Raw genomic sequence first — 57,671 nt, forward strand, 5'->3', positions numbered from 1 at the left:
GAATAGGTTAATTAAAATTGTTTTAGAGGGATTTTTACCAAATAATAGAGTAATTATTTCCGGACTTTTAAAAGAAAGGCTTAACGCGAATGATGTTTTCTATTTGGTTGATAACCCTGAAATTTCCATTAAGATAGAGCAAAGGTTTAGCGAGGAGAGCCAGTACCGGGCCGTTGTAGAAAATCATGAGGCCTTAATTTGCTATTTAGCCAGTCATGGTGAGCGTCTTGATGAGTATGTGGACTCCAGCTTGTTTTATAAATATCCAGATGCTTACCGTTCCGTTTTTTCTAAAAAGTATGGCTCTTTGGAAATACCTTCTGCCGGCATTCATTTTACCTGGGATCTTATCCAAAGAATCAAAGATAAAGGTGGGTTAATATCCTTCATCACTTTACATGTTGCATCAACAGAAATGTTGTCCAACAGAAAAATACAAACAAAATGTGTAGAGGAAGTGACTATCAACGAAGAATACTACGAGGTTCCGCAAGCAACAGCGGATATCATTAATACTGCGAAGCAAAATGGCGGACGTATTTTTGCCGTAGGAACTACCGTTACACGATGTCTGGAATCTGCGTATTCGAGGGAACACAATTGCCTCAAAGCAAGTTCTGGCTGGACTGCGCTTTATATACATCCAGGCTATCAACTGAAAGTGGTTGACTGCCTGCTAACGAACTTACATCAGCCAAAAACGACGCATATGGTGTTAACTGGTCAGTTTGCTGGGGTTGATCTACTCATTAAGGCCTATACCTCAGAACATATCCAGTCATGTCAGTTCGATATGTTTGGTGATTGCATGTTAATCATACAGGATGAAGGGCAGGGATGAATAAAATAAAACCGGTACATATAATGCTACCGGTTTTACCGAGAATAAGCATCAGGGGATTCGGGCAATAACCTTTATTTCGAAATCAAAGCCAGCCAGGTAACGCCAACAGCGGTCCAGTTAGGATAAGGGGGATGGGCAAATATCTCCTGTTTCACCGCCATCACGTCGTTAAGTTGTTGCTCTGGATCGGTATGGAAGGTGGTGACATCCACTATGTCATCGAATGTGCATCCTGCTGCAGTCAGTGTTGCTTTCAGGTTTTCAAAAGCAAGCCTCACTTGTTTTTGAAAATCAGGCTCCGGCGTGCCGTCTGTGTGACTGCCTACCTGGCCTGAAACAAACAATAAATCACCAGAACGGATGGCTGCGGAATACCCATGTTCCTCATACAGAGAATGGCGGCCGGCAGGAAAAACCGCGATACGTTGCGTCATAATGTTATCCTCAGATAGCGTAAACACTCCGGGCGGGAATAAAATGAATGTCACATACACAACGTAGGCCATAGTTTCATATATGTGGCATATGTCAAGGTGCCGTCACATAAAAGAACTGAGCCTGTTTGTCGTATCGCTTGACGGGAAAGAGAGCATTTTCTGAGTGATTAGCTTCTGTGTCGTGTCACTTTGTAGATGGCATCATTTTCACGCTTTCCAACGCCAATGACAGTTACCGTGATAATTTCATCTTCGACGCTGTACACCAGTCTGTATCCTGCACCACGCAGCTTAATTTTGTACTGATCCTTTCTTCCATGTAATTGAGAAGCCGGAACCCGAGGGTTTTCAAGCCGTTCCCGTAACTTTTTTTTAAACTGTTCCTGTATAGTATGTCCCAGCTTTTTCCACTCTTTTAGTGCAGATTCGTTAAATGCCAGCTTATAAGTCATCAATGTTGACCTCAATGACGCGTTCATTCGCACGCTCATCGATAATACGACCGAGTTCTTCATCCTCAAGAATATCCATAAGATGAGCATAAAGTGCCGGAGGCACACAGTAGAAAGCCGGTTCATTACGGTTAAGAATGGCAACTGGAGCGCCATCTCCGGCATTGAAAGTTCCCATTGGGTCACGTTTCAGTTCAGTAATGCTTGCTGCAGTAGTCGTTAAAATTTGAAATGCCATAATTTATCTCCTGGTTGATGACTAAATATAGCACCTTTAATAGTACTAATAAAAGCATCCTTCCAGAAAGAGATTCAGCGCCAGCCCAGTCAGGGATGCGGGCTGCTGACGGTTTTTTCAAGGCTAAGTTCAGATGTCCAGAACCTAACTTATGACCACTGAAACGGGCGTCAATAACTCGCCAACCCTTATCAAGCGTGATGTAACAACCGAAGTCAGCCTTGCAGATGGTGATATTATTTTACTTGGTGGCCTTGCTGAACAGTCGGATGGATTATTCTGGCCTCTGACGTGTCGCAGATTGCAGATCGTACAGTCAGGGATTACAACCGTATTGCCAGAGGAAGCGATAAAATATGGTAAGTGATACTCTTGAACAGCGGATTTATGAACTGGTAAGAAGCCATGATGGAATTTACCTTTTTAAGAAAAAAGAACTGACACCGTCAACAGATTTGGATTCAGATCTACAGCTGGAAGATGATGAAGCACTGGCATTGATGGATGATTTTTTTACGACATTTAATGTAGATAGAGGGAGTTTCTCGATCACAACATACTATCCGCCAGAACCACCGCTAAAGCATTTGCTTAATCCGTTTCGCAAAAACGATATTCCTCAGGTGCCGGATTTCACTATAGGTATGCTCATTGCGTCTGCCAGGGCTGGTCGCTGGTTGTATGACTGATTCACGCTGGGGGCTGCTTTCCGCTCTCCGTCATTATTGTCAAGGCTATATGCCCTAACAAGTTATAGAGCCTTACGCTCTATAAAGATATATATTGAACGCTAAAATAATGGACTATTAGGTGACACCATGCCCACTTATAAACAAGTTGTGAACCATGTTAAGAAACATGTATTGTGGAAAGAAGAGTATTTTGAACGCTATTATCGGCTCAATCCTGAACTGGTTCAGAAGCGTTTGGATAAAATTTATCAAGCTAAAGATGATCTAATGGTGCTTATCAGTACTCAATTATTTTGTTTCTTGCAGGCTAATGGCACGCTCTATTTTGATGGTTGCTATAAAACAGGGAAAGCAGATAACTCATTGCTTTGTACTAATCTTGCTCTATGGAGTATCGAGCTAGCTTGTGATCATTTTGATATTCGGGAAGAGCGGGGACATACCACGAAGTTTAGCGAGCAGGGAGAGAGTTGGTTAACACTATTCGCCTGCAATCAATTCTCTTTAGTTCCTTATTGCTATCCGGCCATTCAGCGCGGGTTTCAAAGCGGCGTATTGAAAGAAATTGTTCCGTTTTATCGTGAACAGAAATTGGGTATCCTGGCGATGGAGATAATGGCGCGTGAACGGGGGGATACAATCAACTGGGAAGCAATGCAAGTGCGTGTTGATCCTGTCTATCTGGACTTTTGCCAAAACATTTTATTGTCATCAGATGATGAACTAGTCCGCACCGGATTAATTACGCTATGTGATAAGCATCTTGAGTGGACCGATTTTCATAATAGCGATAAGCATTGTTGCTTGACTGGCTATGAAATTCAGCGTCAGGATCTATTACTCTGGCCATTTGAATATCAGGCGGTAAAAAACTGGCGAGCACGTCAAGGGTTAAGTACACCAATGATTGAACATCCATTGATGAATAGCCCGATGACGACAGCGAATTGTCCTGACTTTTCGCAGTGGCAGCGTCCAGAGTGGTTCAATCCGTTAGTTGATTTTTTGGCGCAGCGCAGGCCTGAGCTGGCATTTTTACGACATCTCTTTATTTAAGTGAGCGATTATTGTCCAGTTTTCTCTGGGCCTGGCGCGCAACTCCAAGCACATGACCTAGTCTTTTATTATCAACAATTGCGACGGGGTCCACCTCCGACAACCGGTCGAAGGTGGAATAGGGGAGCAGAACGCCATTCAGCCGCAGTTCCTTATGCCCGTCAGGATAATGCCAGACTTCGATACAGTGGTGGTCGCAGCCATCAATTTGTATCAGCTCGCCAGTACAAGGCCGCCTGTAACGAGGCTGATGAATTTTCGGCGCGCGTTATCTGCGAGGGATCCAGATTCCGGCTTTTATCATGAGGCGTCGGATAGTTTCCTTGCCAAGAACCAGACCGTGAACTTCCTCCAGATTTTCCAGCGCCAGCGTGGGGCCAAAATCACGGTAGTGCTCCCGGATTATACAGAGTGCCTGATCTATCAGTGAAGTTGGCAACAGACGGTTACCAACGCGGCCACGACTATGGTTGTTCATGCCAAGTGGTCCGAGTTGGCGATAACGTTTCAGCAGCCGTCTGCAATGGCGTGGCGTAATGCCGAGCATCTCAGCAGCCTGACCGGGATGTAAATTGCGGTCGATGGCATCCTGAAGGATTTTGAGGCGGTTGATTCCTTTCACGGTGAACATCCCGGCGTCATGTATAGCCATAGAAAACGCCTCATCAGGAAAATGCGAGTCGTTGTCTAGACATGCAGATCTGAGAACTATAGCCTGGACATTCCTATAAATGAGCCACAAATAGACATTAGCATTGAGCCTCTACAATGTTGATGCGCATAATGTATATTATGTTAAATGCATCAGGGCATTTTAAAAGACGTGTTAAAACGGCTGGATTCGTGTATGTCAAAAAACTTCTGGCCCATAAGTTTGATCCCTTCCCTGCCGTGACGCTGCGCGAATTCTGTTGATTTGCACCCGCTTATCCTGCACACGATTTCACGCAGCACACGCCACGCAGACATAAAAAAACCGGCCACTGTGACCGGTTCGTCGCGCAGGTTTTTGCTCAGTGGGTTTTACCCTGGTCCGCTGCTTTTTCTGACTGATGTTCTGCAGCTCTGACAACGGCTATAAACGCTTTGATACCCGGATCCACATCCGGCGACAACATGCGCATTGTTGATTTGGCATTCCTGCCGAACCTCGTCAAAAATCGCAGGATAAGCGAACGTGACTTTAATCAGCGTGCGCAGCATCCCTTTGGCGACTTCCATTTCACCCGCCAGAATTAATTCGTGTATCTCCTGGATAATCTGAACCCGCGGCCCGATGTCTTTTTCGATGTCATACGCGGCCATGTTTTTTACTCCTCAGATAATTCGCCGGCGTCCAGATCGTTATGATACTGACAATACACTGGAAAATCTGACGGTCGAAGCAGCTACCGGGGAAAAACGGTAGACCAGTTAGCACAGCGTTTGCGTGAACTGGTGGATAGTTCGGGGAATCAGCGGAAGACCCCCTATTCTCAACCATTTCCTCACAGGCTTTTCTGAACAATGTGATTGTTTGAGTAACTTTACGACAATTGCTACAAAAACTGACTTCCGCTACCAGACGGTATACACAGTATGACTATTTCTTTTTATATGCCCCATACAAAAGCGATACTGGTGTTTTTTCTAACATCTGGATTTCATTTTTATGTGCTTTATGTTCACTAAAAATATCTGCCAGACTTTTACCTCCAAAGGCCAGGCCAATTCCCGTTGCTGCTGCTGAAAGTAATGTCAGTTGCGGCATGGCAAGAGAAGCTATACCTAACGTGGCTGTTCCTGCAAAAATTAATCCGGATGAGATATTATGATGCTATCAAAATAAATCCCCAGAGATCTAAGGTGATTAGATATGTTATAACCAAAGCGTTGAATCGGAAGTAATAATCGATAACTTTTAGACGCCCGCACTTCTGTTATAAGCGCCGCGGCGTGAGTATCCCAAAATTTATTTAGCAACACGATTAGGTTTGTAAGTTGATTATCTAACTCGGGAGAGCTAATTAGCTCTTTCAGGATGAATCTACGTAATTCTTTTAGTTCTAAATTTCTGAATGCATATTTATATTTTTCAGAAAAAGCGTTTTCCATCAATAAAACATATTCATTCTGTATGCTTTTTGTAATACTACTCATCATCTATCTCCGAACCACCACGCAACGATTTCCCAGTGTAGTGGTTCTTATCATGTGTATATTGTTAGTCATGTTATCGTAGAAAATTCAGTGGTCAATAACTCATTGAGGTAGCTACTAAAATTTGCAGTTACCAGGATTTAGGATGATTTTAAAAATGTTTATAAATTCAGGCTGCGCCGCAGTGATTGCACTGATTTCCACGTAACATGATAATCAATGGCTTTGATACCCTTTAAACGAACAAATATGAGCTTAACATGGCGACAATAAAGGATGTTGCATCCATGGCCGGTGTATCAACCGCGACTGTATCACGCGTCATTAACCAGACCGCGTGGGTTGAACCCGTCACGCGCGAACGTGTAGAGAAAGCCATGCGCGATCTCAATTATCGCCGGAATGCCGCCGCTATCGCGCTGGCGAAACGTAGCGGCGATATGCTCGGATTGTTAACCGGCAATCTGGCAGATCCTTTTTTTGCCCGCCTTGCTCGCGGCGTAGAAGATGTTTCTCGTAAGCAGCAGTATCGCTTGATGGTATGTAGCGGCGGCCACGACGAAGAAATGGAAAAAGCGGGACTGGATTTTCTGGTTAATCAAGGCTGTGAGGCTATTGTTGTACACGCCAGCCGATTACCGGATAAAGAGCTGCTGCGCTACGCAGCCCACTTTCCAGCGCTGGTTGTTGTTAATCGTTATATCGCCGGTATGGCCAACCGGTGTATCTGGCTGGAAAATCGCAGCGCCGCCAGGGAAGCGACCCGATATCTCCTGGCGAACGGGCATCGGCGCATTGCCTGTGTGACATCTGACTTGCCAATTATTGATCGTCAGGAACGCCTTGATGGTTACCGTGAGGCGCTGGAAGAATATGGTATTTCTCCAGACCCTCGCTGGGTGATTAGCGTTCCGTTTAACGAAGAAGGCGGCGAGCGGGCCGCGCATCAACTTATTAATAGCGGGCTTCCCCTTACGGCAGCGGTCACGTTTAACGATGTGATGGCCGCTGGCATTATGCGTATTCTTCATCAACGCGGCGTTCAGCTTCCGCAACAGCTCTCTATTGTCGGCTTTGATGATGTGGTGCTGGCCCGGTATCTTTATCCGGCGTTAACAACAATGCATTATCCGGTCGAACAAATGGCGCGTTGTGCCGCGCAACTGGCGATACAGTTATACCAGGGCATTACGCCGCCGCCCAGCAGCAATCATTTCAATGCCGAACTGGTGATCCGCGATTCTGTCGCGCCCTATTTTTCACGGTGAATGCGTCGTCAACAGTAAAAACCGTGATGGCTGTCAAATTAACCCTTCTCATGTAATCGGTTACATGGACGAAAGTAATGGATCACAGTAGTGGAAAGCGTATCCCCCTACCCTTGAGCTACCTTACTGACCGGAGCTCCATTATGAGTGCATCACAAAACAAGAAGAAAACGCTGTCATTGGGTTTAGCGCTAATCCCAGTCATCTCCATGTTGCTATTGTTGATTATCGGTTACGGCATCATGGGGCTACGTATCGAACCGCTCCTTCTATGCTCTGCGGCGGTAGCGGCAGGCATTGCATGGTGGCAAGGATACTGTTGGGAAGACATCATCAACTCAGTGGTGGATAAACTGGCTAAGGCAATGCCGGTTATCATGATCCTGATCTGCGTGGGCGGTTTGATTGGCACCTGGATGTTTAGTGGCACCATTCCCTACATGGTGTACTGGGGGCTAAAACTCATAAGCCCGGAATATATTTTGATTGCAGCCTTCTTTTTAACCAGCGTGGTCTCCGTCTGTACCGGTACATCGTGGGGGTCCGCCGGGACGGTTGGCGTTGCGTTAATGGGGGTTGCCGCCGGGCTGGACGTGTCTCTTGCAGCAGCAGCTGGCGCCGTCGTTTCTGGCGCTTATTTCGGCGACAAAATCTCACCGTTGTCCGACTCGACTAACTTTGCCGCGATTGTCGCAGACACTACTCTGTTTGAGCATATTCAGCATTTACTTTGGACGACCCTGCCAAGTTTCCTGCTTGCCGCCGTGGTTTATCTTATCGCCGGACACAGTAATATGCTGGGCGAGGTGGCCACGCCGCAGCGCGTTACGGACATCATCCACTCGCTGGAGTCGCTATACCATTTTAATATTGTTCTTATTTTGCCGCCGATGATCGTACTGTGGGGCGCAATTCGCAAGAAGCCTGTCATCCCATTAATGTTAAGCGCCTGCGTACTTGCCTTATTCCTTGGCGTCATCATGCAGGGACTGAGCATCAAACAGGGACTGGACGCTTTCATTGATGGATTTGATATCGCCATGTTCCCACAAGGCGCAGAAGGTGTCGTGGCCGATGTTCCACGCCTGCTAAACCGGGGCGGAATGTTCTCGATGATGGGAACGATACTGTTAGTTTTCTGCGCTTTTTCATTTGCCGGAGCGCTAACGTTAACCGGCGCGTTAACGATCATCATTAACCGACTGCTGACCATTATTCATAGCGTTGGTCAACTCATTGCCGCCACTATCGGCACCACAATTTTGGTCACAGGAGCGACCAGCGACGGTAAACTGGCATTGTTAGTTCCCGCCGAACTGTTTAAAGATGCCTATCGTCGTATGGGGCTGGATACTAAAAACCTTTCACGGACGATAGAAGATGCCGGTACCGTTATCGAACCTCTCCTGCCATGGACCTCGGCTGGCGTCTACATGGCGACCACGCTGGGCGTTAGCACGCTTGATCTTCTGCCTTGGGCTATCCAGTGCTATGCGGCGATCTTCTTCGCATTAATTTATGGTTTTAGCGGAGTTGGTATTGCCAGAACTGCCTCCGCTTCAGAAAAGTCGCCGCAAACGTCAGTGACGAAATAATAAGGAAACAAGATGGATTTTAACCAGATTATCAATCGCAACAATACTGGTTCGGTAAAGTGGGATTTTATTGAGCGTCACTTTGGCGACGGCGCTGGGAAACTGCTGCCGATGTGGGTTTCTGATTTCGATTTTGCCTGCCCGCCTGAGGTTCAGGCGGCATTGCATCAGCGAATCGAGCACGGCGTATTTGGCTATAGCGATCGTGATGAAGCCTATTTTAACGCCCTGCTTCACTGGTTTTCGTCACGCCACCAGCTCACGTTAAAACAGGAATGGGTATGCAGCGTGGAAGGCGTCGTACCAGGGTTGGCACTCTTGGTGCAAATGTTGACGCATCCAGGCGACGGCGTAGTGGTACAGGGGCCATACTATGGCTCCTTCGCCAAAATAATCACGCTTAATGGTAGAAAACTGCTGGAGAATCCCCTTAGCGAGTCGCCGGACGACGGCTACCAGATGGATTTTTGCCAACTGGAAAGGCTGTTTCGCCATGAGCGCCCTCCGCTGATGATTTTGTGTAATCCACATAATCCAACCGGGCGTTGCTGGTCGGCCAACGAGCTGGAGCAACTGCTTTTATTATGTGAAGCTTATGATGTCACTCTCATCTCGGATGAAATATGGGCCGATCTATTGCTGCCCGGCGAAACCTTTACCTCGGTACTGCATTTAGGGGAGCGCTGGCATAAACGGGTCATCTCCGCCACTGCGGCCAGCAAAACGTTTGGCTTATCGTCGTTGCGAATTTCTAATTTTCTCATTCCCGATCCTACGCTTCGCCAGCGATTCCTGTCTCGTCTGGACGCTCATGGGCTGGACGTCTTTAACGCCCTCTCCGTTCAGGCGGCGACTACCGCATGGAATGAAAGCAGACAGTGGCTGGATTCGCTACTGGATTACCTGGCGGAAAACCGCCGCTGGTTTGTTGAACAGGCGACAGAGCACCTTCCCTGGGCAAGAATTGTCCCGGCGCAGGGAACCTATTTATTATGGATGGATTGTAAAAAACTGGGACTGGATGACGAACAGCTAAAATGGGTGATGGCGGATGTCGCGGGTATTGCTCCTTCAATGGGCAGCGGCTTTGGCCCGGCGGGCAGCGGATTTATCCGTTTAAATCTGGGATGTCCACGTACCTACCTTGAAATGGCAATAGACGGCCTGAAGCGAATATCGGTGAAGACAATCAAAGGAATACCAACAGGCGGATGAATTTTTCGGGCGGTAAACTAACACCGGTGTTATTTCTGCGGCATGATATCGCCTGAGCGCCAGTAAAAAACCGGCCATCAAGGCCGGTTGGGTCCGGAGCGCGGTTTTACTATCAGGGGCGTCTGAATAACACGATACTGCGCCCGGCCAGATCGAAATCCATTTCTTCGGTAATCCGCATTCCCTGCTGCGCGTTATCGGCAGTCGTCAGTTCAAGTACCCAGCCGCCTTCTCCCCACATCGGAATACGGAACGGTACGCTGCCTTCAAACGGATTGAAAAGCAGTAAGGCGTCATGCCAGATCCCCGCTTCCGGCTGAAGATCGGGTCGACTAATACATACGCCTATCGTCGATCCCTCATCCCATTGTTCGGATTGCTGCGCCCCTCCGCCGGCGTTAAACCAGCGGATCTCCAGACCGTCACGCCAGCTCTCCCGGCGCAGCAACGGTTGCGTGGCGCGCAGTTGAATCAGATGACGGGTAAACTCCCGTAGCGCATTGGCGGTTTCCGGCAAATTATCCCAGTGGACCCACGATATTTCACTGTCCTGACAGTAGCCATTGTTATTGCCCATCTGACTGCGGCCAAACTCATCGCCCGCTAATAACATTGGCGTACCGTGCGAGAAAAGCAAGGTGGTCAGGAAATTACGTTTCTGTTGCTCGCGTATCGCATTGATGCCTTCGTCGTCGGTTGGCCCTTCTGCGCCATAGTTACAGGAGCGGTTATCATTATGCCCGTCATTATTATCTTCGCCATTGGCTTCATTATGTTTGTCGTTATAAGACACCAGATCGTTCAGCGTGAAGCCGTCATGGGCTGTAATAAAGTTAACGCTTGACCAGGGGCGACGGCCGCGCAAATCATAGAGATCGCCGGAACCCAGCAGGCGTGCGGCGAAATCATTTGTGACGTTGTCACCTTTCCAGTATTCGCGTACCGTATCGCGGTATTTATCATTCCATTCGCCCCACCCTGGTGGAAAGCCGCCAACCTGATAGCCGCCCGGTCCGATATCCCAGGGTTCGCCAATCAGTTTCAGTTTTGCCAGCACCGGGTCTTGCGTTACCGCATCAAAAAAGCCGCCTCTCTGATCAAAGCCTTCCGGCTCACGACCAAGAATGGTGCCCAAATCAAAACGAAAGCCGTCGACATGCATTGACTCCGCCCAATAGCGAAGGGAATCCATCACCATTTGCAGTACCCGTGGATGAGAGGTATTGACGGTATTACCTGTCCCTGTATCGTTAATGTAATAGCGATGCTGATCGGGCATGGTGCGATAGTAAGAGAAGTTATCGATACCTTTAAATGACAGCGTGGGACCAAGTTCATTCCCTTCTGCCGTATGGTTATAGACCACATCCAGTATCACTTCGACGCCGGCATCATGGAAAGCGCGCACCATATCGCGGAATCCCTGAATACCTTTTGGACCATAGTAGCGCGTCGCCGGCGCAAAAAAGCCCAGCGAGTTGTATCCCCAGAAATTTTTCAGTCCTTTATCGAGCAGATGCTGATCGTCCGGGAACCAGTGAACGGGTAAAAGCTCGACGGAGGTAATACCCAGACTTTTAATGTAATCCACGCTGGCTTTATGCCCCATGCCCTCAAACGTACCGCGTAGAGGCTCAGGGATCGCGGAATTAAGCTGGGTAAAGCCTTTTACATGCGTTTCATAAATAATGGCGTTCGACCACGGTATGGAAGGCCGTTGTCTATCCTCCCAATTCGCCTCAGCCGGATCAATCACCCGGCATTTAGGCGTAAATGGCGCGCTATCCTGGTCATCAAAGGTCAAATCTTTATCGTCATGAAGTAATTGATACGCGAAATGCGCATCGTTCCACTGAATATCGCCCACCAGCTCACGGGCATAAGGGTCAATAAGCAGCTTGTTGGGGTTAAAACGATGACCATTTTCCGGGTCATAAGGACCGTAAACGCGGTACCCATACAGCGCGCCGGGCTGCAACTTCGGGACATAGCCGTGCCATATTTCGTCGGTATATTCCGGTAACTCCAGACGAGCGATTTCATGCTCCCCGCTCGGATCGTAAAGGCAAAGCTCGACGCGTTCCGCATGGGCGGAAAAAATAGCGAAATTCACGCCTTCGCCGTCATAATTTGCGCCAAGCGTATGGCTGTATCCTGCTCTGATTTCAAAAGCCCTGTTTGTTGTCATTCTCTTTCTCCACCCACGGTAAACGTTGTCCTGTCACGGCACATCAACACATAAACTCAGTCGCTCATTAAAACCAGTACGCCGCCCTGGTGTGAGGCCAACGACAGGCGTTCACCAGGCATTAACCTCTCCTGGGTAAGCACATTGCGATAACGATGCTGATTAAGCTGTCCGGGTATAATAATGTCGGTTCCTGACCAGAAACCGCTATGCGATTGTGACAATAAGCCGTCACATTCGGCGAACACCAGTCGGGGCGCAACAACAATCAGCGCATCATCATGATTGACTCTGGCGTAAGCGATGACCTTGTCGGCACGCTGACCAACAGCCCGCAGCGGTATATAGTCGCCAAAACGGAAGAGCTCATGATTCTGCTGACGCAAACGCAGTAAGGCGGCGGTGGCATACTGATTCACCTGCCCGTCCAGCCAACTCTCCTCGCGCGAGAAAACTCCCGGCGTCAGTTGGTCTAACTGCTGCGCCAGCGTGGCGAAATCCGGTTCGCGGCGGTTGTCGGGATCGACAAGGCTAAAATTCAGCGCCTCGCTCCCCTGATAGATATCAGGTACTCCCGGCGCGGTTAATTTGATAACGGTCTGCGTCAGGCTGTTAACCAGTCCTGCGCGGATGAAGGGTTGCAAGGAACGATAAAAATCCTGCAAAAATGTCTGATTATCCGGCGCCAGTAAATAACGGGCGTAATCAAGCATTGCCGTTTCGTAAGCCTCATTACTGTCCACCCAATCGGTACGTAGCTTCGCTTCGCGTAGCGCTTTCTCCACAAAGGCTTCAAAGCGTATTTTCAGCGCGTTTAAACCTGTTTCGTCCTGTGGTTGTAGCGTCGGGGGCCAGACGCCGGTCAGCGCCTGATATAACATCCACGTATCCGCCGATTTTGGCGCAGTGCCATCATTCAAAAATTTGACATGGGTCTGGTTCATCTGCCGCCAGCGGGCAAGGCATTCGCTCCACTGCTCCGGCGCTTCGGTAAGCGTATACAGCCGTGCTCGCGCATCCTCGCCTCGCTTGGTATCGTGGGTCGACGTACCGGATAACGCATCAGGCTGTCGCGCCTGTCGGGTTTTCATCTCATGGTGAAAGCGTTCGATGGAGAAGTGATGCGTGACGGGCTCGGCGCCGACTTCATTTAACGCCAGTCCCATGTTTTGACGAAAGAAAAGCGTATCCTCTACCGATTTCGCCATCAGCGGACCGGTGAGTTGCTGGAACCGAACGCGAAACTGTGTCGCCTCCTCCTGGCTGGAGGCGGGAACATCGCCGGTAAGAAGACGGCTCAGAAATGTAAGCGCTTCTGGCTGCGGAGGGTTTTCAAGCGTCTTTACCCGTTCCACAATACGGTGTAACAGGCAAATATCGGTCGGCGGTAGCCCTTCTGCCGTGCCGTAAGTGCGATATACGGGAAAGGCAATTAATAACTCGCGTAACGCCTGCCGAACGACGCTCTCTTCCTGTGCGATCTGTAGCTCGCTGGCAATCGACAGCGCAAGCGCGAGCAGCCGGGTAAATTCCCCCTCGAAATTGCGATCGACCATCAGCAATTTAGCCGCCCGTAATTCCGCCCGCATATCCACTGGCGCGCCTTTAACGGTCTCGTAAGCCTGGCGCAAATTGTCTATCTGCTCATCGTCAACCAGCACCTCCGCCAGCGAGGCGATAAATTCATAGCCTGTGGTGCCGGAAACCGGCCAGTCATCAGGAAGTTGCTCGCCTTTAGCGAGAATTTTTTCCACGGTGATATAGCACGCCGGCCCCACTTCCTGACGTAAACGCGCAAGATAGGCTTTCGGATCGGCAAGGCCGTCGATATGATCGATACGTAAACCGTCAACCGCCCCCGTTCTGACCAGCTCCAGAATCAGCCGATGTGTATCGTCGAAGACGGTTTTATCTTCCACCCGCATTCCTACCAGCCCTGTGACCTCAAAGAAACGCCGATATGAAAGCGAGCGAGCGGCATCGCGCCAGGACATTAATTTCCACGGCTGGCGCTCATGCAAATCAGCAATAGCGGCTTTATCGGTAAGCGCCAGTATTTCGGCCTCGCGCCCCTGCCACGTCGCCGGCGCAAGCGGATAATAGTTATCATAATAGGCGAACGTGGGTTTACCCGTAGCGGGATCGGGCTTGATCGCAATTTCTCCGTTTTCCAGCACGGCGTCAAACGTGTCGCCTAAAAAAGGCAGCGTCAGTCGGCGCGACCAGTCAATATCGAAATGGCGCGCGTAACGGCTCTCCTTGCCATATTCAAGCACGTCGCGCCACCAGGCGTTTTCCAGCGAGCTGGCCATGTGATTAGGCACAATATCGATGATCAATCCCAGCCCTTGCGCTTTAAGTTCGGCCACCAGTCTTTCAAATCCTTCACGCCCGCCAATAGAAGGCTCAATCTCATTCGCATCGGTGACATCATAACCATGCGTTGACGCTTTGGTGGCGGTAAAGATGGGTGAGGCATAAAGATGGCTGATACCCAGATTTTTAAGGTAAGGCACCAGCGCCGCAGCGCGATCGAAAGTCATGCCATTGCGAAACTGAAGGCGATACGTTGCAGTTGGGATCATGATGCAGACTCTCCCTGGGCTAAGCGGACAATAAGAGAATGTTGGGAAAGCGACCCGGTGGATTCATTCGGCCAGGCGAAGAGGGTCTTACCCGGTAAATCGGGCAGCAATACCGTCGTGGCGCTAATATTCAGCGCCAGTGACAGTGTTCCTCCCGGTAAACGCCAGCTAACGGCAATAAATCCGGGCGCGGTTTGCAATACCGTTCCTGAGCTCTCACGGGCAGCGGACAGCAGCGGCACGATATGCTTCTGGCGCAAAAGCAGTAGTTCGCGGGTAAACGCTAGCCACGCTTTACCCTCTTCACTGTGCTGTTGCTTCCAGTTAAGTTTTGAGCGTTGAAAGGTCTCTGGCGCATTCGGGTCCGGAACATTTTCCCCTGCATGATCGGCAAACTCTTTTGCGCGACCTTCACGAACGGCGCGGGCTAAATCCCCATGGAAATCGGTAAAAAAAAGAAAAGGACGGCTTTCGCCATACTCTTCGCCCATAAAAAGCAGCGGAATATGCGGTGAAAGCAGCAACGTGGCGAGCAATACTTTTGTTCGTTCAGCACCCGCCAGGGTTATCAGTCTGTCGCCCTGGGCGCGGTTACCGACCTGATCGTGATTCTGAATAAAATCCACAAAAGCGACCGGGGGTTGTCCGGTACTTTTTACGCCGCGAGGTTCGCCGGTTTGCGGTGAAATTTCTCCCTGATAAGCGAATCCTTCGGCCAGCGCTCTTGCGAGGTGTTTTTCCGGGGCATCAGCAAAATCGTTGTAGTAGGCCTGGGTCTCTCCGGTCGCAAAAACGTGGACGGCATTATGAAAATCGTCATTCCATTCGGCGGTAAACAGCGGCGCATTGCCATCCTGATCTCGGGGATGCAGAGAAATAATATTGCGGCTATCTTCGGTAGTCAGATGAATGGGCCTGTCGGTAATGTCTTCCCGAATACGTTGTGCGATTTCAACCAGCACATGCCTGGCGCTACTGTCCTCAATCTGATCGATAGCGTCAAAGCGTAAGCCGTCGAGATGGTATTCTGTCAGCCAGTATAACGGCGCCTCGATGATATAGCGCCGCACGGCGTCGACATCATAGGCGATACCATTTCCCCACGGTGTCATGCGCTCTTTGTGGAAAAACGCCGGCGCCAATAGCGGTAAATAATTTCCCTCCGGGCCGAAATGGTTCAGCACAATATCCAGGACGACGGAAAGACCATACCCATGCGCGGCGTCAATAAACGCTTTGAAATCATCCGGCGTCCCATAGGCAGAATGCGGCGCGTAAAGCAGTACGCCGTCATAGCCCCAGCCGCGCTCGCCGCCAAATTGCGCAACGGGCATCACTTCAATAACGGTAACGCCGAGTTCAGCGAGATAAGGCAGCTTTGCTATTGCGGCGCGGAAAGTGCCTTCCGGAGTGAACGTGCCTGTATGCATCTCATACACCACGGCCTGCTCCCAACGGCTACCTTTCCACCCGGTGTTGCGCCACGTGTAGCTGCCTGGATCAACCACATATGACGGACCGTTGACGTCAGTTTTTTGGGCGCGGGAAGCCGGATCGGGGACCACCATGCCATCGTTGAGTACAAAGTTATACTCCGTACCTGGCGTCACCCCGGAGACGTCCAGCGTAAACCAGCCGTCACCGCTCGCCTGCATTTCCTGGTCTTTACCCGCAAGCCTGAGCATAACCTTTTGCTGACCGGTGGCCCAAAGACGAAAGCGGACAACATCAGCGGCGATATATTCAGCCCCCCAGCTTTTGCAAAAAATTTTTGAACTCATTTGTCGCTCCGTTTAACCCATAACCTCTACAGCATCCGAAAAACAAGCATAGACTATGGGGCTAATTTTTACGTGACACTGTCACTTAACAGGCATTCTTTTTCCTATCTGCGTGTAAAACCGTGGAATTATTGTCGGGATTGCTCAGATGTACCGAAGTGCGCGGTATCGCCTCGCCCGTGTTCGCCAGAGCCCTGAACACGCTGTAGCTGGATAACCTCCCCCTGCTCCCAGGCGTTAGCCCCCTTAACAACGGGATGTTCAGGCAGATCCTGCCGCTCGCGTTTAATGGCCTGGGTATCAATTCCCAGACGGCGATCCCGATCGGCCAGCAGCGCGGGGTCAAGCTGCCCGTCGCCAGTAAAGCCCATCATCAGCGCAGGGATACCCATTGGCAGGGTTTTATCCCGGTCGGTATGCCAGGTGTGCCAGGTCTTGCCATAAGTATTAACAATCTTACTCATCAACGCTTTATCAGCGACCTGCGGTAAGCCAGGCGCCACCAGGCTACCGGATTTCACCTCGTACTGGTGGCTGTGCCACAGTTTTTTCTCCTCGGGAGGAAGCGTTTTAAATAAACGTTCGCTGATAATGTACTCCACCCCCATCAGGCGCGCGTTTTTCGTATTGCCGTCGTAAATCACCGCCTGCATGACATCTTCGTTCAGGACGGTAACGTAATGGTGCGCTTCCATCTGTCCGTTTTTATCACCGCTATAAAAATGGAACCCGTCAAGGTAGGTACTGATGGCATCGACAGGTGGTCTGGATTGAATAGCCGCCGCGCCTGTTTCCAGGGTACGTAATTTGGCAGAGGTTTTTTCCCCGGGAATAGGTGTTTGCGGCGGCGTATTATTGGCGCCGCATCCGGCCAGAAAAGGAATGATAAAGAGTGCCAGCGGTAAAATTTTCATTAGGTCTCCATATAGTGAAAGGGCTCTAATGAAAATAGTGCAATACCACGTGATTGGTAGAAGAAATGAAAGATGTTATTTGTGACGGTGTCACAAATAGTAAAACCCGACACACAGGCCGGGTTTTGATATCAGTTTACTCTTATTTTGAGAGTTCTTTCTTGATTTCGTCTTTTATTTTGCTTAATTCACTCTGCGGGTTTTTCTTACAAAGCTCAACGGCTAGCGGCACTGCTGTCGTCTCAGTTTCCTGGAAATCTACGTAGTCCCCGCCTTTAAAATCTTCATCTTCATTCAGCACCCAGAAAGCGACTGGCGCCATCGTCTGCGGATTGAGGTCAACAAACTCCTGGCAGCTCATACCTTTAGGCGTAACGTTTGTTTTAGTAGTATCTGTTGCCGCATTCACGCTAACACTGGTTACCAGCGCTGCCACGATAATACCTGCTGTAGCAAGGGAGAATTTATTCATTGTTGTTGCTCCAATAATTATATAAATAACCTCTACATCTGCGCGTTAACCCGTTAATGTAGAACACAGAAAATAATACCCCTCCTCTCTCAGGAATAAAGATCACCCTCCGTGATATGGCTATTATTGATATTTACGTTGACTGATTTTGATGTTTGATGAATAAAGCAACATGGCGAGCAGATTTTAAGGCGAAAAAGTAGGCCACGACAATAGCCGCAGACGTGGTCTACGGCGCGTTGAGGTGATAGAAATACGGCAGGATCTCAGATAGACCGGGAGCGAGCCCTCCGCCTGAAAGTATATTCATCAGCCCGATCAACCCATCGTTACCGGGCTGGCGAGGTTATCAGGCGTTAAGCTGGTAGTCGAGGGTGATTTCCGCATTCAGAACCTGCGAAACCGGACACCCGGCTTTTGCTTTCTGGATGATTTGATCGAAAGTTGAAGCATCAATATCTGCTACCGCGACTTTGCTTTGTAGCGCAATTTTGGTAATGGCGAAGCCCGCCTCCACCTTATCAAGCGATACGTCAGCGGTGGTGTCAATGGATGTCGGCGTAAATCCAGCCTCTCCCAGCATAAGTGATAGCGCCATGGAGAAACAGGCCGCATGTGCGGCGCCGATTAACTCTTCCGGGTTGGTTCCCTGCGCGCCTTCGAACCGGGTATTGAATCCATACGGTTGTTGATTAAGCACGCCGCTTTCTGTTGATACAGTACCTTTACCCCGTTTGATGTCGCCTTCCCAGTGTGCCTGACCTTTCTTATGGATTGTCATTTTTGCTCTCCTGTTGGCTCAAAAAATAAAGTATAGACTATGCTGATAATCTGCGTTGTCCATGCCGATGGATGTAGCATGTTGTCGATTACCCGCACTTCAGATATAGAAAATAGTTGTATGCTTTTTCAGTGATGGATATTAAACCAACAGGCCTCCCTTTCTTTAAAGAATATATCCCTCCTTTTATCCTTACTTTTTCTTCCGGAAGCGTATTCCATTATGTATATTTTCATTCAAATTAAGATTTGTCTTATCTCGTTGTAATAAAGGATAAAAATCGCAATAAGTAGCCTTTTAAATGTATATTTATTGTCCACTACTAGTATGAGGATATGTAATGGGCAAACGTAATATATTTTCTTCTGGGGTAAACAATTAGAGTTCCGCGTTGCGTTAAAATAACTCCAGGACTAATCTTAACCACAGCCGCAAAAATATTTGCCATGCTGAATACGAATTAATTTTCTGCGAGCCGTACTAAATAAATACATTTTCACGGAGGCATTATATGTTTACTTATCACTCAGCAAATACCTCAGCAGCACAACCGGCCCTGGTCAACGCGATTGAACAAGGATTACGCGCGGAGTTAGGCGTTGTCACCGAAGATGATATTTTAATGGAGCTGACCAAATGGGTTGAGGCTTCCGACAATGACATCCTCAGTGACATCTACCAGCAGACCATCAACTATGTGGTAAGCGGGCAGCACCCGACTCTGTAAAACCTGCTATGCTGTATCGGCAACCTTAGGGGTTACGTTTCTTTCGCGTAAGCGAATTTGTCCTTAAAACTAGCAACAGGATTGAGGAGTTAACATGAAATCGAACCGTCAGGCTCGTCATATACTTGGACTGGATTACAGAATTTCCAACCAGCGTAAGGTTGTTACTGAAGGCGACACCAACAGCGTGGTGAATAACCCAACCGGCAGAAAGCGCCGCGCCGATAGCCAAAAGTAATCGTACAGTCCTGAAATGACGTTAAACACCATTGCATCTGCAATGGTGTTTTTGTTTACAGGAATGACCTTAACGTCTCACAATGCTTTATACTCAGGGTCGGTTCCCTGGTGGAAGGCAATATATGATGATAAACGACGGTGCCAGGGACAGTTATTCGAAAAAGAGTGAGTAACATGGAAACTACAACCAAGAAAGCACGTTCCCTTTATATCCCTTACGCTGGCCCTGTATTGCTGGAATTCCCCCTGTTAAACAAAGGCAGCGCTTTTAGCGTAGAAGAGCGCCGCAACTTCAATTTGTCAGGGCTGCTGCCAGAGGTCGTCGAGTCGATTGAAGAACAGGCCGAACGCGCCTGGCTCCAGTATCAGGGGTTTAAAACAGAAATCGATAAGCATATTTACCTGCGTAACATCCAGGATACCAACGAAACGCTCTTTTATCGACTGGTGCAAAACCATCTTGAAGAGATGATGCCGGTTATCTATACCCCGACCGTGGGCGCGGCCTGTGAGCGCTTCTCTGAGATTTATCGCCGGGCGCGCGGCGTATTTATCTCTTATCCGAACCGTCACAATATGGACGACATTTTGCAGAATGTGCCTAACCACAACATTAAAGTTATTGTGGTGACGGATGGCGAGCGGATTCTGGGGCTTGGCGATCAGGGCATCGGCGGGATGGGGATCCCTATCGGTAAGCTGTCATTATACACCGCCTGCGGCGGCATTAGTCCGGCCTATACCCTTCCCGTTGTGCTGGATGTCGGCACCAACAATCAACAGTTACTCAACGATCCGCTTTACATGGGCTGGCGTCATCCGCGCATTACCGACGATGAGTATTATGCGTTTGTCGATGAGTTTATTCAGGCCGTTAAGCAGCGCTGGCCAGATATCCTGCTACAGTTCGAAGATTTCGCGCAGAAAAACGCAATGCCGCTGTTGACGCGCTATCGTGATGAGATTTGCTCCTTTAACGATGATATTCAGGGCACCGCAGCCGTGACCGTCGGTACGTTGATCGCCGCCAGCCGCGCTGCCGGCAGTCAGCTTAGCGAGCAGAAAATCGTTTTCCTCGGCGCGGGTTCCGCCGGATGTGGGATTGCTGAACAAATCATCGCGCAGACTCAGCGTGAAGGTTTAAGCGAAGATGCCGCTCGACAGAACGTTTTTATGGTCGATCGCTTCGGCCTGTTGACGGACCGGATGCCTAATTTATTGCCGTTCCAGGCAAAACTGGTGCAGAAATGCGACAATCTCCAGCACTGGGATACCGAAAATGACGTGCTGTCGCTGCTGGATGTGGTGCGTAACGTGAAGCCGGATATTCTGATCGGGGTTTCCGGCCAGACCGGGCTCTTTACTGAAGAGATCATCCGCGAGATGCATAAGCATTGCCCTCGCCCGATCGTCATGCCGCTCTCTAATCCCACCTCTCGCGTGGAGGCCACGCCACAGGACATTATCGCCTGGACGGAAGGCAACGCGCTGGTGGCAACCGGCAGTCCATTCTCGCCGGTCATCTGGAAAGATAAGGTTTATCCGATCGCACAATGTAATAACGCCTATATTTTCCCCGGCATCGGACTTGGGGTTATCGCTTCCGGCGCATCGCGCATTACTGATGAAATGCTGATGTCAGCCAGTGAGACGCTGGCGAAACATTCTCCGCTGGTGAATAACGGCGAAGGATTAGTGTTACCAGCGCTTAAAGACATCCAGGTCGTGTCGCGCGCTATCGCTTTTGCCGTAGGTAAAATGGCGCAGCAACAAGGCGTAGCGGTGAAAACCTCTGCGGAAGCGCTGCAACAGGCGATTGACGATAACTTCTGGAAACCGGAATACCGCGACTACCGTCGGACTTCCATTTAATACGTACCCGGCGGTGAATGCCGCCGGATATCACTTTCTTTTTTAGTTTTGGTGAGTCTGTCGACACACCTGAATTCCTTTCCCTGCTTATTTGTCAAGCTACTAATATTAGGCACCTTTATGTATTGAACGGGGATTTATCAGGATAATCCTGGCTAAACTATTACATTGTATTTCTGCCGCCTTGCATAACTCATCAGAAATATTAATCCTAAGAGGTAATAGCGCCTTACCTGCTATTACTTACCTGCTATGCAGTTCACTATTAATAAAAGGAGAAGGTTATGAAAGCTGCTGTTGTCACACAAGATCATCAGGTTGATGTTACTGAGAAAACGCTGCGTCCCCTTCGCCACGGTGAAGCTTTGCTAAAAATGGAGTGCTGCGGCGTATGCCATACCGATCTACACGTGAAAAACGGCGATTTCGGTGACAAAACCGGCGTTATTCTGGGACACGAAGGCATTGGCGTCGTGGCGGAAGTCGGTCCTGGTGTCACCTCGCTGAAACCCGGCGATCGCGCGAGTGTCGCGTGGTTTTATGAAGGATGCGGACACTGTGAGTATTGCAATACGGGCAATGAAACCTTATGCCGCAACGTGAAAAATGCCGGTTACACGGTAGATGGCGGTATGGCCGAAGAGTGTATTGTCGTCGCGGATTATGCGGTGAAAGTACCGGAAGGTCTGGACTCTGCAGCGGCAAGTAGTATTACCTGCGCGGGCGTTACCACCTATAAAGCGGTGAAGATTTCTCATATTAAACCTGGCCAGTGGATTGCCATCTACGGTCTGGGCGGTCTGGGTAATCTGGCCTTGCAGTACGCGAAAAACGTTTTCAATGCGAAAGTGATCGCCATTGATGTCAATGATGGACAACTGAAACTGGCCGAGGAAATGGGCGCAGATCTGACCATTAATTCACGTACGGAAGATGCGGCTAAAATTGTGCAGGAAAAAACCGGTGGCGCGCACGCAGCGGTGGTTACCGCGGTCGCTAAGGCGGCGTTTAATTCCGCAGTAGATGCCGTTCGCGCCGGAGGCCGCGTGGTGGCAGTCGGGTTGCCGCCAGAAGCCATGAACCTTGATATCCCTCGCCTGGTGCTGGATGGCATTCAGGTTGTCGGTTCGTTGGTGGGGACACGCCAGGATCTGACCGAAGCCTTCCAGTTCGCGGCGGAAGGAAAAGTCGTGCCAAAAGTCGCTTTACGTCCGCTTGAAGATATCAACGTTATTTTTAAAGAGATGGAACAGGGACAAATTCGTGGCCGTATGGTCATCGATTTCCGTCGTTAAACGATTTGCTGTGGTCGTCTGAGTATACAGACAGCAGATGAAAACAAGGCGCTACCAGGATAGCGCCTTGTTTATCAGATTGCGAAAGAATTACTGAATACCTTCTTCGCTCTCTTTTTTTGCTTCCGCCTTCTCGATTTCACGATACCAGCGTGGATGATGTTTCTTCGCCCAGCGACGGCTGACCTTCCCTTCGATCATGCCTTTAATCGAGCCTTTCACCCAAAACGCCATATACATATGGATGAGGATCGCGTGCATTAAAATAATGCCCGCCGCCGCATGAATTAACAGGCTATAACGCACCACCTGCATGGGGAAATACTGCGCGAAATACGGACGCCAGATAATCACGCCAGTCACCAGCAGCACAAAAATCATGCTCATAATGGACCAGAACATCATCTTCTGTCCGGCATTGTATTTACCGACATCCGCCACCTTATGCTCATTGCCTTTTAATACTTCGACAATATTTTTCAGCCACGGAATATCTTTTTTATCCGGGATGTTGTGGTGGACGAAACGCACGAACATAAACATCAGCGCGATGAAAATGGCAATACCGAAGAACGGGTGCAAAATACGTCCCATCTGCGGCGTGCCGAAGGTTTGCGTCAGCCATTGTAGCGTCGGGAAGAAAAACGAAATCCCTGACAGCGCTACCAGGAAGAAGCAGATCACCACCGTCCAGTGACAGGCGCGGTCGACAAATTTCGTGCGCACAATCATTTTCGACTTACTCATGATGATCCTCCTCATCGTCGTCCGTTTCTTTATTCGGGCCAATACCGATGTAGTGGTAAATCAGACCGGCGAAAGTGGCGATAAAGCCCGCTGCGGCCAGCGGTTTTAGCGCCCCTTTCCACAGATTGATTGAGGTATCGATCTGCGGATCTTTCGGCAAGCCGTGGTACAACTCCGGCTGATTGGCATGGTGCAGCACATACATGACGTGCGTACCGCCGACGCCCTGCGGGTTGTAGATACCGGCATGTTCAAAGCCGCGCGCTTTTAACTTCTCCACGCGTTGCTCGCCCAGTTCCAGCATCTCTTTTTTGGTGCCGAAGTGAATAGCCCCGGTCGGACAAGTTTTGACGCAGGCCGGTTCCTGGCCCACGCTGACGCGATCGACGCAGAGCGTACATTTATAAACGCGGTTGTCCTCTTTGTTGAGGCGCGGAATATTAAACGGACACCCGGCGATACAGTAACCACAGCCGATACAGTGTTCAGATTGAAAATCAACAATCCCATTCGCGTACTGGATGATAGCCCCGGCAGACGGACAGGCTTTAAGACAGCCTGGATCTTCACAGTGCATACAACCATCTTTACGAATCAGCCACTCCAGCTTGCCGTTCTGCTCGGTTTCGGTAAAGCGCATCACCGTCCAGGACTTGGCGCTGAGATCGGCAGGGTTATCGTACACCCCGACACAATGGCCAACGTTATCGCGAATATCGTTCCATTCAGAACAGGCTACCTGGCAGGCTTTACAGCCGACACAGGAGGAGACGTCGATCAGTTTCGCGACTTCAGCTTTGTAATCACGCGCCTGCGGAGGCGGCGTGATGGCGTTTGTTGCGGACCGTTTAATAATGTCCTGCGTTTCCATAGACATATGTTCGCCTCCCTTACGCCTTCTCGATGTTAACTAAAAACGCTTTGTATTCCGGCGTTTGCGAGTTGGCATCACCGACATTTGGCGTCAGAGTATTGGCGATATAGCCTTTGCGCGCGACACCCTCAAAGCCCCAGTGAATCGGGATCCCCACCGTTTCAACCTGCTGACCGTTGACATGCAGGGTGCGAAGACGACGAGTTACCACCGCGACCGCGCGAATAAACCCGCGTTTACTGCTCACCTTCACATAGTCGCCGTTAGCAATACCTTTCGCTGCCGCCAGCGTCTCACTGATCTCCACAAACTGTTCCGGCTGAGCGATAGCGTTAAGTAGCGCATGTTTGGTCCAGGTATGGAAATGCTCTGTGAGGCGGTAAGTCGTGCCCACGTACGGAAACTGCTCCTTCTTACCCATGCGCAGCGCATCTTCTTCATACAGACGCGCAGCCGGGTTCGAGACCACATTCGGGTGCAGCGGGTTAGTGCCCAGCGGCGTTTCCATCGGCTCGTAATGCTCAGGGAACGGTCCTTCCGCCATTTTATCAATAGCAAACAGACGTCCCAGCCCTTCCGGCTGCATGATAAATGGATTGGTCCCGCTCCCCGGCGCCGCGTTGTTAAAGTCCGGAATATCGTTCCCTGTCCACTTCGCGCCGTTCCACTGGATCAGCATCCGTTTTGGATCCCACGGTTTACCCTGCGGGTCCGCCGAAGCGCGGTTATACAATACGCGACGGTTTAGCGGCCACGCCCACGCCCAACCCAGTGTATTGCCAAGCCCTGACGGGTCGGCGTTATCACGTCTGGACATCTGGTTGCCCTGCTCCGTCCAGCTACCGGTATAAATCCAGCAGGAGGAGGATGTCGTACCGTCATCGCGCAGTAATGCAAAGCTGCTCAACAACTGGCCTTTCCTGGCAAGCAGTGTACCGTTGGCGTCATAGAGATCTTCCAGCGCATAGCCGTTGTTCTCTTTCGCCACTTCTTCCGAATGCGGTTCATCCGGCTGCTTGTAGTTCCAGCTCATCTTCAATAGTGGTTCGGCGCCTTTACCGCCTTCTGCGCGATACATTTCACGCAGACGATGGTAAATACCGGCCAGAATCTCGCCGTCGTTACGCGCTTCGCCCGGCGCGTCCTGACCTTTCCAGTGCCACTGTAACCAGCGACCGGAGTTAGCGATAGAGCCATCCTCTTCCGCAAAACAGGTAGACGGCAGACGGAAGACTTCGGTCTGAATCGTTGTCGGATCGACATCATTAGATTCGCCGTGGTTCTGCCAGAACGTTGACGTTTCAGTCACCAGCGGATCGATAACGACCAGATACTTCAGTTTGCTTAAGCTTTGCACCACTTTGTTTTTGTCCGGGAAGGACGCCACCGGGTTAAAGCCCTGACAGAAATAGCCGGTGACTTTCCCGCTATCCATCATGTTGAAATATTTGATCACGTCATAGGACTGATCCCACTTAGGCAGCCAGGCAAAGCCCCAGTCATTCTCTTTCTGCGCTGCATCGCCATAGAAAGATTTCATCAGGCTGACGAAGAACTTAGGATAATTACCCCAGTAGTTGACCTGATCGGCCAGCGTCGCTTTGGGGGTATTCGCTGCCAGATAAGTTTGCAGATCGGCCTGTTTTTCCGATGGCAGCGTCAGGTAGCCCGGCAGGCTGGTGGAGAGCAGTCCTAAATCCGTTAAACCCTGAATATTAGAGTGGCCGCGCAAGGCGTTCACACCGCCGCCAGCCATCCCCATATTGCCGAGCAGCAACTGGATCATCGCCATAGTACGGATGTTCTGCGCCCCGACGGTATGTTGCGTCCAGCCCAGCGCATACAGGAAGGTGGTAGTGCGATCCGGCGCGCTGGTAGAGGCCAACACCTCACACACCTTCAGGAAATCCGCTTTCGGCGTACCGCAGATGTTTTCCACGACGTCCGGCGTGTAGCGCGAAACGTGCTGCTTCAGCAGATTCCACACACAGCGTGGGTGCGTCAACGTTTCATCACGTTTGGCATAGCCGTTTTCATCGAACTGGTAGTTCCAGGAGGATTTATCGTACTGACGCTTTTGGGCGTCATAGCCGCTGAAAAGACCGTCATCAAAGGCAAAATCATCCCGCACCAGCAGGCTGGCGTTGGTGTAATGCTTAACGTATTCAGCGTTGATTTTGTTATTTTCGATCAGGTACAGCAAAACGCCGGACAGAAAGGTAATGTCTGTACCGGAACGTATTGGCGCATAGATATCCGCCACCGACGCCGTACGCGTAAAGCGTGGATCAACGACAATCAGCGTCGCATCGTTATTGTTTTTCGCTTCCATCGCCCAGCGGAAACCCACCGGATGCGCTTCTGCGGCATTGCCGCCCATCACCATCACGACGTTGGCGTTTTTAATATCCACCCAGTGGTTGGTCATCGCACCGCGACCAAATGTTGGAGCAAGACTTGCTACCGTTGGTCCGTGTCAAACGCGCGCCTGGTTATCTACCGCCAGCATACCGAGAGAACGCGCAAACTTCTGCGTCAGCATACCCGTTTCATTGCTGGCCGCCGAGGCGCACAGCATTCCGGTAGAGAGCCAGCGGTTAACCGTGACGCCCTGCTCATTCTTTTCAATAAAGTTGGCGTCGCGGTCGGCTTTCATTAATTTAGCAATACGAGTGAAAGCGTCATCCCAGCTAATGCGCTGCCACTTGTCGGAACCCGGCGCGCGGTATTCCGGATAGCGTAGGCGATCTTCACTGTGAACATAGTCCAGCAAACCGGCCCCTTTCGGGCACAGCGCGCCACGGCTTACCGGATGATCCGGGTCGCCTTCAATATGGTAAATCGCTTCTTTCGCGTTTTTTGCCCCATCTCCCAGGCTATACATTAATAGCCCGCAACCTACGGAACAGTATGTGCAGGAGTTACGGATCTCTTTTGCGCGCAACAGCTTATAGTTTCGCGCCTGAGCCAGGGCCATTTTAGGGGTAAAACCCAGTGCGGCCACCGTTGTTCCCGCCATACCGCCCGCGCAGATTTTAAAAAATTGTCTGCGGCTGACGTCCATTGCTTTCCTCTTTTTTCCACGGATGCACGCCTCCTTCGAACTGCAGCAAAACCTCAGCCCAGGATGCGTGTATAACTTCGCGAGGAAACTAACAGCAAAATCGATAACTTTTTTGCGTCAAATCAATATTGAAACGGTTCCGCTATTAAATAGCCCTATTTTTAAACTGCAATAACTCCAGGGAGGTACTAAAAAATGACACTGCATGGCATCGCCCTCGGAAAAAGTGCTATAAGTGGCAGTTTATTTTGCGCAGTATTCAGGACAGTCACAAAGCATGACATCACAAAAAGCAACGCTAATAGGGCTTGTTGCCATCGTTCTGTGGAGCACGATGGTTGGGTTAATTCGCGGCGTCAGCGAAGGTCTTGGACCGGTAGGCGGCGCAGCCATGATCTATTCATTAAGCGGTCTGCTGCTGATTTTTACCGTCGGATTACCTGATATCCGCCGTTTCCCGGGGCGATACCTCATCGCAGGCAGCGTACTGTTTGTCAGTTATGAAATATGCCTGGCGCTTTCTCTCGGTTATGCCGCCACTCGCCATCAGGCTATCGAAGTCGGCATGGTTAACTATTTATGGCCCAGCCTGACCATTCTGTTTGCCATTCTTTTTAATGGGCAAAAAACTAACTGGCTTATTGTTCCTGGATTGCTTATTGCACTTACTGGCGTTTGCTGGGTTCTGGGGGGCGAGAATGGTCTTAATCCAGGAGAAATTATCAGCAATGTCGCCACCAGTCCGCTAAGTTATTTACTGGCATTTCTTGGGGCGTTTATATGGGCGACGTACTGCACGGTCACAAATAAATATGCGCGTGGTTTTAACGGTATCACAGTCTTTGTGTTACTCACCGCCGTGGCGCTGTGGTTCCACTATTTTCTTACGCCGCAACCTGCCATGATATTTAGCCTACCGGTGATTGCTAAACTTTTTACCGCGGCATTAACGTTAGGGTTTGCCTACGCCGCATGGAATGTGGGCATACTTCATGGCAATGTGACTATCATGGCCGTAGGGTCTTATTTTACCCCCGTCATGTCCTCTGCTCTGGCCGCGCTGTTACTCAGCTCGCCACTGTCATTCTCCTTCTGGCAAGGCGCAGTCATGGTTTGCGTAGGTTCGCTACTTTGTTGGCTGGCAACGCGGCGGCGCTAAGCGACGGGCGGGCCGATGTTGATATAAAATCCGCCCACTGCACCTTGACACCCTTCACAACACAACTACGCTTTTATCTATCGCCTGTGTGTATTTGACGATTTTCCATTTTCACGTGCTCCCCCTGCGCCATACCAGGATTGCGCTGGTAAAAAATACGGATTTTATAGAATAGTTAAATATGTTAATTTGATGATATAATTTTATTAACAAATATATAATTAACGCTAGCTGGCAACTGTATTAGTGCATATAATAATCAATCGTTACTACCAAAAATAAAACCATAAACAGCCAAATAGTCCCCTCCGAAAATATATTTTATTAGACAGTCCCTAATTGAATTAATACTCTCAAATGTATTAAGGAGATCTCGATCACACAAATTAAAATAATTTGTAATCTTATGAAACTTATTATTGAACTTATGCCACTCCGTCATTTAAAAATAGTCTGCCATTGACAAACGCCTCGTTTAACAATGGTTGAGGAAACACGCTAAGAAAATTATAAGGATTATTAAAATGAAACTTAAGTTAGTGGCAGTGGCAGTGACTTCCCTGTTGGCAGCAGGCGTTGTAAATGCAGCCGAGGTATATAACAAAGACGGCAATAAACTGGATCTGTACGGTAAAGTTCACGCTCAGCATTATTTCTCTGATGATAACGGAAGTGATGGTGACAAAACTTACGCGCGTCTGGGCTTCAAAGGCGAAACGCAGATCAACGATCAGTTAACCGGTTTTGGCCAGTGGGAATATGAATTCAAAGGCAACCGTACTGAAAGCCAGGGCGCTGACAAAGACAAAACCCGTCTGGCGTTTGCTGGTCTGAAATTCGCTGACTACGGTTCTTTCGACTACGGTCGTAACTACGGCGTTGCTTACGACATCGGCGCATGGACCGACGTTCTGCCAGAGTTTGGTGGCGATACCTGGACTCAGACTGACGTCTTCATGACTGGCCGTACTACTGGTGTTGCCACCTACCGTAACACTGACTTCTTTGGCCTGGTTGAAGGTCTGAACTTCGCCGCGCAGTACCAGGGCAAAAACGACCGTGACGGCGCGTACGAGTCTAACGGCGACGGTTTCGGTCTGTCCGCAACGTATGAGTACGAAGGTTTTGGCGTAGGTGCGGCCTATGCGAAGTCTGACCGTACTAACAACCAGGTGAAAGCAGCGAGCAACCTGAATGCTGCGGGTAAAAACGCTGAAGTCTGGGCTGCTGGTCTGAAATATGATGCGAACAACATCTACCTGGCGACCACCTACTCCGAAACGCTGAACATGACCACCTTTGGTGAAGATGCAGCGGGTGATGCGTTTATCGCGAATAAAACCCAGAACTTCGAAGCGGTTGCTCAGTATCAGTTCGACTTCGGTCTGCGTCCGTCCATCGCTTACCTGAAATCCAAAGGTAAAAACCTGGGTACTTACGGCGACCAGGATCTGGTTGAGTACATCGATGTTGGCGCAACCTACTACTTCAACAAAAACATGTCCACCTTCGTTGATTACAAAATCAACCTGCTGGACGACAGCGACTTCACCAAAGCGGCTAAAGTGTCTACCGACAACATCGTTGCTGTTGGTCTGAACTACCAGTTCTAATTTTGTTGTAGTCTGAATACAAAGCCAGTCCTTTCAGGGCTGGCTTTTTCTCTTGATGTAGACTCGGTCATAAGGAGTATGCCGTGCAGACGTTCACTGGTCGTTGTCTTTGCGGACAGAGCCATTTTACCGTTGACGTCGAAATGCTGGATGTCTATGCCTGCCATTGTACGCTGTGTCAAAAATGGTCGGGTGGAATAGCCATGTATCTGGAAGCCTGCGGGCAACCACAGCTAGCCCCCCTTTCCCCGGAACCGCCATACTTTTCATCCTCTTCGCGCGGCGAACGCTACTTCTGTTCCGGCTGCGGGTGTCCGCTGTGGTTCCGGCTTACCGATACCGATCGCTATTTTATTCCCTGGACCTTACTGGAGCTGAACGAAGTTGATCGCCGTCGGCTGATTCTGGCTGCGGAAATTTATACCGAAACCCAGCCTGCCTTCTGGCGACTGACGGGGCAATACGCACGCCTCAGCGGTAAAGAGGTTGAGGAAATGGACTCCCCCTGCCAGCTAGCGCATTAAGCGCTTATCTCATCAGGCGTTATGTTATCGGCGTTGGGCTTTTGCCAGGCTGAACCACATCCCTACCGCCAGCAAAAGAAGCATACTCCCGGCGCTGCTTAACGCCACGCTATGCGACCAGATAAAGGCGTGTCTGGCGGCGTCCAGTATTGCCTGCCCCTGCGTGGGCGGCAGGCTATTCGCCAACTGCACGGCTTCCCCCATTGAAGATGATGCTCTGGCAATCTCTTGCGCCTCAAGCCCGGCAGGCAGACGGATAGACGCGGAGAAGCTACGGCTTAACAACAGGCCGAAAATGGCAATGCCCAGTCCTGCGCCCAGTTCATAAGCCATCGTTTCTATCGCGCCGGCCGCCGCCGCTTTTTCTGCCGGCGCAGCGGCCATAATTGCCGACGTGGAAGCCAGCAATGCGCTGGCGGCGCTAAATCCCAGCAGCGCCATCAGCCCCCAGGCCTGCCATTGTTGGGTGCTGAAATCCGTCATCGCCAGGCCATAAAAACTCAGCGCGCTTAACGCCATGCCGCCCGTCGCGACCAGCCGTAGTCCCAGACGCGAGACCAGCACGCCCGCAATCGGCCCGCTGAATCCACTGGCGAGCATCACCGGCAGCATAAATACCCCGGCCTCATAAGGCGATAGTCCGTGAACAAACTGCAGCTCTTGCGCCATCAGCAGCTCAAAACCCACCAGCGTGATCATCGCGGTCATTGCCATCACGACGCCGCTCAGGATAATGCGATGGGTAAATAGTCGCATATCAATCATCGGACGCGATGTCGCAAGCTGTGTGCGGATAAAGAGTCCCAGTAGCAACGCGCCGGTAAGCAGGGTAAGCGAGATGACCCACAGCGACAGATGTCCTTTCAGCGCGGTTTTAGCGCTATAGACCAACAGCAAAATGGCAATAATCAGCATCACCGCATGGCCAAGATTGAGCGGTTGATCGCGACGGCCCGCCTGGCGAGGAACATAGCGTGCGGTTAAGCCCATGACGACCAGCACAATCGGCACGTTGATCAGGAAAACCGATCCCCAGTAAAAATGCTCTAATAATATGCCGCCGATGAGCGGCCCAAACGCCGCTCCGCCCGAACCTACCGCTGCCCAGACGCCCAGCGCCATGTTGCGATGCTTTTCTTCACAAAAGGTGGCGCGTATCCCGGCCAGCGTCGCTGGTACAATCATCGCCGCGCCAATAGCCAGTAATACCCTGGTGGCGATAAGCCAACTGGCGGTATGCGAAAACGCCGCCGCCAGTGACGCCAGGCCAAAGAGCGTCCCGCCCAGCATCAGCAGGCGTTTAAAACCGATACGATCGCCAAGTGCGCCCATCGGCAACACCATGCCAGCCATGACCAAAGAATAAATATCAATGATCCACAGCAGCTCGTTGCCGCTGGCCCCCAGTGTCATACTCAGTGTCGGCGCGGCGACATGCAAGACCGTGGCATCAATGGCGACAGGAATATAGACCAGCACAATAATGACTAACGTTAACCACTGACGAAACATAACTCTCCCTTCAAAAACTCAAATTTGGACGCTTGTCCAGCTTCAGGATCCTACGGTAAGTTGAACGAATGTCCAGCTTTTTGTTACACTGCGCGCATTGGCTAATGTGGGGAAAATATGAGTTACCTTAACCGGGATGAACGCCGCGAAGTGATCCTGCAAGCGGCGATGCGCGTGGCGCTGGCAGAGGGGTTTGCCGCCATGACGGTGCGACGAATCGCATCAGAAGCCGATGTCGCCGCCGGCCAGGTGCATCACCACTTCAGCTCGGCGGGCGAGCTCAAAGCGCTGGCCTTTGTCCATTTGATCCGCACCCTGCTTGATGCCGGGCAAGTTCCGCCGCCCGCCACCTGGCGTGCACGGCTTCACGCTATGTTGGGTAGCGAAGACGGCGGCTTTGAGCCTTACATAAAATTGTGGCGAGAGGCGCAAATTCTGGCCGACCGGGATCCGCACATCAGAGATGCTTATCTCCTCACGATGCAGATGTGGCATGAGGAAACGGTCACAATTATCGAGCAGGGCAAACAGGCAGGAGAATTTACGTTTACTGCTAACGCCACGGATATCGCCTGGCGGCTTATCGCACTGGTGTGCGGGCTGGACGGTATGTATGTACTGGGGATTCCGGAAATGGCCGATCCCGCGTTTAAATTCCATCTGGATCGTATGATTACGCTTGAACTCTTTGCGTAAAGTTACAAATAATTTAATAAAAATCGCTTTTAATTTACAAATAGTAACAATTAAGAAACATCATATCTCCTCATCGCGCCGCGCTGGCCTGGTTTTTTATCTATTCTTTCACTCAATATTCTAAAAAAACTTCAATAAGTTCTCAAAAGAGCGCGTGACGCTCTGTCTCTTTTTTGTGTTTTTCTTCAAATGATATGCGCATGTGAGGGGTAAAATGACACGACAAAACGAGAATTATAACCGTTATCTCTTGAGTGACTGGCGACCCGAAAATCCAGCCTTCTGGGAGAATAAAGGGAAAGGCATCGCCAGAAGAAACTTATGGATTTCAGTAAGTTGTTTGCTCCTGGCATTTTGCGTCTGGATGTTGTTTAGCGCTGTTGCCGTCAACCTCAATAAAATTGGATTTAATTTTACCACCGACCAACTCTTTTTATTAACCGCATTACCTTCTCTTTCCGGCGCAATATTACGCGTTCCCTACTCCTTTATGGTGCCACTGTTTGGTGGTCGTAAATGGACCGTATTAAGCACCGTAATATTGATTATTCCCTGCGCCTGGCTGGGATTCGCCGTACAAAATCCCGCCACCCCTTTCGGGGTATTTATGCTCATCGCTCTGTTGTGCGGTTTTGCGGGGGCAAACTTCGCGTCCAGTATGGGCAACATCAGTTTTTTCTTTCCAAAAGCCAGACAAGGTAGCGCGTTAGGTATTAACGGCGGACTGGGAAATCTTGGCGTCAGTGTGATGCAGTTGATTGCGCCGCTGGTTATTTTTCTGCCGATATTTACTTTTTTAGGCGTCCAGGGCGTGCCGCAACCTGATGGCTCCCTGCTCGCCCTCACTAACGCCGCCTGGATCTGGGTGCCGTTACTGGCTGTCGCGACGCTTGCCGCCTGGTTTGGTATGAACGATATCGGCAGTTCAAAAGCGTCTGTCGCCTCGCAATTGCCGGTGCTAAAACGTCTGCACCTGTGGCTGCTTAGCCTGCTGTACCTGGCGACATTCGGGTCATTCATCGGCTTTTCCGCAGGTTTCGCCATGCTCGCCAAAACGCAATTTCCCGACGTAAACATTCTGCAACTGGCGTTCTTTGGCCCCTTTATCGGCGCGCTGGCGCGATCGGCAGGCGGCGTGATCTCCGATAAATTCGGCGGCGTTCGCGTAACGCTCATTAATTTTATCTTTATGGCGCTGTTTACCGCCTTGCTATTCCTCACGCTGCCAGGCTCCGGCGCAGGCAGCTTTAGCGCGTTCTATCTTGTTTTTATGGGCCTGTTTTTGACAGCGGGTCTCGGCAGCGGTTCTACCTTCCAGATGATTGCGGTGATCTTCCGGCAGATCACGCTCTACAACGTCAAACTGCGCGGCGGGAGCGATGAGCAGGCGCAGCGCGAAGCGGTGACGGATACCGCCGCCGCGCTCGGTTTTATCTCCGCTATTGGCGCTGTGGGCGGCTTCTTTATTCCAAAAGCGTTTGGCACCTCTTTGGCCTTGACCGGCTCGCCGGTGGGCGCCATGAAAATCTTTTTGCTGTTTTACCTCGCTTGCGTCCTGCTGACCTGGCTGGTCTACGGGCGTCGTAAGCCTAAACAACAATAACAACATACGCACCTGTAGGACGGCCATCCGGTAATGGTTTAACGCCAAATCGACAGGATGGCGGAAAATTTATCGAAGCAGGAGAAATGTCATGAGTAAACTGTTGGATCGCTTTCGTTACTTTAAACAAAAAGGCGATACCTTTGCCGACGGCCATGGTCAGGTGATGCATACCAACCGCGACTGGGAAGACAGTTATCGCCAGCGCTGGCAGTTTGATAAGATCGTGCGCTCAACCCACGGCGTCAACTGCACGGGCTCCTGTAGCTGGAAAATTTATGTCAAAAACGGTCTGGTGACGTGGGAAACCCAGCAAACCGACTACCCGCGCACGCGTCCCGATTTACCGAACCATGAACCGCGCGGCTGCCCGCGCGGCGCCAGCTACTCCTGGTATCTCTATAGCGCCAATCGTCTGAAATACCCTCTGGTGCGTAAGCGGCTGATAGAACTGTGGCGCGAGGCTCTTTCCCGGCACAGCGATCCGGTGCTGGCATGGGAATCTATAATGAACGACCCGCAAAAATGCCAAAGTTACAAACAGGTGCGCGGACATGGCGGCTTTATTCGTTCGAACTGGAAAGAGCTGAATCAGCTCATTGCCGCCGCTAACGTCTGGACAATCAAAACCTATGGTCCGGATCGTGTGGCGGGGTTTTCACCTATTCCAGCAATGTCGATGGTTTCTTACGCCGCCGGAACACGTTATCTGTCATTGCTTGGCGGTACTTGTCTGAGCTTCTATGACTGGTATTGCGATCTTCCGCCCGCGTCGCCAATGACCTGGGGCGAGCAGACTGACGTGCCGGAGTCCGCCGACTGGTATAACTCAGCCTACATTATTGCCTGGGGCTCTAACGTGCCGCAGACGCGTACCCCGGACGCCCACTTCTTTACCGAAGTGCGCTACAAAGGCACCAAGACGATCGCCATCACCCCGGACTATTCCGAAGTCGCTAAACTGTGCGATCAGTGGCTGGCGCCAAAGCAAGGTACCGACAGCGCGCTGGCGATGGCCATGGGTCACGTTATTTTAAAAGAGTTTCATCTCGATAATCCCAGCGACTATTTTCTTAACTATTGCCGCCGTTATACCGACATGCCAATGCTGGTCCTGTTGGATGAGCGCGCAGACGGCAGTTATGTACCGGGGCGTATGATGCGCGCGTCGGATCTGGTGGATGGACTGGGAGAAGCCAATAATCCGGAATGGAAAACCGTCGCGCTCAACAGTACGGGCGAACTGGTCGCGCCCAACGGTTCTATCGGTTTTCGCTGGGGCGAAAAGGGAAAATGGAACCTGGAACCGGTGGCGGCGGGCGTCGAAACTGAACTGTCGCTCTCTTTACTCGGTCAGCATGATGACGTGGCGGGTGTCGCTTTCCCCTATTTTGGCGGTAACGAAAACCCACATTTTCGCAGCGTGCGGCAGGAACCGGTGCTGGTACGTCAGTTACCGGTGAAACGCCTGGCTCTGGCGGACGGTAGCGAGCGGATGGTCGTCAGCGTTTACGATCTGGTGCTGGCTAATTATGGGCTGGATCGTGGTCTGGATGACGGCCATAGCGCCAATAATTATAACGACGTAAAAGCCTACACGCCGGCCTGGGGCGAACAGATTACCGGCGTGCCGCGTCGACATATCGAAACTATTGCGCGTGAATTTGCCGAGACCGCCCATAAAACTCACGGTCGTTCGATGATCATCCTCGGCGCGGGAGTGAATCACTGGTATCACATGGATATGAATTACCGTGGGATGATTAACATGCTGGTGTTCTGCGGCTGTGTTGGACAAACCGGCGGCGGCTGGGCGCACTATGTCGGCCAGGAGAAGCTGCGGCCGCAAACCGGCTGGCTGCCGCTGGCCTTCGCGCTGGACTGGAATCGCCCGCCGCGTCAGATGAACAGTACCTCGTTTTTCTACAACCATGCCAGCCAGTGGCGCTATGAAAAACTGACTGCGCAAGAGTTGCTGTCGCCGCTGGCCGATCCGGCTAAATTTTCCGGACACCTGATCGATTTCAACGTGCGCTCGGAACGTATGGGCTGGCTACCCTCGGCGCCGCAGCTTAATCTTAACCCGCTCAGCGTGAAAGCGAGCGCCGATAAAGCCGGGCTGTCTGCGGCGGATTATACCGTGCAGGCGTTGAAATCAGGCGCTATCCGTTTTGCCTGCGAACAGCCTGACAGTGGTCATAATCACCCGCGAAATTTATTTGTCTGGCGCTCTAACCTGCTCGGCTCCTCCGGGAAAGGTCATGAGTACATGCTCAAATATCTGCTGGGCACCGACAGCGGTATTCAGGGCGAAGCGCTGGGTTCCAGCGAAGGAATTAAGCCTGAAGAGGTGGAATGGCAGTCCGCCGCGATTGAGGGCAAGCTCGATCTGTTGGTCACGCTTGATTTCCGTATGTCCAGTACCTGTCTGTTTTCCGATATCGTTTTGCCGACCGCCACCTGGTATGAAAAAGACGATATGAATACCTCGGATATGCATCCGTTTATCCACCCCCTTTCCGCCGCGGTCGATCCTGCCTGGGAATCCAAAAGCGACTGGGAGATCTACAAAGGTATCGCCAGCGTCTTTTCTGAAGTGTGTGTCGGACACCTCGGACAGGAAACCGATGTGGTGCTACACCCGCTCCAGCATGATTCCCCGGCGGAACTGGCGCAGCCATTTGATATTCTCGACTGGCGTAAAGGCGAGTGCGAACTTATTCCGGGCAAAACCGCCCCCAATCTCGTCGTGGTTGAACGCGATTATCCGGCCACCTATGAACGTTTTACCTCGCTGGGTCCCCTGCTGGATAAATTAGGCAACGGCGGTAAGGGGATTGCCTGGAATACGCAAGATGAAGTCGATTTCCTCGGTAAGCTCAATTACACCAAACACGATGGCCCGGCGAAAGGACGTCCGCGAATAGACACCGCGCTGGATGCTTCGGAAGTGATTCTTGCCTTAGCGCCGGAAACTAACGGTCAGGTGGCGGTGAAAGCCTGGCAGGCGTTGGGCGAGATGACCGGGCGCGAGCACACCCATCTGGCCATCAATAAAGAAGATGAGAAAATTCGCTTTCGTGATATCCAGGCGCAACCGCGCAAAATTATCTCCAGCCCGACCTGGTCAGGACTGGAAAGCGAACATGTCTCTTATAACGCCGGCTATACCAACGTACATGAACTGATCCCGTGGCGCACGTTGTCGGGGCGGCAACAACTCTATCAGGATCATGCGTGGATGCGCGCTTTTGGCGAAAGCCTGGTGGCATATCGTCCGCCGATTGATACCCGCAGCGTCAGCGAAATGCGAGAAATTCCGCCCAACGGTTTCCCGGAAAAAGCGCTTAACTTCCTGACGCCGCACCAGAAATGGGGAATTCACTCCACCTACAGCGAAAACCTGCTGATGCTGACCTTGTCGCGCGGCGGGCCGATTGTCTGGATCAGCGAAGCCGATGCCCGTGAATTGGGTATTGAAGATAACGACTGGATTGAAGCCTTCAACGCTAATGGCGCCCTTACCGCTCGTGCGGTGGTCAGCCAGCGCGTTCCGCCGGGTATGACCATGATGTACCACGCCCAGGAGCGAATTATGAATATTCCGGGCTCGGAAGTGACCGGGATGCGCGGCGGGATCCATAACTCCGTGACCAGGGTCTGTCCAAAACCGACGCATATGATCGGCGGCTATGCGCAACTGGCTTACGGCTTCAACTATTACGGAACCGTGGGTTCGAATCGCGATGAATTCATCATGATCAGGAAGATGAAAAACATTAACTGGCTGGATGATGAGGGCCGGGATCAGGTACAGGAGGCGAAAAAATGAAAATACGCTCACAGGTTGGGATGGTACTGAATCTCGATAAATGTATTGGCTGTCACACCTGCTCCGTCACCTGTAAAAACGTCTGGACCGGACGTGAAGGGATGGAATACGCATGGTTCAATAACGTCGAAACTAAACCGGGTATCGGCTATCCCAAAAACTGGGAAGACCAGCAGGAGTGGCAAGGCGGTTGGGTTCGTGATGTTAATGGCAAGATAAGGCCCCGTCTGGGCGGCAAAATGGGGGTAATTAGCAAAATTTTCGCCAACCCGGTGATTCCGCAAATCGATGATTACTATGAACCCTTTACCTTCGATTATCAGCATTTACATAATGCGCCGGAGAGTAAGCATCAGCCCACTGCCCGTCCTCGTTCACTGATTGACGGAAAACGGATGGACAAGGTGATCTGGGGGCCAAACTGGGAAGAGCTGCTCGGCGGCGAGTTTGAAAAACGCGCCCGCGACCGCAACTTCGACAACATACAAAAGGAGATGTACGGTCAGTTCGAAAACACCTTCATGATGTACCTGCCGCGCCTGTGCGAACACTGCCTGAACCCCAGTTGTGTTGCCACCTGCCCAAGTGGCGCTATTTATAAGCGTGAAGAAGACGGCATCGTGCTAATCGACCAGGATAAATGCCGGGGCTGGCGTTTGTGTATCAGCGGCTGCCCATACAAAAAAATCTACTTTAACTGGAAGAGCGGCAAGTCTGAGAAATGCATATTTTGCTATCCGCGTATTGAATCCGGCCAGCCGACCGTTTGCTCGGAAACCTGCGTCGGGCGCATTCGTTATCTTGGCGTTCTGCTCTACGACGCCGACAGGATTGAAGAAGCGGCCAGTACCGAACACGAGACGGATTTGTATGAACGTCAGTGCGATGTGTTTCTCAATCCGCACGATCCGGCGGTCATCGAAGAGGCGCTTAAACAAGGCATCCCGCAAAACGTCATCGACGCCGCCCAACGGTCGCCGGTGTACAAAATGGCGATGGACTGGAAGCTGGCGCTTCCGCTGCACCCGGAATACCGTACCCTGCCGATGGTCTGGTACGTACCGCCGCTATCGCCCATCCAGTCATACGCCGACGCGGGCGGGTTGCCGCACAATGGCAATATTCTGCCGGCGGTGGAGACGCTGCGTATTCCGGTCCAGTACTTGGCCAATATGCTCAGCGCGGGCGATACCGGCCCGGTCATTCGGGCGCTAAAGCGGATGATGGCGATGCGCCACTACATGCGCTCGCAGACGGTTGAAGGCGTGACGGATACCCGCGCCATTGACGAAGTCGGTCTGAGCGTACAACAGGTTGAAGAGATGTATCGCTACCTGGCGATTGCCAATTATGAAGATCGTTTTGTCATTCCCACCAGCCACCGGGAAATGGCGCGCGATGCCTTTCCGGAGCGCAACGGCTGCGGCTTTACTTTTGGCGACGGTTGTCACGGCTCGGATACCAAATTCAACCTGTTCAACAGTAGCCGTATTGATGCCATCAATATCACCGAAGTACGTGATAAAGCGGAGGGGGAATAATGCAAATCCTCAAAGCGATTGGCCTGTTGATGGAGTATCCGGACGACGAGTTGTGGGAATGTCGGGATGAAGCGCTTGCCCTAATCCAACACGATGCGCCAATGCTGGCCAACTTCACGCGCGAGCTGCTTTATGCGCCGTTACTGGATAAACAAGCAGAATGGTGCGAAGTGTTTGACCGCGGGCGCGCCACTTCATTGCTGTTATTCGAGCATGTTCATGCGGAGTCCCGCGATCGCGGCCAGGCGATGGTCGATTTGTTAAGCCAGTATGAAACCGTGGGCCTGCACCTCAACTGCCGCGAACTGCCGGATCACCTGCCGCTCTATCTGGAGTACTTAAGCGTGTTGCCGGAAGCGGAAGCGCGCGAGGGATTACAGAATATTGCCCCTATTCTGGCGCTACTGGGCGGTCGTCTGAAACAGCGAGGAGCGCCGTGGTATCAACTGTTTGACGCCCTGTTGACGCTGGCGGGCAGTTCGTTGACAAGTGACAGTGTCACCAAACAGATTATTCAGGAATCGCGGGATGATACCCGTCAGGCACTGGATGCCGTCTGGGAAGAAGAACAGGTGAAGTTTATCGAAGATAACGCCACGACCTGTGACAGTTCACCGTTACACCATTATCAACGACGCTTTAGCCAGGACGCGGCGCCGCAGTACGTCGACGTCAGCGCGGGAGGCCCGAAATGATACAGTACCTGAACGTCTTTTTTTACGACATCTACCCCTATATTTGCGCCACGGTATTCTTCCTCGGCAGTTGGCTGCGCTATGACTACGGACAATATACCTGGCGCGCGTCGTCCAGCCAGATGCTGGACAAGCGTGGGATGGTGATATGGTCGAATCTGTTCCATATTGGCATTCTGGGGATCTTCTTTGGCCATCTGTTTGGGATGCTAACGCCACACTGGATGTATGCCTGGTTCCTGCCGATTGCGGTAAAGCAGCAGATGGCGATGATCCTCGGCGGCGTGTGCGGCGTATTAACGTTGATCGGCGGCGCGGGATTACTGTGGCGTCGTCTGACCAATCAGCGTGTGCGGGCGACATCCACTACACCTGATATTATCATCATGAGCATTTTGCTGATTCAGTGCCTGCTTGGCCTGAGCACCATTCCGTTTTCGGCGCAATATCCGGATGGCAGCGAAATGATGAAGTTGGTGGGCTGGGCGCAAAGTATTGTCACCTTCCGCGGCGGGTCTTCGGAAATGCTGAGCGGTGTGGCGTTTGTTTTCCGCGTTCATCTGGTGCTGGGAATGACTATTTTCCTGCTCTTCCCGTTCACCCGCCTGGTTCATGTCTGGAGCGCGCCGTTTGAGTATTTCACCCGTCGCTACCAGATTGTTCGTACCCGCCGCTAATTCTCTTTGCCCGGGGGTACGCTTACCGGGCAAAGAAAAACGCCTGGGCGTCGTCATTCGGCAACGCACAGGCTATGATGATTCTTCAGTCAAAGGAGAACATCAATGAAACCGCAGATTTACCATGTTGACGCCTTCACCAGCGAACCCTTTCGCGGCAACTCTGCTGGCGTTGTCTTACATGCGGATACGCTAAGCGACGCGCAGATGCAGCTGATTGCCCGTGAACTTCGTCACTCGGAAACCGCCTTTTTGCTAAAAAGCGAAGAGAGTGATGTGCGCATACGCTACTTTACACCGACAGTAGAAGTCCCCATCTGTGGTCATGCCACCGTGGCCGCGCATTATGTTCGGGCAACGGTACTGGGGTTGGGAAACACCACCGTCTGGCAAACCTCGTTAGCGGGCCGTCATCGCGTTGAAATTCATGCCGAACACAACGACTATCGCATCACGCTGGAACAAGGTCAGCCCTCTTTTGAACCACCGCTAGTCGGAGAGATTCGGGCTGCCATCATCACCGCACTGAACCTGACTGAAGATGATATCGAGCCGGGAGCGCCAATTCAGGTGGCTTCAACAGGACATGCAAAAGTGATGATCCTGCTCAAACCAGACGTTGATATTGATGCCCTTTCTCCTAATCTGGCAGCCCTGACGGCAATCAGCCAGCAAATTGGCTGTAACGGCTTTTTTCCTTTCCAGATTCGTCCGGGAAAAAACGAAACCGATGGGCGAATGTTTTCCCCGGCGATAGGAATTGTGGAAGATCCGGTAACGGGAAACGCCAATGGCCCGATGGGGGCATGGCTCGTCCATCATGGCCTGATGGCGCATGACGGTAAAACGCTGCAGATTCAAGGCCATCAGGGGCGCGCTTTAGGCAAAGAGGGTACTGTTGATGTTACCGTCACCATTCGCGATAACCAGCCGGAAAACGTCACCATCTCCGGCCAGGCGGTCATTCTGTTTCATGCCGAATGGGCCATTACTTTTTAATCTTTGTCAGGCCCGCAAATCCTCGCGGCAAAAAATTATTTTCCCGCCTCCGGATGGGTATCAAATGCAGCCATTACCGCGGCCAGCTCCGCCTCGGTAAAACCGTGCTTTACATCATTTACGCCGAGACCAAACTGCTGCTGAAGTAACTGATACAACGACGGCACATCCGGTACATTGACCTGTTCAACGGCATGTCCCTGGTGGTAACGCGTGAAGTGGAAATTCGTTAATGTCAGCTTGCCGCCATCAGGCAAATGGCGGCACATCAACAAATGATGACGAAAATGGGATTGCGGCCAGTGAGCCGACCAGAAATTGCCCATTACATGATCGCTCTGCTGCTGCACCCCCAGATCAAAACAGTACATCGACTGCCAGTGCTCATGGTGGCGGAATTGTAAAATCCATGTGCACCCCTCCTGCATCAGGCGGTATTCGCCATGCGGCGTTTGCTGAGCAATTTCAGCCTGCAGACGAAGCGGCGCGGTTAGCGTTTGGCCGCCAAACCCCACGTCCGCGATCCACTGCTCATCCTCCACATCAACCAGCAGCAAACGGTGCGTGCGTGGCGGTAAACTGGCGGGATGAGACAGAATGACCCGCCCCAATAAGCTTCGGACGTTAAAACCGATGTCGCGTAACGCACGTTCAAACAGGCCATTCAGTTCAAAACAGTATCCACCGCGTCGGGCATAAAGCAGTTTCTCCTCTAATGCCGTTTCATCGAGCTGTATTTCACGAGGCAGTAGCACATCCAGATTTTCAAAAGGAATCGCGCAGTTGTGCGCTAAGTGAAGCGTTCTGAGCGCTTCAACCGTAGGAACCCCCAACGGCTGACAATGTAATCGCGTAAAATAAGCATGTAAAAAAGAGGTCATCTGAGGCTTCCATTAACATTAATGCTTGCGTTCGGCACACAGGCTGAGGCGGATATCGCTGCGCAACAGGATACCCTATCCGTGGAATAGCGTTGGATACTTTTGAAAAAAATAAGACAGGCCGGCTGTCGCGCCGGAGGTACGTGGAATTTTGGCGTACAAACGGAAATCGGGTTCTGAGAATCTCTTTGCGACACGCCGCCAAAATAGCGGCGTGTTAAAATTTTTAACGCCGGCTCAGCGAGTCTGATTTCTAACAAAACTGGCTAAACATAAACGCTTTTTAATAATTGTCCAAATAGTTATGGTAGCGAGCTTTTATGTCGGCCGCCCATTGCGCTTTCGCCTCCTGCATGTTGCTGGCCCGAGCGATATAATATTCTAAACACGGAATGGCGCCTAATGCCTGAGGTAAGGCATTATATGCTGCCATTCGCTCTCTGACGGTTTTATATTTTTCATCAATATCATAATAATAGTACGCTGGCGCTTCAAAAAAGCCCTCTTCCAGTCTCATACAAATCTCTTCAAAGGACCCCTTAACCTCAACGGTATGTTCGCCATCCGATATCCTGACGATTGGCTCACGTCCAGCCATCAGCGAGAGTTGTTCGAATGTTAACCTCCGACCATCAGAAAGGTCGACATCTATAGTATACAGCCCATCACACACAGCATCAGCAAGGTGATTATGGATATTCCCTGTATTGGCACAGAACTCATCAACTTTAGGCGTAACATTGCAATAATGTTCAATTACTCGCGTAAATCCGTAGGCCAGTCCTGCGGTAAGCACATACAAGATGCCTTTCATGATTTTTGTTGATAATTTATTTTCATAATCTCCTGCAGCAACATGAGGTAGCTTATTTCCTGATAAAGCTCTGGCATAGGTAGAAACTGATGTATATGGCATATCCTGCTCCTTCAAATTTTGCTCAATAGCTTTATATGTCCTACTCCTCTCTCATTATGACGATATGTCAATCAACAAAATTGCTCAAAGGCATACATTTTCAGGAGAAAATGAGAATAACAGGCGCAACGGCCTGATCTTATGCTGCTTCAATATCGTCAGGTGGTTTATCGTTCGAGGTCATATCTATGACCATAAATCCCTGCAGGGATTAACCCTGATTAATTATTGCGCAACGCAATCACTGCCGATTTGTGCTGGCGTCTTATCTGGCTGAATCGTGACCACACCGCACCACATCTGACCACACAAATAAACTCGACATTCTCATTTTCTTCTTTCCGTATGTTTTGCGTCATTTAACAATTGCAGGTAGGATGCTCCGCCGGCGGTTTTATCCCTGTCACAGAATCAGGGAAAAGCGGCATTCGCCATTGCAGGCAATCGATTGGTGAGCGCCCGTCGCGGCATAAGGAATTTTTCTGTCAGGACAGGCTATAACAGGTAACGTAATGAAAACACAGACTACGCACGCCGCAGAACAACATGCGGCGAAACGACGCTGGCTGAACGCCCATGAAGAGGGGTATCACAAAGCGATGGGGAATCGTCAGGTTCAGATGATTGCTATCGGCGGCGCGATTGGCACCGGTTTATTTTTAGGTGCAGGCGCCCGATTGCAAATGGCCGGACCGGCACTGGCGCTGGTCTATCTGATATGCGGCATTTTTTCTTTTTTCATTTTACGCGCGCTGGGCGAACTGGTATTGCATCGCCCTTCCAGCGGGAGTTTCGTCTCCTACGCCCGTGAATTTTTGGGTGAAAAAGCGGCCTACGTCGCAGGCTGGATGTACTTTATTAACTGGGCGATGACCGGGATCGTCGATATCACCGCAGTGGCGTTATATATGCACTACTGGGGCGCATTTGGCGACGTTCCGCAATGGGTGTTCGCGCTCGGCGCGTTAACCATTGTCGGTACCATGAACATGATCGGCGTAAAATGGTTTGCCGAAATGGAGTTCTGGTTCGCGCTGATAAAAGTACTCGCCATTGTTATCTTCCTGGTGGTAGGCACGATTTTTCTCGGTACCGGTCAACCGCTTGAGGGTAATGCCACCGGTTTTCACCTGATTACAGATAATGGCGGCTTTTTCCCGCACGGCCTGTTGCCCGCGCTGGTACTGATTCAGGGCGTGGTGTTCGCTTTTGCGTCGATTGAACTGGTCGGTACCGCCGCTGGGGAGTGCAAAGATCCACAGACGATGGTGCCAAAAGCCATCAATAGCGTGATCTGGCGTATTGGTCTTTTCTATGTAGGATCGGTCGTATTGCTGGTTTTGCTGCTGCCGTGGAACGCCTATCAGGCGGGGCAAAGTCCGTTTGTCACCTTCTTTTCTAAACTTGGCGTGCCTTATATCGGCAGTATTATGAATATCGTGGTGTTAACCGCCGCGCTTTCCAGCCTGAACTCCGGGCTTTACTGTACGGGGAGAATTTTACGTTCAATGTCGATGGGGGGTTCCGCGCCGAAATTCATGGCGAAAATGAGCCGTCAGCATGTGCCCTATGCGGGTATTCTGGCGACTCTGGTGGTTTACGTGGTCGGCGTGTTCCTGAATTACCTAGTCCCCTCCCGCGTGTTCGAGATCGTTCTTAATTTTGCCTCGCTCGGCATTATCGCGTCGTGGGCGTTTATCATGGTGTGCCAGATGCGTTTACGCCAGGCGATAAAAGAAGGCAAAGCCGCAGACGTCAGTTTTAAACTGCCCGGCGCGCCTTTTACCTCCTGGCTAACACTGCTGTTTTTACTAAGCGTGCTGGTACTCATGGCGTTTGACTACCCGAATGGAACTTACACTATCGCCTCGTTGCCGCTGATCGCCATTCTGCTGGTCGCCGGCTGGTTTGGCGTGCGACGTCGCGTGGCGGAGATCCATCGAACTGCGCCAGTGACGGCGGATTCGACAGAGAGTGTCGTATTGAAAGAAGAAGCAGCGACATAACATTCCCCTTCCCCGGCAGCTCCAGGCCTGCCGGGTTTAATGCGCGTTGCCGCCAACACCGCATCGCGCCCAATGCTTAGTCAGCCTTAATCAACTGCGCCACATCATTGCTGTTAATTTCCCGCTGGTTGCCTTCCTGATCGGTATAACTGGTCATCCCCGTCTCTTTATCTAACTGTGGCTTACCCTGAGTTACGATCGTTTGCCCATTCTTCGTCGTCATCACATAGTTGGTTGTACAACCCGCAAGCATAAAAAACATCATGCCCAAACCTGAGCATATAAATAACTTTTTCATATTTTCCTCGTGAATATAATGAGTTAACTACAGCAAAAAGGCAGTGTAATTCTCACAGAATCATCAGGCTATCGGCGGGGTGTAACGAGGCGTATCGGTGCGTTTAAAGAGATGACTGGAGGGGTTTCCCCCTCCATACCCTATTTACAGAGTAATGCGAATAACATCATCCGGCTGCGTCGCTTCCTGTTCACGTGTCGATTTCTGCTTCACGCTGACGTAGAGCGTTTTACCGTCTGCCGATAGCGCCAGGCTATTCGGGTACGTCGGCGTATCGAACGTTTTAACAACGTTATAGGTCTTCGCATCGATCACGCTGACCTGCCCTGCCTGACGATGCGTCACGTAAGCCTCGTTACGTGTCGGGTTAAACAGGACGGCCAAAGAAGCAGGCGCCGCGATTTTGGCAAGAATATTGCCATTACGGGTATCGACAACCAGGACTTCAGTCGCCTTCGAGTCGGTGATAAACGCGCGATGACCTGCGGTATCGAGACTCAGGTTAATAAAGAAGTGTTCTTTACCGTCATCCAGCAACTTCTTACGACTGAGAATTTTATTGCTGGCGGTATCGATGGTGATAAATTCGCCATCCGCATTGGTGGTGTACAGGCGTTGCGCTTTACTGTCGAGCGCCAGGCCCGTACTCATTTTGCCGGTATTTTCGATCGTCGTTTTCAGTTTGATGGTTTCGCCATCCACTACCCAAATAGCACTCTCTTTACCAACACCGCTAATGTAGATCGTGTTGGTCGCCGCATCGGCAACCAGCTCACGGGGCTGTAACGGACGAACCTCTTCAGTACGTTTGCGCGCATCAAGTACCAGACGACCTTTTACATCACCCGTTTTGGCATCAATCGCGGTAACAGCGCTGTTAATGGTATTGCCAAACCACAGCGTTTGGGTCGCGGCATTGATGGTGGCGCCGAACGGCTTGAGATCGTTATGAATCGCTTGCGTGATTTCCAGCGTCACCGGGTCGAGACGATAAACTACGCCGCCTTTATCCAGTTTACGGCTTTGCGATGTAGCCAGCCAGAGCGCGTTTTCTTGCTGACTCCAGGCCATCTCATAAGCGCCTTTGCCTACTGCTTTACGCAGCATGTCTTCCGCCGCCAGCGTGCTAAATGAGGATGCCACGAGGAGCGAACCTAACAATAAAGAACCACGCAGGCGCGGCGAAAAAAGATGACGTAAGTGCATGACGACTCCCTTTGATAAAAACGTGTATAGCTGCTTCACACTACTTCGCTGCGCGGGATCTTCGTTCCGCACTTATTATAAGTTGAGAATAATAATCATTATTTATCAGAAAGTGGAGCTTTTCCTCGCCTGCGAATGTCATAGCTCTTAAATACCGCACATTTTCTTAACTTAATGTGCGATTAAAATTTCAAAACTTTACATATTGACTACCCTTAATGTCACGTTTTCCGTTGATACGCTTACATTTATCCGGCATTTTCATGAAAATTATTTCCGTTAGACCGCGACTTTATCCCGCCCTCTTATTGCCTCTGACCTTCTCCCCGGTCCTTCAGGCCGCCAGCGCGCCCAATGAACAAACCATGATAGTCACCGCAACGCCGCAAACCGTATCCGAGCTGGATACACCTGCCGCCGTTAGCGTCATTGAGGGAGAAGACATGCGTCTGGCGACGCCGCGCGTTAATTTATCTGAGTCTTTAACCAGCGTCCCGGGATTGCAGGTGCAAAACCGGCAGAACTACGCGCAGGATCTGCAAATCTCTATCCGTGGATTTGGCTCGCGTTCCGCCTTTGGCGTGCGCGGCATTCGTCTGTATGTTGATGGCATTCCCGCCACCATGCCGGATGGACAAGGCCAGATTTCGAATATTGATATTAACAGCATACAAGACGTTGAAGTGTTACGCGGCCCCTTCTCAGCGCTATACGGCAATGCTTCCGGCGGCGTGATAAATGTCACCACCGAAACCGGGAGACAGCCGCCCACCCTTGAGGCCAGCAGCTACTACGGCAGTTATGGAAGCTGGCGCTATGGGCTAAAAGCCACGGGCGCGATGGGTGACGGCACACAGCCAGGCGACGTGGATTACACGGTATCGACTACCCGTTTCACCACCCACGGCTACCGCGATCACAGCGGCGCGCGAAAAAATCTGGCTAATGCCAAACTGGGCGTGCGCCTTGACGATGTCAGTAAACTTTCGTTGATTTTTAATAGTGTGGACATTAAGGCGGACGATCCCGGCGGACTCACCGAATCTGAATGGAAAGCCGATCCGCAACAGGCGCCGCGCGCTGAACAGTACAATACGCGTAAAACCATCAAACAAACTCAGGCAGGATTGCGTTATGAACGTCAGCTCAGCGCGCAGGATGATATCAGCGTGATGGCCTACGCCGGAGAGCGGGAAACCACGCAATACCAGTCTATTCCCCTGGTGGCACAGCTAAAACCAGCCCAGGCTGGCGGCGTAATTACACTGCAACGCCACTATCAGGGCATTGATTCCCGCTGGACTCACCGGGGAGAATTAGGCGTGCCGGTCACCTTCACTGGCGGATTAAATTATGAAAACATGAGCGAAAACCGCAAGGGTTACAATAACTTCCGCCTCAACAACGGCACCCCTGAGTTTGGGCATAAAGGCGATTTACGGCGGGATGAGCGTAACCTGATGTGGAATGTCGATCCTTATCTGCAAACCCAGTGGCAGCTTACGCAAAAACTCTCGCTGGATGCTGGCGTGCGCTACAGTTCCGTGTGGTTCGATTCTAACGATCACTATATCGCGCCCGGCAATGGCGATGATAGCGGCGACGCCAGCTATCACCACTGGCTACCCGCCGGATCGCTAAAATATGCGTTAACTGACGCCTGGAATCTCTATCTTGCTGCCGGTCGCGGATTTGAAACCCCCACTATCAATGAGCTTTCTTATCGCGCTGACGGCCAAAGCGGGTTCAACTTTGATCTCAAACCGTCGACCAATGATACGGTGGAAGTCGGCAGTAAAACGCGGATTGGCAATGGCTTGTTGACCGCCGCGTTATTTCAAACCGATACCGATGATGAAATTGTCGTCGCCAGTAGTATGGGAGGACGCACTACCTACAAAAACGCGGGCAAAACTCGCCGCCAGGGCGCAGAACTCGCGTTGGACCAGCGCTTCGCCGGCGACTGGCGGGTGAAAGCATCATGGACCTGGCTGGATGCGACCTATCGCAGTAACGTTTGTCAGGGGCAAAACTGTGATGGAAACCGAATGCCCGGCATCGCCCGTAATATGGGATTCGCCTCATTAGGTTTTATCCCGGATGAGGGGTGGTACGCCGGAACAGATGTTCGGTATATGGGCGATATCATGGCCAATGATGAAAATACCGCCAAAGCGCCTTCGTATACCGTTGTTGGACTAAATACAGGGTATAAATTTAATTACAGCCAGCTTACCGTCGATATTTTTGGGCGGGTAGATAATCTATTTGATAAAGAATATATCGGTTCGGTGATCGTTAATGAATCTAATGGCCGATATTATGAGCCAGCGCCAGGGCGTAACTATGGCGTGGGGATTAATCTGGCATGGCGATTTGAATAAATATCCGGCAAATATCCGGCAATAGCGGGGAATCCCCGCTATTGATAAGCCATAGTTACATGAAGGTTACATGAAATACTGATTTTTAATCGTCGCTACGTTTTGTTGCAAAACGTTCTGTAGGCAGTGGCGACTGGCTTCTTTATCACCAGTCACTAACGCATTAAGCAATTTTCTGTACAGATTAACGCCGTTTTGATAATCATCAAGTTTAAAATTATCATATAAAAAATGCAGGCTTGGCCCCAGGCGTACCCATAATTGCTCGATCATGGCATACAGCGTTGGCATATCCGCGTAGTGGTAGATCTCAAAGCGGAATGCGCGGTTGGCCAAAAGAATTTTCTCCATAATGCCACTTTCCAGCGCCTGTTGAAATTCATCTAATAGCGCATTCAGCATCTGCTCGCGATCCGGGGTAATCTTACCCGCAGCGGCGACCACCGCCATCTCCTCCAGGGCAGTACGAATCGTATTAATTTCCAGCAAACTTTCCAGCGAGATCTCCGGCACCATAAACGCCTGTGCTGGCGCCACCGCCAAAGCACTGGAAGAGACCAGCCTTAATAGAGCCTCACGCACCGGCGTAATACTGACGCCTAACTCTTGAGCAATATTTTTAGTGATAAGCCTTGCGCCTGGTTTTAATGCGCCAATAGACAATTGATGCTTTAACCGATTTTCAACCTGTGTGGTCAGGCTTATATGTTGTGTTTTTTCCGTACCCGGCATTTTCCTTCCTTCACCTCTTGGCAGAACAACATCGCAATCGAGTCCCGAAGAAGTTTCGGAACTTAATTGTAAAAAAGATAATCCAGGCCTGAACGGCCAAATAAATAAAAGTGATAATTTACTTGCGTGATATTCTCATCTTTTACAACAATACAGGTTTCTTTATGGCAACCGTTTTATCTCCGTCATTCCTTCATGTATCGAGATTTTTGACCAGTTCAGGCCGCTGAGGGAGATAAGCTGCCCCACCGCGATCTGAATGATGAATATAAGTAAAGCCGCAATTTTAAAATTTGCACATTTTTATGGCGACATAATGCCGCCATTTTTTCTTTACGCATCGTCCGCTAAACGTATCACGACTTTGCCAAAGTTCTTCCCCGCCAGCAGCCCCATAAACGCTTCTGGCGCATTTTCCAGCCCATCAGTAATCTGCTCCCGGTAATGTATTTTCCCTTCTTTGATCCAACGCCCCATTTCTTGCTGAAACTCATGTATCCGGTGACCATAGTCCTGGTTGATGATAAAACCTTGCAGACGAATACGCTTTTTAAGTAATGTCGCCATCAGCAGAGGCAGTCTGTCTGGACCGTCCGGCAACGCTGTCGCATTGTAGCCGCTGACCAGACCGCAGAGCGGAATCCGCGCCGACGTATTCAGTAGCGGTAAGACGGCGTCAAAGACTTTACCACCGACATTCTCATAATAGATATCGATACCCTGCGGGCAGGCCTGCGCAAGCTGTTGTGGGAAATTATCAGCGTGATGATCAAGGCACAGATCAAATCCCAAAACGTCTGTCGCATGACGGCATTTTTCCGCGCCGCCAGCAATACCCACGACCCGGCAGCCCTTCAGCTTGCCAATTTGCCCAACCGTTGCGCCTACGGGGCCGGTGGCGGCGGCGACAACCAGCGTTTCGCCCTCTTTCGGCTGGCCGATATCCAGTAACCCCATATAGGCGGTAAACCCCGGCATTCCTAAAATACCCAATGACCAGGAAGGATGTTGCGGATTATCACCCAGCTTTACTAACCCTTCGCCATCTGAAATGTCATAATCCTGCCAGCCATTGTAACTCAACACCCATTCGTCTGGTCGGTAATCAGGATGGTTCGACGCGACAACGCGACTGACCGTACCGCCAACCATAACGCAGCCAGGTTCCACAGGCGGCGCATAAGAGGGTTCATCGCTCATGCGGCCACGCATATAAGGGTCGAGTGATAAAAAAACGGTACGCAATAGCACCTGCCCTTCACCGGGCGTCGCGACGTCATCTTCTTCGAGGCGGAAGTTATCCATCTGCGGCGCGCCGTGGGGACGCGAGGCCAAAACCCAACGACGATTTCGGTTGGTCTGTTGCTTCATTCTATTCTCCTCATGCCTGGCATAATCCATCAATAATAGTCGAACATTCGCTATCTGAGGGAGTTAAACACTCTCAGATATCAGGCTGCTTTCACCGCGGGACGCTTTTATGAACGACTTTCTTCCCCCTCTCGCTAAATATGAATTCTTGCGCTAATTCGTTGATTTATGCCGCCTTCAATAGTATTTCTAACACTATCGTAAACATTCCCTGGGGTTCCCTATGACGATTCGCTTTGCCGATAAAGCAGACTGCGCCGCGATTACCGAAATCTATAACCATGCGGTATTACATACTGCGGCCATCTGGAACGATCGGACGGTCGATACGGATAATCGCCTTGCCTGGTATGAGGCCCGTCAATTACTGGGCTATCCGGTGCTGGTAAGCGAAGAAAATGGCGTGGTGACTGGCTATGCATCATTTGGCGATTGGCGCAGTTTCGACGGTTTTCGCTATACCGTCGAGCACTCGGTTTATGTTCATCCGGCGCACCAAGGGAAAGGACTGGGGCGAAAACTGCTCAGCAGACTGATCGACGAAGCCCGACGCTGCGGCAAACATGTGATGGTGGCCGGTATTGAGTCACAGAATGCCGCCTCGATACGCCTGCATCATTCGCTGGGATTTACCGTTACCGCGCAAATGCCGCAGGTCGGCGTAAAATTTGGCCGTTGGTTAGATCTTACGTTTATGCAACTCCAGCTTGATGAACACGCCGCGCCGGACGCCTGCTGATGAACCAGTCTTTGACGCTTATCTTTTTGATCGCCGCCGGCGTCGGGCTGGTGGTACAAAACAGTATTATGGTGCGTATTACGCAGACATCATCGACGATTCTGATCGCTATGCTGTTGAACTCGCTGGTAGGGATCGTTTTATTTGTGACGATATTGTGGTTTAAGCAAGGCGCTGCGGGTTTCGGCGAGCTGGTCGCCAGCGTTCGCTGGTGGACATTGATCCCCGGTCTGCTGGGGTCATTTTTTGTATTTGCCAGCATTAGCGGGTATCAGAACGTTGGCGCCGCGACGACTATCGCGGTACTGGTCGCCAGCCAGTTAATCGGCGGACTGGCGCTGGATATCGCGCGTAGCCACGGCGTCACGTTACGCGCAATGGTCGGGCCGGCGTTTGGCGCGCTGTTGCTGGTCATTGGCGCATGGCTGATTGCGAAGCGCCAGTTTTAATGGGTTACAGGATCGTGCCGCCTTTGGTGAGCTGCTCGCGGCGCGCGTCCCGATCTTCTTGATATTGCCTGCCGTGATGCGCGATAGCCGTGCGTAAACGCTGCTGCTGCACATAACGATCTTCGCGACGTAATTCAGCGTCATCGCTCAAGGCAATCAGCAATTCATTCATATGGGCAATTACGCTCTCCGCGATGGCGGCATCCACGCGGGCGCTCACTTCCTCCAGGTGCGACATAAGCTCTCCTACTCTTTATTCTGTAACAGCATGATTCGCCTATTATACGCGTTATTGTCGCCCGATGCGGTAATTCGCCGCTGCCCTCCTGATTTAACTTACGTCAAGTGAAAACACGGGGCTTAATAGACCGAGAATTCGCGCCTTTTTGCCTTTCTTCCGCCGTTTGCTTGCGTATAGACCCCGTAAAGTAGACGCGTGAAGAAGTCTAAGGGATAACAACGTGGCAAAATCTCTCTTGCGCAGCGGCAATCTGGATGATTATCAGGCCGTGGGCGGCGGCGGTCAGGCCGTATTTGAATCAGCATTGCAAATTCGCGAAACGCTTCGTCTGCGTAAACAGCAGGCGATGGTTGACTGTCTGGCGATTCCGCAACTTAACGATAATGGCGATCGGGTTGACTGGTATTCGCCGATTGAAGGTCAGGCGATAGCGTGGAAAGCGGCTGACGAAGAGACACGTTCTCGGGCTTTACGTTATTTAGCCAGCACTTTTGAAAGCGCGGCTGCACTCAGTCGCAAAAGTCTGCAATCCGGTAAAACAGCGCTCCAGCTATTTGGGTCGCTACTTGAGAAAGCGACGCAATTTCCCGGCGAAAATCATGTTTTCCTGGTTAACGGCAAACCGGTTATCACCTTCTGGGGATTCGTTAATCTCAACGAAAATACACGCGATGATATGCTGGACTGCCTGCGGGTAACCGAGGCAATCCCTGACATCCCGCTGGTCGAGCCGGAGCCGGAACCCGAAGCAAAGCCGTTGGTAGAGGCGGCATCTAGTCAGGCGGATGAACCGTTGTTAACGTCTGTCATTGAGCCGCCGAAAATGCCGGAGGAACCTGTTGCGCCGCCCGTTATCGTTAGCGAGCCGAAGCCGGCCGCACCTATCCCGGTTGCTGAGGCGAAAAGAGCTCGCCGTCTACCGCTGTGGAGCTTACCTGTCGCTGCCGTGGTTATCGCCGCCGTCGCCACGCCTTTTTTCTGGCCATCTTCATCCGTTGACGGGGCCTCTCCTGTTCGCGCCGCGCCTGTCGCTACTGCGAAAACTCACGTTACCCCATTGCCTGAACTCGCCGCGCATTTGCCGCTGCATCGCGCTGAGGTGACGCCCGCCCCCAAAGCGGCGCCGCTGCCGGAAGCGCCTGTTATCATTACCGCTATCCCCAAAGACGCGCTGGTGATGGACAGTACGCAGATGAAGCTTGGAACCACGCGCTTTTTAAACGGTAGCTGGCGGGTCAGCGTGGATGTCAAAGATCCGATTACCGGCAAGCCGCCCTCTCTGCGTTATCAGATCCAAAATAACAAAGGTATCGCGCGCGTAGTACATGGCGATAACGTGGTTTGTCGGGCGGAAATTTTCTCTGGTCTGCATCAAACGGGCGAGCTGATGATTAAAAGTCGCGGCAATGCGCGCTGCACCGACGGTTCACGTTATCCGATGCCGGAAATTACCTGTAAAGCAGGCGTCAATGACGTCGCAACCTGTACCGCCCGTTATGGCGACCACGCGGCAATTCCGTTGACGTTTAAAAAGATAGGTGCCTGATTTTATGTTGGTCAATCTGTGTGATTACAAACAGAGCGTCACGCTCATTGCAAACAGCGGCGTCCAGTTTCTTGATTTTGGCTTAACGCCGCAAGAGTCGGCCCACTACGGACGTTTTGTGCGCAAAACGGCAAACGGCCCGCTACTGCGCCTCGATTTTGATCTGACCAGCGGGCGCTACACGTTGCCTGGACGTGCTGGCGGCCAACCCGAAGTCGTGAAACCGGAAAGCACTCAGACGCTGCACTATTCTCTGGATGTACTCGACGGAATCTGGCTTCCCCTGCCGTTCCTGCGTTTTAATCCGCCGCGTACTTTTATTGACGGGCCGGATAACTGGGCGCGCATTCAGGTACGTAAACTCAGCGAGCCAGATAGCGCCGGAAACACACACCGGATCACCCTCGCCTTCGACAGTCAGCTGGCAAAAAATATGCCTGCGGCGTTGGCGCCTTGCGAAAACGATCTGCTCAATGGCACACGTTTTGCGCTCGCCTGGCAGGATGAAGAAGTTGCCGATTTTCTTGACCAGACATGGATTGACGGCTGGCTGCGCGAGTCGTTTCTTCAGTATGCCTCACAGGTGGAAAACCGTTCGGAACAGGCCATACAACAAGCGCTGCGTAGCTTTGAGTATCAGGCGCACTGGTTGAATTTACTGACGCTGTTAGGCGAACAGCTTACGGTGCCGGAAGTAAAGTTTGTGACACATACGTTAAGCACGCCCGCAATCCCGGTCGATCTGATTCTGGATGTCGGCAATACGCATACCTGCGGCGTCTTGATCGAGGATCATGGCGATGCAAATGACGGGTTACGCCAGACGGCAGAGCTTCAGGTGCGTTCTTTAAGCGAGCCGCAGTATCTGAACGATCCTTTATTTACCAGCCGGGTGGAATTCTCGGAAGCACGCTTTGGCAAGCAACACTTTTCTGTCGAAAGCGGACGAGACGACGCCTTTGTCTGGCCTTCCATTGTGCGTGTGGGCGACGAGGCTCGCGCCCTTGCTATGCAGCGTGTGGGCACCGAAGGCAGCAGCGGCATCTCCAGCCCGCGTCGCTACCTGTGGGATGAAACCCCCGCCTTGCAGGACTGGCGTTTTAGCCAGATCCACGGTAAAACGCAGCGCGAACCGCTTGCCACCGCGTTTCCGCTGATGAATCTGATGAACGATGACGGACAGCCGTTATTCCGCCTGCCGCATGAAGAAAGGCTACCGGTTTTTTCGCCGCAATACAGCCGTAGCACCTTGATGACGCATATGTTGTGCGAAATTCTGGCTCAGGCGCTGGGGCAAATTAACAGCGTCGCCACCCGGCTGCGGCTCGGCTTTCCCGCCTCGCCGCGCCAGCTACGCACCCTGATTTTAACGCTGCCTTCCGCCATGCCGAAACAGGAGCGAGAAATTTTCCGCCAGCGAATGTTTGAAGCACTGGCGCTGGTCTGGAAAGCCATGGGCTGGCATCCGCAGGATGAGGATTTCACCACGCCTAAGCAGCGTGAAAAAAGCGTGGTGCCGGTACCAGAAATACAGATGGAATGGGACGAAGCAAGTTGCGGCCAACTGGTATGGCTTTATAACGAAGCCATTTCGCATTACGCCGGGCGTACCGAATCCTTTTTTAATGCGCTGGCCAGACCGGATCGCCAGCCTGAACCCGGCGTCGTCCCCGGACGCGCGTTGCGCGTGGCATCGATTGATATCGGCGGCGGCACGACGGATATGGCGATCGTTCACTATCAGTTAGATGACGGCGTGGGGGCCAATGTAAAAATTACGCCTCACCTCCTGTTTCGCGAAGGTTTTAAAGTCGCCGGGGACGATCTGCTATTGGATATCATTCAGCGTTGCGTACTCCCTTCCCTGCAAACGGCGTTGCAACGGGCAGGCGTTACGGATGCCGCCGCCCTGCTGGCGACCTTATTTGGCGATTCGGGACGAATTGATACTCAGGCCATTTTGCGCCAGCAAACGGCGCTGCAATTATTTATGCCGCTGGGCCATGCGGTACTTTCCGCCTGGGAGCAAAGCGACATTAACGATCCGTTTGCCGGTTTACATGCGACATTTGGCGATCTGCTGATCCGCCGCCCAACGAGCAACGTGATGAACTATATCCAGCAGGCGATCGATCATGCCTTACCGTCTGGTTCGCCGACATTTGATATATTCAATGTGCCGTTGCAAATCCAGTTTAGCCAGCTTCAGGAGGCTCTGCTGGCCGGTCAGTTTACGCTGACAACGCCGCTTCATGCGGTCTGCGAAGCGATATCCCACTATCACTGCGATATCTTGCTGGTGACGGGGAGACCGACCTGTTTACCCGGCGTACAGGCGCTCATCCGGCACTTACAACCGGTGCCGGTTAATCGCATTGTGTGGATGGATAAGTATCAGGTACATGAATGGTATCCCTTCAGTCAACAAGGGCGTATCGGCAATCCAAAATCCACTGCCGCGGTGGGCGCGATGTTATGCAGCCTGGCGCTGGACTTACGTCTGCCGCGTTTCAATTTTAAAGCGGCTGATATCGGCGCGTATTCGACTGTGCGTTATCTCGGCGTACTGGATAAT

Annotated in this window: 46 protein-coding genes and 4 pseudogenes (2 of these 50 running past the window's edge); 27 read left to right on the forward strand and 23 right to left on the reverse strand. The window is 51.3% G+C overall.

The annotated features are described in order from the left end of the window. Positions 1-841, forward strand: the 3' portion of a protein-coding gene (locus tag ACLJTG_RS02090) for an S-adenosylmethionine:tRNA ribosyltransferase-isomerase (protein ID WP_079951428.1). 239 nt of this gene lie to the left of the window's left edge; 841 of the gene's 1,080 nt are visible here — the last part of the coding sequence; its start codon lies beyond the left edge, outside the window; its stop codon occupies positions 839-841. A gap of 51 nt (positions 842-892) precedes the next feature. Here the strand turns inward: ACLJTG_RS02090 and ACLJTG_RS02095 are convergent. From ACLJTG_RS02095 to ACLJTG_RS02105, 3 genes and pseudogenes are all read right to left on the reverse strand, one after another. Continuing rightward, positions 893-1,278 (reverse strand): annotated as a pseudogene (locus ACLJTG_RS02095) (RidA family protein). 170 nt (positions 1,279-1,448) lie between these two features. Further along, a complete protein-coding gene (locus ACLJTG_RS02100; protein ID WP_023243932.1) occupies positions 1,449-1,733 on the reverse strand; it encodes a type II toxin-antitoxin system RelE family toxin in 285 nt (94 codons plus the stop codon). Further along, positions 1,723-1,971, reverse strand: a complete 249-nt coding sequence (locus tag ACLJTG_RS02105) for a type II toxin-antitoxin system Phd/YefM family antitoxin (protein WP_000885424.1) — start codon at positions 1,969-1,971, stop codon at positions 1,723-1,725. Before ACLJTG_RS02105 ends, ACLJTG_RS02100 begins: the two co-directional genes overlap by 11 nt. A gap of 264 nt (positions 1,972-2,235) precedes the next feature. On the opposite strand from ACLJTG_RS02105, the pseudogene ACLJTG_RS02110 reads away from it, so the two are divergent. From ACLJTG_RS02110 to ACLJTG_RS02120, 3 genes and pseudogenes are all read left to right on the forward strand, one after another. Then, a pseudogene (locus tag ACLJTG_RS02110) lies at positions 2,236-2,334 on the forward strand (STM2901 family protein); the annotation flags it as partial. Continuing rightward, positions 2,328-2,660 carry a DUF1493 family protein gene (locus ACLJTG_RS02115; RefSeq protein WP_021000342.1) on the forward strand — a complete coding sequence of 111 codons (333 nt, stop codon included), beginning with the start codon at positions 2,328-2,330 and terminating at the stop codon, positions 2,658-2,660. The pseudogene ACLJTG_RS02110 and the gene ACLJTG_RS02115, both read left to right, overlap by 7 nt. A gap of 150 nt (positions 2,661-2,810) precedes the next feature. Beyond that, a complete protein-coding gene (locus tag ACLJTG_RS02120; RefSeq protein ID WP_077913672.1) occupies positions 2,811-3,719 on the forward strand; it encodes a hypothetical protein in 909 nt (302 codons plus the stop codon). A 178-nt stretch (positions 3,720-3,897) separates the two neighbouring features. Here the strand turns inward: ACLJTG_RS02120 and ACLJTG_RS02125 are convergent. The 3 genes and pseudogenes from ACLJTG_RS02125 to ACLJTG_RS02135 all read right to left on the reverse strand — a co-directional run. Further along, positions 3,898-4,371: pseudogene (locus tag ACLJTG_RS02125) on the reverse strand (helix-turn-helix domain-containing protein); the annotation flags it as partial. Between the two features lie 371 nt (positions 4,372-4,742). Continuing rightward, positions 4,743-5,024 (reverse strand): hypothetical protein, encoded by a 282-nt coding sequence (locus ACLJTG_RS02130; protein ID WP_001580000.1) that lies wholly within the window; start codon positions 5,022-5,024, stop codon positions 4,743-4,745. 277 nt (positions 5,025-5,301) lie between these two features. Continuing rightward, positions 5,302-5,861, reverse strand: a pseudogene (locus tag ACLJTG_RS02135) (hypothetical protein). Between the two features lie 257 nt (positions 5,862-6,118). Between ACLJTG_RS02135 and ACLJTG_RS02140 the strand changes: the two are divergent. The 3 genes from ACLJTG_RS02140 to ACLJTG_RS02150 all read left to right on the forward strand — a co-directional run bounded on the left by ACLJTG_RS02140 (position 6,119) and on the right by ACLJTG_RS02150 (position 9,936). Then, positions 6,119-7,126: a LacI family DNA-binding transcriptional regulator gene (locus ACLJTG_RS02140; protein WP_000201080.1), complete on the forward strand. Its 1,008-nt coding sequence runs from the start codon at positions 6,119-6,121 to the stop codon at positions 7,124-7,126. Positions 7,127-7,269: 143 nt separating this feature from the next. Beyond that, entirely contained in the window at positions 7,270-8,721 is a 1,452-nt protein-coding gene (gene nhaC, locus ACLJTG_RS02145) for a Na+/H+ antiporter NhaC (protein WP_001276626.1), read from the forward strand. Positions 8,722-8,733: 12 nt separating this feature from the next. Further along, positions 8,734-9,936, forward strand: coding sequence for a MalY/PatB family protein (locus ACLJTG_RS02150; protein ID WP_000347148.1), 1,203 nt, complete (start codon positions 8,734-8,736; stop codon positions 9,934-9,936). Between the two features lie 112 nt (positions 9,937-10,048). Here the strand turns inward: ACLJTG_RS02150 and glgX are convergent, their stop codons facing one another. The 6 genes from glgX to ACLJTG_RS02180 all read right to left on the reverse strand — a co-directional run bounded on the left by glgX (position 10,049) and on the right by ACLJTG_RS02180 (position 18,657). Beyond that, positions 10,049-12,124 carry a glycogen debranching protein GlgX gene (gene glgX / locus ACLJTG_RS02155; protein ID WP_000210580.1) on the reverse strand — a complete coding sequence of 692 codons (2,076 nt, stop codon included), beginning with the start codon at positions 12,122-12,124 and terminating at the stop codon, positions 10,049-10,051. A gap of 56 nt (positions 12,125-12,180) precedes the next feature. Beyond that, positions 12,181-14,709, reverse strand: a complete 2,529-nt coding sequence (treY, locus tag ACLJTG_RS02160) for a malto-oligosyltrehalose synthase (protein WP_079951427.1) — start codon at positions 14,707-14,709, stop codon at positions 12,181-12,183. Beyond that, positions 14,706-16,490 carry a malto-oligosyltrehalose trehalohydrolase gene (treZ, locus tag ACLJTG_RS02165; RefSeq protein WP_079951426.1) on the reverse strand — a complete coding sequence of 595 codons (1,785 nt, stop codon included), beginning with the start codon at positions 16,488-16,490 and terminating at the stop codon, positions 14,706-14,708. Before treZ ends, treY begins: the two co-directional genes overlap by 4 nt. Positions 16,491-16,618: 128 nt before the next feature. Further along, positions 16,619-17,404, reverse strand: coding sequence for an OBAP family protein (locus ACLJTG_RS02170; protein WP_000698598.1), 786 nt, complete (start codon positions 17,402-17,404; stop codon positions 16,619-16,621). 142 nt (positions 17,405-17,546) lie between these two features. Further along, the gene (gene hdeB / locus ACLJTG_RS02175) at positions 17,547-17,876 is read right to left on the reverse strand and encodes an acid-activated periplasmic chaperone HdeB (RefSeq protein ID WP_001032161.1); all 330 of its coding nucleotides are present in this window, start codon (positions 17,874-17,876) and stop codon (positions 17,547-17,549) included. Between the two features lie 349 nt (positions 17,877-18,225). Beyond that, entirely contained in the window at positions 18,226-18,657 is a 432-nt protein-coding gene (locus ACLJTG_RS02180) for an OsmC family protein (RefSeq protein WP_000152297.1), read from the reverse strand. Between the two features lie 511 nt (positions 18,658-19,168). Here ACLJTG_RS02180 and bdm point away from each other — a divergent pair. The 4 genes from bdm to adhP all read left to right on the forward strand — a co-directional run bounded on the left by bdm (position 19,169) and on the right by adhP (position 22,791). Further along, the gene (bdm, locus tag ACLJTG_RS02185; protein ID WP_000495700.1) at positions 19,169-19,384 is read left to right on the forward strand and encodes a biofilm-dependent modulation protein; all 216 of its coding nucleotides are present in this window, start codon (positions 19,169-19,171) and stop codon (positions 19,382-19,384) included. Between the two features lie 94 nt (positions 19,385-19,478). Beyond that, positions 19,479-19,622 carry a stationary-phase-induced ribosome-associated protein gene (gene sra, locus ACLJTG_RS02190; protein ID WP_023260388.1) on the forward strand — a complete coding sequence of 48 codons (144 nt, stop codon included), beginning with the start codon at positions 19,479-19,481 and terminating at the stop codon, positions 19,620-19,622. Between the two features lie 176 nt (positions 19,623-19,798). Continuing rightward, complete coding sequence (locus tag ACLJTG_RS02195) at positions 19,799-21,496, forward strand: NAD-dependent malic enzyme (protein ID WP_000450511.1); 1,698 nt, start codon at positions 19,799-19,801, stop codon at positions 21,494-21,496. A gap of 284 nt (positions 21,497-21,780) precedes the next feature. Next, positions 21,781-22,791, forward strand: coding sequence for an alcohol dehydrogenase AdhP (adhP, locus tag ACLJTG_RS02200; RefSeq protein ID WP_000642447.1), 1,011 nt, complete (start codon positions 21,781-21,783; stop codon positions 22,789-22,791). Between the two features lie 90 nt (positions 22,792-22,881). Here the strand turns inward: adhP and fdnI are convergent, their stop codons facing one another. Genes fdnI through fdnG form a run of 3 tightly spaced genes read right to left on the reverse strand, consistent with a single transcriptional unit; the run spans position 22,882 to position 27,476 of the window. After that, a complete protein-coding gene (fdnI, locus tag ACLJTG_RS02205; protein ID WP_000045657.1) occupies positions 22,882-23,538 on the reverse strand; it encodes a formate dehydrogenase-N subunit gamma in 657 nt (218 codons plus the stop codon). Continuing rightward, the gene (gene fdxH, locus ACLJTG_RS02210; protein ID WP_000061599.1) at positions 23,531-24,415 is read right to left on the reverse strand and encodes a formate dehydrogenase subunit beta; all 885 of its coding nucleotides are present in this window, start codon (positions 24,413-24,415) and stop codon (positions 23,531-23,533) included. Before fdxH ends, fdnI begins: the two co-directional genes overlap by 8 nt. A gap of 13 nt (positions 24,416-24,428) precedes the next feature. Then, entirely contained in the window at positions 24,429-27,476 is a 3,048-nt protein-coding gene (gene fdnG / locus ACLJTG_RS02215; protein WP_001574320.1) for a formate dehydrogenase-N subunit alpha, read from the reverse strand. A 277-nt stretch (positions 27,477-27,753) separates the two neighbouring features. Here fdnG and yddG point away from each other — a divergent pair, with 277 nt between their 5' ends. The 3 genes from yddG to ACLJTG_RS02230 all read left to right on the forward strand — a co-directional run bounded on the left by yddG (position 27,754) and on the right by ACLJTG_RS02230 (position 30,772). After that, the gene (yddG, locus tag ACLJTG_RS02220; protein ID WP_000203795.1) at positions 27,754-28,635 is read left to right on the forward strand and encodes an aromatic amino acid efflux DMT transporter YddG; all 882 of its coding nucleotides are present in this window, start codon (positions 27,754-27,756) and stop codon (positions 28,633-28,635) included. Positions 28,636-29,159: 524 nt separating this feature from the next. Next, entirely contained in the window at positions 29,160-30,248 is a 1,089-nt protein-coding gene (ompD, locus tag ACLJTG_RS02225; RefSeq protein WP_000769035.1) for a porin OmpD, read from the forward strand. A gap of 143 nt (positions 30,249-30,391) precedes the next feature. Beyond that, positions 30,392-30,772, forward strand: coding sequence for a GFA family protein (locus ACLJTG_RS02230; protein WP_014343841.1), 381 nt, complete (start codon positions 30,392-30,394; stop codon positions 30,770-30,772). A 24-nt stretch (positions 30,773-30,796) separates the two neighbouring features. Here the strand turns inward: ACLJTG_RS02230 and smvA are convergent, their stop codons facing one another. Beyond that, positions 30,797-32,284 carry a methyl viologen efflux MFS transporter SmvA gene (smvA, locus tag ACLJTG_RS02235; protein WP_198898128.1) on the reverse strand — a complete coding sequence of 496 codons (1,488 nt, stop codon included), beginning with the start codon at positions 32,282-32,284 and terminating at the stop codon, positions 30,797-30,799. Positions 32,285-32,401: 117 nt separating this feature from the next. Here smvA and ACLJTG_RS02240 point away from each other — a divergent pair, with 117 nt between their 5' ends. The 7 genes from ACLJTG_RS02240 (at position 32,402) to ACLJTG_RS02270 (ending at position 42,327) form a co-directional block, all read left to right on the forward strand. Further along, positions 32,402-32,980 carry a TetR family transcriptional regulator gene (locus tag ACLJTG_RS02240; protein ID WP_000121043.1) on the forward strand — a complete coding sequence of 193 codons (579 nt, stop codon included), beginning with the start codon at positions 32,402-32,404 and terminating at the stop codon, positions 32,978-32,980. Between the two features lie 214 nt (positions 32,981-33,194). Beyond that, positions 33,195-34,583 (forward strand): NarK family nitrate/nitrite MFS transporter, encoded by a 1,389-nt coding sequence (locus tag ACLJTG_RS02245; RefSeq protein WP_000198251.1) that lies wholly within the window; start codon positions 33,195-33,197, stop codon positions 34,581-34,583. A 91-nt stretch (positions 34,584-34,674) separates the two neighbouring features. Beyond that, the gene (locus ACLJTG_RS02250) at positions 34,675-38,415 is read left to right on the forward strand and encodes a nitrate reductase subunit alpha (protein WP_198898129.1); all 3,741 of its coding nucleotides are present in this window, start codon (positions 34,675-34,677) and stop codon (positions 38,413-38,415) included. Continuing rightward, entirely contained in the window at positions 38,412-39,956 is a 1,545-nt protein-coding gene (gene narH, locus ACLJTG_RS02255) for a nitrate reductase subunit beta (protein WP_000702595.1), read from the forward strand. The genes ACLJTG_RS02250 and narH overlap by 4 nt, the downstream gene beginning before the upstream one ends. Continuing rightward, positions 39,956-40,651, forward strand: coding sequence for a nitrate reductase molybdenum cofactor assembly chaperone (gene narW / locus ACLJTG_RS02260; RefSeq protein WP_198898130.1), 696 nt, complete (start codon positions 39,956-39,958; stop codon positions 40,649-40,651). Before narH ends, narW begins: the two co-directional genes overlap by 1 nt. Continuing rightward, the gene (gene narI, locus ACLJTG_RS02265) at positions 40,648-41,328 is read left to right on the forward strand and encodes a respiratory nitrate reductase subunit gamma (RefSeq protein WP_000617106.1); all 681 of its coding nucleotides are present in this window, start codon (positions 40,648-40,650) and stop codon (positions 41,326-41,328) included. Before narW ends, narI begins: the two co-directional genes overlap by 4 nt. A 105-nt stretch (positions 41,329-41,433) precedes the next feature. Next, positions 41,434-42,327 (forward strand): PhzF family isomerase, encoded by an 894-nt coding sequence (locus ACLJTG_RS02270; RefSeq protein ID WP_198898131.1) that lies wholly within the window; start codon positions 41,434-41,436, stop codon positions 42,325-42,327. A 35-nt stretch (positions 42,328-42,362) separates the two neighbouring features. Here ACLJTG_RS02270 and nhoA read toward each other — a convergent pair whose 3' ends face one another. Both nhoA and steA read right to left on the reverse strand, forming a co-directional pair. After that, entirely contained in the window at positions 42,363-43,208 is an 846-nt protein-coding gene (gene nhoA, locus ACLJTG_RS02275; protein ID WP_071055063.1) for an N-hydroxyarylamine O-acetyltransferase, read from the reverse strand. A gap of 283 nt (positions 43,209-43,491) precedes the next feature. Next, positions 43,492-44,124 (reverse strand): type III secretion system effector SteA, encoded by a 633-nt coding sequence (gene steA / locus ACLJTG_RS02280; protein WP_198898132.1) that lies wholly within the window; start codon positions 44,122-44,124, stop codon positions 43,492-43,494. Between the two features lie 512 nt (positions 44,125-44,636). Between steA and ansP the strand changes: the two genes are divergently transcribed. Next, positions 44,637-46,130 carry an L-asparagine permease gene (gene ansP, locus ACLJTG_RS02285; protein ID WP_000857112.1) on the forward strand — a complete coding sequence of 498 codons (1,494 nt, stop codon included), beginning with the start codon at positions 44,637-44,639 and terminating at the stop codon, positions 46,128-46,130. A 76-nt stretch (positions 46,131-46,206) separates the two neighbouring features. On the opposite strand, the gene ACLJTG_RS02290 is transcribed toward ansP, so the two are convergent. Together ACLJTG_RS02290 and ACLJTG_RS02295 are read right to left on the reverse strand one after the other, a co-directional pair. Then, positions 46,207-46,428, reverse strand: coding sequence for a YgdI/YgdR family lipoprotein (locus tag ACLJTG_RS02290; protein ID WP_000732362.1), 222 nt, complete (start codon positions 46,426-46,428; stop codon positions 46,207-46,209). 144 nt (positions 46,429-46,572) lie between these two features. Continuing rightward, positions 46,573-47,634, reverse strand: coding sequence for a YncE family protein (locus tag ACLJTG_RS02295; protein ID WP_023254360.1), 1,062 nt, complete (start codon positions 47,632-47,634; stop codon positions 46,573-46,575). Positions 47,635-47,897: 263 nt separating this feature from the next. On the opposite strand from ACLJTG_RS02295, the gene pqqU reads away from it, so the two are divergent. After that, positions 47,898-50,018, forward strand: a complete 2,121-nt coding sequence (gene pqqU, locus ACLJTG_RS02300; RefSeq protein WP_198898133.1) for a TonB-dependent receptor PqqU — start codon at positions 47,898-47,900, stop codon at positions 50,016-50,018. A 66-nt stretch (positions 50,019-50,084) separates the two neighbouring features. Here the strand turns inward: pqqU and mcbR are convergent, their stop codons facing one another. Next, the gene (gene mcbR / locus ACLJTG_RS02305) at positions 50,085-50,750 is read right to left on the reverse strand and encodes a colanic acid/biofilm transcriptional regulator McbR (protein ID WP_410958879.1); all 666 of its coding nucleotides are present in this window, start codon (positions 50,748-50,750) and stop codon (positions 50,085-50,087) included. A gap of 333 nt (positions 50,751-51,083) precedes the next feature. Further along, entirely contained in the window at positions 51,084-52,121 is a 1,038-nt protein-coding gene (locus tag ACLJTG_RS02310) for an NADP-dependent oxidoreductase (RefSeq protein ID WP_001517827.1), read from the reverse strand. Between the two features lie 223 nt (positions 52,122-52,344). On the opposite strand from ACLJTG_RS02310, the gene mddA reads away from it, so the two are divergent. Together mddA and ACLJTG_RS02320 are read left to right on the forward strand one after the other, a co-directional pair. Beyond that, the gene (gene mddA, locus ACLJTG_RS02315; protein WP_000155373.1) at positions 52,345-52,860 is read left to right on the forward strand and encodes an L-methionine sulfoximine/L-methionine sulfone acetyltransferase; all 516 of its coding nucleotides are present in this window, start codon (positions 52,345-52,347) and stop codon (positions 52,858-52,860) included. Further along, entirely contained in the window at positions 52,860-53,309 is a 450-nt protein-coding gene (locus tag ACLJTG_RS02320; RefSeq protein WP_001076565.1) for a DMT family transporter, read from the forward strand. Before mddA ends, ACLJTG_RS02320 begins: the two co-directional genes overlap by 1 nt. Before the next feature lie 4 nt (positions 53,310-53,313). Here ACLJTG_RS02320 and ACLJTG_RS02325 read toward each other — a convergent pair whose 3' ends face one another. Continuing rightward, positions 53,314-53,547: a YdcY family protein gene (locus tag ACLJTG_RS02325; RefSeq protein WP_000018720.1), complete on the reverse strand. Its 234-nt coding sequence runs from the start codon at positions 53,545-53,547 to the stop codon at positions 53,314-53,316. A gap of 223 nt (positions 53,548-53,770) precedes the next feature. Between ACLJTG_RS02325 and srfA the strand changes: the two genes are divergently transcribed. Both srfA and ACLJTG_RS02335 read left to right on the forward strand, forming a co-directional pair. After that, positions 53,771-55,096 (forward strand): virulence-associated effector SrfA, encoded by a 1,326-nt coding sequence (gene srfA, locus ACLJTG_RS02330; protein ID WP_198898134.1) that lies wholly within the window; start codon positions 53,771-53,773, stop codon positions 55,094-55,096. Between the two features lie 4 nt (positions 55,097-55,100). After that, positions 55,101-57,671: the 5' portion of a virulence factor SrfB gene (locus ACLJTG_RS02335; RefSeq protein WP_023218160.1), read on the forward strand. 411 nt of this gene lie beyond the right edge of the window; only the first 2,571 of its 2,982 coding nucleotides appear in the window; the start codon lies at positions 55,101-55,103; its stop codon lies beyond the right edge, outside the window.

Source organism: Salmonella sp. SAL00672 (assembly GCF_046552175.1).
GTDB lineage: Bacteria > Pseudomonadota > Gammaproteobacteria > Enterobacterales > Enterobacteriaceae > Salmonella > Salmonella enterica.

Bases quoted from the DNA above. Each gene is read 5' to 3' on its own strand.
- ACLJTG_RS02115 (WP_021000342.1), top strand. From the start codon at position 2,328: ATGGTAAGTGATACTCTTGAACAGCGGATTTATGAACTGGTAAGAAGC.
- fdnI (WP_000045657.1), bottom strand. From the start codon at position 23,538: ATGAGTAAGTCGAAAATGATTGTGCGCACGAAATTTGTCGACCGCGCC.
- narW (WP_198898130.1), top strand. From the start codon at position 39,956: ATGCAAATCCTCAAAGCGATTGGCCTGTTGATGGAGTATCCGGACGAC.
- nhoA (WP_071055063.1), bottom strand. From the start codon at position 43,208: ATGACCTCTTTTTTACATGCTTATTTTACGCGATTACATTGTCAGCCG.
- ACLJTG_RS02100 (WP_023243932.1), bottom strand. From the start codon at position 1,733: ATGACTTATAAGCTGGCATTTAACGAATCTGCACTAAAAGAGTGGAAA.
- ACLJTG_RS02140 (WP_000201080.1), top strand. From the start codon at position 6,119: ATGGCGACAATAAAGGATGTTGCATCCATGGCCGGTGTATCAACCGCG.
- narI (WP_000617106.1), top strand. From the start codon at position 40,648: ATGATACAGTACCTGAACGTCTTTTTTTACGACATCTACCCCTATATT.
- sra (WP_023260388.1), top strand. From the start codon at position 19,479: ATGAAATCGAACCGTCAGGCTCGTCATATACTTGGACTGGATTACAGA.
- ACLJTG_RS02270 (WP_198898131.1), top strand. From the start codon at position 41,434: ATGAAACCGCAGATTTACCATGTTGACGCCTTCACCAGCGAACCCTTT.
- ACLJTG_RS02320 (WP_001076565.1), top strand. From the start codon at position 52,860: ATGAACCAGTCTTTGACGCTTATCTTTTTGATCGCCGCCGGCGTCGGG.
- ACLJTG_RS02310 (WP_001517827.1), bottom strand. From the start codon at position 52,121: ATGAAGCAACAGACCAACCGAAATCGTCGTTGGGTTTTGGCCTCGCGT.
- ACLJTG_RS02170 (WP_000698598.1), bottom strand. From the start codon at position 17,404: ATGAAAATTTTACCGCTGGCACTCTTTATCATTCCTTTTCTGGCCGGA.
- smvA (WP_198898128.1), bottom strand. From the start codon at position 32,284: ATGTTTCGTCAGTGGTTAACGTTAGTCATTATTGTGCTGGTCTATATT.
- ansP (WP_000857112.1), top strand. From the start codon at position 44,637: ATGAAAACACAGACTACGCACGCCGCAGAACAACATGCGGCGAAACGA.
- ACLJTG_RS02240 (WP_000121043.1), top strand. From the start codon at position 32,402: ATGAGTTACCTTAACCGGGATGAACGCCGCGAAGTGATCCTGCAAGCG.
- treY (WP_079951427.1), bottom strand. From the start codon at position 14,709: ATGATCCCAACTGCAACGTATCGCCTTCAGTTTCGCAATGGCATGACT.
- ACLJTG_RS02250 (WP_198898129.1), top strand. From the start codon at position 34,675: ATGAGTAAACTGTTGGATCGCTTTCGTTACTTTAAACAAAAAGGCGAT.
- ACLJTG_RS02230 (WP_014343841.1), top strand. From the start codon at position 30,392: ATGCTGGATGTCTATGCCTGCCATTGTACGCTGTGTCAAAAATGGTCG.
- steA (WP_198898132.1), bottom strand. From the start codon at position 44,124: ATGCCATATACATCAGTTTCTACCTATGCCAGAGCTTTATCAGGAAAT.
- glgX (WP_000210580.1), bottom strand. From the start codon at position 12,124: ATGACAACAAACAGGGCTTTTGAAATCAGAGCAGGATACAGCCATACG.
- ACLJTG_RS02325 (WP_000018720.1), bottom strand. From the start codon at position 53,547: ATGTCGCACCTGGAGGAAGTGAGCGCCCGCGTGGATGCCGCCATCGCG.
- narH (WP_000702595.1), top strand. From the start codon at position 38,412: ATGAAAATACGCTCACAGGTTGGGATGGTACTGAATCTCGATAAATGT.
- treZ (WP_079951426.1), bottom strand. From the start codon at position 16,490: ATGAGTTCAAAAATTTTTTGCAAAAGCTGGGGGGCTGAATATATCGCC.
- ACLJTG_RS02130 (WP_001580000.1), bottom strand. From the start codon at position 5,024: ATGGCCGCGTATGACATCGAAAAAGACATCGGGCCGCGGGTTCAGATT.
- ompD (WP_000769035.1), top strand. From the start codon at position 29,160: ATGAAACTTAAGTTAGTGGCAGTGGCAGTGACTTCCCTGTTGGCAGCA.
- bdm (WP_000495700.1), top strand. From the start codon at position 19,169: ATGTTTACTTATCACTCAGCAAATACCTCAGCAGCACAACCGGCCCTG.
- hdeB (WP_001032161.1), bottom strand. From the start codon at position 17,876: ATGAATAAATTCTCCCTTGCTACAGCAGGTATTATCGTGGCAGCGCTG.
- ACLJTG_RS02295 (WP_023254360.1), bottom strand. From the start codon at position 47,634: ATGCACTTACGTCATCTTTTTTCGCCGCGCCTGCGTGGTTCTTTATTG.
- pqqU (WP_198898133.1), top strand. From the start codon at position 47,898: ATGAAAATTATTTCCGTTAGACCGCGACTTTATCCCGCCCTCTTATTG.
- ACLJTG_RS02150 (WP_000347148.1), top strand. From the start codon at position 8,734: ATGGATTTTAACCAGATTATCAATCGCAACAATACTGGTTCGGTAAAG.
- mcbR (WP_410958879.1), bottom strand. From the start codon at position 50,750: ATGCCGGGTACGGAAAAAACACAACATATAAGCCTGACCACACAGGTT.
- nhaC (WP_001276626.1), top strand. From the start codon at position 7,270: ATGAGTGCATCACAAAACAAGAAGAAAACGCTGTCATTGGGTTTAGCG.
- fdxH (WP_000061599.1), bottom strand. From the start codon at position 24,415: ATGTCTATGGAAACGCAGGACATTATTAAACGGTCCGCAACAAACGCC.
- ACLJTG_RS02195 (WP_000450511.1), top strand. From the start codon at position 19,799: ATGGAAACTACAACCAAGAAAGCACGTTCCCTTTATATCCCTTACGCT.
- ACLJTG_RS02105 (WP_000885424.1), bottom strand. From the start codon at position 1,971: ATGGCATTTCAAATTTTAACGACTACTGCAGCAAGCATTACTGAACTG.
- adhP (WP_000642447.1), top strand. From the start codon at position 21,781: ATGAAAGCTGCTGTTGTCACACAAGATCATCAGGTTGATGTTACTGAG.
- ACLJTG_RS02290 (WP_000732362.1), bottom strand. From the start codon at position 46,428: ATGAAAAAGTTATTTATATGCTCAGGTTTGGGCATGATGTTTTTTATG.
- yddG (WP_000203795.1), top strand. From the start codon at position 27,754: ATGACATCACAAAAAGCAACGCTAATAGGGCTTGTTGCCATCGTTCTG.
- mddA (WP_000155373.1), top strand. From the start codon at position 52,345: ATGACGATTCGCTTTGCCGATAAAGCAGACTGCGCCGCGATTACCGAA.
- ACLJTG_RS02245 (WP_000198251.1), top strand. From the start codon at position 33,195: ATGACACGACAAAACGAGAATTATAACCGTTATCTCTTGAGTGACTGG.
- ACLJTG_RS02180 (WP_000152297.1), bottom strand. From the start codon at position 18,657: ATGACAATCCATAAGAAAGGTCAGGCACACTGGGAAGGCGACATCAAA.